Origin of the sequence: Streptomyces malaysiensis subsp. malaysiensis (assembly GCF_040653035.1) — a bacterium.
Classification (GTDB): Bacteria; Actinomycetota; Actinomycetes; order Streptomycetales; family Streptomycetaceae; genus Streptomyces; species Streptomyces malaysiensis.
Window position 1 is genome coordinate 1 of the sequence record NZ_JBEZNG010000042.1, and the last position, 57671, is coordinate 57671.

35 protein-coding genes and 7 pseudogenes (1 of these 42 running past the window's edge) are annotated in these 57671 nt (G+C 69.7%); 26 read left to right on the forward strand and 16 right to left on the reverse strand.

What is annotated here, in order from left to right; translation table 11 throughout:
* Positions 1-466 precede the first annotated feature (466 nt).
* From AB0E24_RS42310 to AB0E24_RS42350, 9 genes and pseudogenes are all read left to right on the forward strand, one after another.
* Complete coding sequence (locus tag AB0E24_RS42310; RefSeq protein WP_359385084.1) at positions 467-1078, forward strand: hypothetical protein; 612 nt, start codon at positions 467-469, stop codon at positions 1076-1078.
* A 37-nt stretch (positions 1079-1115) separates the two neighbouring features.
* The gene (locus tag AB0E24_RS42315; protein ID WP_359385086.1) at positions 1116-3773 is read left to right on the forward strand and encodes a DEAD/DEAH box helicase; all 2658 of its coding nucleotides are present in this window, start codon (positions 1116-1118) and stop codon (positions 3771-3773) included.
* A 149-nt stretch (positions 3774-3922) separates the two neighbouring features.
* A pseudogene (locus AB0E24_RS42320) lies at positions 3923-4599 on the forward strand (TnsA-like heteromeric transposase endonuclease subunit).
* Positions 4596-6758: a TnsB C-terminal domain-containing protein gene (locus tag AB0E24_RS42325; protein WP_359385088.1), complete on the forward strand. Its 2163-nt coding sequence runs from the start codon at positions 4596-4598 to the stop codon at positions 6756-6758. Before AB0E24_RS42320 ends, AB0E24_RS42325 begins: the two are co-directional and overlap by 4 nt.
* 11 nt (positions 6759-6769) lie before the next feature.
* Positions 6770-7742, forward strand: a pseudogene (locus tag AB0E24_RS42330) (TniB family NTP-binding protein).
* Between the two features lie 15 nt (positions 7743-7757).
* The gene (locus tag AB0E24_RS42335; protein ID WP_359385090.1) at positions 7758-10607 is read left to right on the forward strand and encodes a Helicase associated domain protein; all 2850 of its coding nucleotides are present in this window, start codon (positions 7758-7760) and stop codon (positions 10605-10607) included.
* Positions 10608-10739: 132 nt separating this feature from the next.
* Positions 10740-12368, forward strand: a complete 1629-nt coding sequence (gene istA, locus AB0E24_RS42340; protein ID WP_359385092.1) for an IS21 family transposase — start codon at positions 10740-10742, stop codon at positions 12366-12368.
* Positions 12365-13153, forward strand: coding sequence for an IS21-like element helper ATPase IstB (gene istB / locus AB0E24_RS42345; protein ID WP_102935628.1), 789 nt, complete (start codon positions 12365-12367; stop codon positions 13151-13153). Before istA ends, istB begins: the two co-directional genes overlap by 4 nt.
* 83 nt (positions 13154-13236) lie before the next feature.
* Positions 13237-14259: a S66 peptidase family protein gene (locus AB0E24_RS42350; protein ID WP_359385095.1), complete on the forward strand. Its 1023-nt coding sequence runs from the start codon at positions 13237-13239 to the stop codon at positions 14257-14259.
* A 729-nt stretch (positions 14260-14988) separates the two neighbouring features.
* Here the strand turns inward: AB0E24_RS42350 and AB0E24_RS42355 are convergent.
* Together AB0E24_RS42355 and AB0E24_RS42360 are read right to left on the reverse strand one after the other, a co-directional pair.
* A complete protein-coding gene (locus AB0E24_RS42355) occupies positions 14989-15657 on the reverse strand; it encodes a helix-turn-helix domain-containing protein (protein WP_359385097.1) in 669 nt (222 codons plus the stop codon).
* A 14-nt stretch (positions 15658-15671) separates the two neighbouring features.
* On the reverse strand, positions 15672-15914 hold the full coding sequence (locus AB0E24_RS42360; RefSeq protein ID WP_359385099.1) for a hypothetical protein: 243 nt from the start codon (positions 15912-15914) through the stop codon (positions 15672-15674).
* A gap of 743 nt (positions 15915-16657) precedes the next feature.
* Between AB0E24_RS42360 and AB0E24_RS42365 the strand changes: the two genes are divergently transcribed.
* The gene (locus tag AB0E24_RS42365; protein ID WP_359385101.1) at positions 16658-17467 is read left to right on the forward strand and encodes an IS5 family transposase; all 810 of its coding nucleotides are present in this window, start codon (positions 16658-16660) and stop codon (positions 17465-17467) included.
* Between the two features lie 9 nt (positions 17468-17476).
* Here AB0E24_RS42365 and AB0E24_RS42370 read toward each other — a convergent pair whose 3' ends face one another.
* Positions 17477-18496, reverse strand: a complete 1020-nt coding sequence (locus AB0E24_RS42370) for a CehA/McbA family metallohydrolase (protein ID WP_359385103.1) — start codon at positions 18494-18496, stop codon at positions 17477-17479.
* A 341-nt stretch (positions 18497-18837) separates the two neighbouring features.
* On the opposite strand from AB0E24_RS42370, the pseudogene AB0E24_RS42375 reads away from it, so the two are divergent.
* From AB0E24_RS42375 to AB0E24_RS42385, 3 genes and pseudogenes are all read left to right on the forward strand, one after another.
* Positions 18838-19186: pseudogene (locus AB0E24_RS42375) on the forward strand (IS5/IS1182 family transposase); the annotation flags it as partial.
* A 592-nt stretch (positions 19187-19778) separates the two neighbouring features.
* Positions 19779-20819: a hypothetical protein gene (locus AB0E24_RS42380; protein WP_359385106.1), complete on the forward strand. Its 1041-nt coding sequence runs from the start codon at positions 19779-19781 to the stop codon at positions 20817-20819.
* Positions 20768-21382 carry a hypothetical protein gene (locus AB0E24_RS42385; protein WP_359385108.1) on the forward strand — a complete coding sequence of 205 codons (615 nt, stop codon included), beginning with the start codon at positions 20768-20770 and terminating at the stop codon, positions 21380-21382. Before AB0E24_RS42380 ends, AB0E24_RS42385 begins: the two co-directional genes overlap by 52 nt.
* A 49-nt stretch (positions 21383-21431) precedes the next feature.
* Here AB0E24_RS42385 and AB0E24_RS42390 read toward each other — a convergent pair whose 3' ends face one another.
* The 5 genes from AB0E24_RS42390 to AB0E24_RS42410 form a co-directional block, all read right to left on the reverse strand.
* Positions 21432-22067 (reverse strand): SMI1/KNR4 family protein, encoded by a 636-nt coding sequence (locus AB0E24_RS42390; protein WP_359385110.1) that lies wholly within the window; start codon positions 22065-22067, stop codon positions 21432-21434.
* Positions 22068-22548: 481 nt separating this feature from the next.
* Positions 22549-23607, reverse strand: a complete 1059-nt coding sequence (locus AB0E24_RS42395; RefSeq protein ID WP_359385112.1) for a hypothetical protein — start codon at positions 23605-23607, stop codon at positions 22549-22551.
* Positions 23608-23862: 255 nt separating this feature from the next.
* On the reverse strand, positions 23863-24579 hold the full coding sequence (locus AB0E24_RS42400) for a restriction endonuclease (RefSeq protein ID WP_359385114.1): 717 nt from the start codon (positions 24577-24579) through the stop codon (positions 23863-23865).
* Between the two features lie 40 nt (positions 24580-24619).
* Positions 24620-25300: a restriction endonuclease gene (locus AB0E24_RS42405; RefSeq protein ID WP_359385116.1), complete on the reverse strand. Its 681-nt coding sequence runs from the start codon at positions 25298-25300 to the stop codon at positions 24620-24622.
* Positions 25301-25866: 566 nt separating this feature from the next.
* A complete protein-coding gene (locus AB0E24_RS42410; RefSeq protein WP_359385118.1) occupies positions 25867-28077 on the reverse strand; it encodes a DUF262 domain-containing protein in 2211 nt (736 codons plus the stop codon).
* 642 nt (positions 28078-28719) lie between these two features.
* On the opposite strand from AB0E24_RS42410, the gene AB0E24_RS42415 reads away from it, so the two are divergent.
* The 3 genes from AB0E24_RS42415 (at position 28720) to AB0E24_RS42425 (ending at position 32060) form a co-directional block, all read left to right on the forward strand.
* Entirely contained in the window at positions 28720-29301 is a 582-nt protein-coding gene (locus tag AB0E24_RS42415) for an RNA polymerase sigma factor (protein WP_359385120.1), read from the forward strand.
* On the forward strand, positions 29298-30287 hold the full coding sequence (locus tag AB0E24_RS42420; protein WP_359385122.1) for a hypothetical protein: 990 nt from the start codon (positions 29298-29300) through the stop codon (positions 30285-30287). Before AB0E24_RS42415 ends, AB0E24_RS42420 begins: the two co-directional genes overlap by 4 nt.
* A 1326-nt stretch (positions 30288-31613) precedes the next feature.
* Complete coding sequence (locus AB0E24_RS42425) at positions 31614-32060, forward strand: DUF742 domain-containing protein (protein WP_435865388.1); 447 nt, start codon at positions 31614-31616, stop codon at positions 32058-32060.
* Between the two features lie 59 nt (positions 32061-32119).
* Here the strand turns inward: AB0E24_RS42425 and AB0E24_RS42430 are convergent, their stop codons facing one another.
* From AB0E24_RS42430 to AB0E24_RS42450, 5 genes are all read right to left on the reverse strand, one after another.
* Complete coding sequence (locus AB0E24_RS42430) at positions 32120-32335, reverse strand: MbtH family protein (protein ID WP_069875238.1); 216 nt, start codon at positions 32333-32335, stop codon at positions 32120-32122.
* Positions 32336-32408: 73 nt separating this feature from the next.
* Positions 32409-33176 (reverse strand): hypothetical protein, encoded by a 768-nt coding sequence (locus AB0E24_RS42435; protein ID WP_251774167.1) that lies wholly within the window; start codon positions 33174-33176, stop codon positions 32409-32411.
* Positions 33173-35050, reverse strand: coding sequence for a class I adenylate-forming enzyme family protein (locus AB0E24_RS42440; RefSeq protein ID WP_359385126.1), 1878 nt, complete (start codon positions 35048-35050; stop codon positions 33173-33175). The genes AB0E24_RS42435 and AB0E24_RS42440 overlap by 4 nt, the downstream gene beginning before the upstream one ends.
* Positions 35047-46470 (reverse strand): non-ribosomal peptide synthetase, encoded by an 11424-nt coding sequence (locus AB0E24_RS42445; RefSeq protein WP_359385128.1) that lies wholly within the window; start codon positions 46468-46470, stop codon positions 35047-35049. Before AB0E24_RS42445 ends, AB0E24_RS42440 begins: the two co-directional genes overlap by 4 nt.
* A gap of 683 nt (positions 46471-47153) precedes the next feature.
* A complete protein-coding gene (locus tag AB0E24_RS42450) occupies positions 47154-47819 on the reverse strand; it encodes an acyltransferase domain-containing protein (protein ID WP_359385130.1) in 666 nt (221 codons plus the stop codon).
* 66 nt (positions 47820-47885) lie between these two features.
* Here AB0E24_RS42450 and AB0E24_RS42455 point away from each other — a divergent pair.
* Together AB0E24_RS42455 and AB0E24_RS42460 are read left to right on the forward strand one after the other, a co-directional pair.
* Positions 47886-48029 (forward strand): annotated as a pseudogene (locus tag AB0E24_RS42455) (hypothetical protein); the annotation flags it as partial.
* 193 nt (positions 48030-48222) lie between these two features.
* Positions 48223-48723 (forward strand): annotated as a pseudogene (locus tag AB0E24_RS42460) (phosphotransferase); the annotation flags it as partial.
* 457 nt (positions 48724-49180) lie between these two features.
* Here the strand turns inward: AB0E24_RS42460 and AB0E24_RS42465 are convergent.
* On the reverse strand, positions 49181-49789 hold the full coding sequence (locus tag AB0E24_RS42465; RefSeq protein ID WP_359385133.1) for a TetR/AcrR family transcriptional regulator: 609 nt from the start codon (positions 49787-49789) through the stop codon (positions 49181-49183).
* 106 nt (positions 49790-49895) lie between these two features.
* Between AB0E24_RS42465 and AB0E24_RS42470 the strand changes: the two genes are divergently transcribed.
* The gene (locus tag AB0E24_RS42470) at positions 49896-50594 is read left to right on the forward strand and encodes a VC0807 family protein (protein ID WP_359385135.1); all 699 of its coding nucleotides are present in this window, start codon (positions 49896-49898) and stop codon (positions 50592-50594) included.
* On the forward strand, positions 50591-51769 hold the full coding sequence (gene aguA, locus AB0E24_RS42475) for an agmatine deiminase (RefSeq protein ID WP_359385137.1): 1179 nt from the start codon (positions 50591-50593) through the stop codon (positions 51767-51769). Before AB0E24_RS42470 ends, aguA begins: the two co-directional genes overlap by 4 nt.
* Positions 51770-51985: 216 nt before the next feature.
* On the opposite strand, the pseudogene AB0E24_RS46105 reads toward aguA, so the two are convergent.
* Positions 51986-52132, reverse strand: a pseudogene (locus AB0E24_RS46105) (IS630 family transposase); the annotation flags it as partial.
* Positions 52133-52452: 320 nt separating this feature from the next.
* On the opposite strand from AB0E24_RS46105, the pseudogene AB0E24_RS42480 reads away from it, so the two are divergent.
* The 4 genes and pseudogenes from AB0E24_RS42480 (at position 52453) to AB0E24_RS42495 (ending at position 55851) form a co-directional block, all read left to right on the forward strand.
* Positions 52453-53153 (forward strand): annotated as a pseudogene (locus tag AB0E24_RS42480) (transposase).
* Positions 53154-53222: 69 nt separating this feature from the next.
* Positions 53223-53528: a transposase gene (locus AB0E24_RS42485; protein WP_435865387.1), complete on the forward strand. Its 306-nt coding sequence runs from the start codon at positions 53223-53225 to the stop codon at positions 53526-53528.
* Between the two features lie 1250 nt (positions 53529-54778).
* Complete coding sequence (locus AB0E24_RS42490) at positions 54779-55159, forward strand: eCIS core domain-containing protein (RefSeq protein ID WP_147966111.1); 381 nt, start codon at positions 54779-54781, stop codon at positions 55157-55159.
* 269 nt (positions 55160-55428) lie between these two features.
* The gene (locus AB0E24_RS42495; RefSeq protein ID WP_359385139.1) at positions 55429-55851 is read left to right on the forward strand and encodes an SRPBCC family protein; all 423 of its coding nucleotides are present in this window, start codon (positions 55429-55431) and stop codon (positions 55849-55851) included.
* Between the two features lie 432 nt (positions 55852-56283).
* Here the strand turns inward: AB0E24_RS42495 and AB0E24_RS42500 are convergent, their stop codons facing one another.
* Positions 56284-56802 (reverse strand): nuclear transport factor 2 family protein, encoded by a 519-nt coding sequence (locus tag AB0E24_RS42500; protein WP_069875281.1) that lies wholly within the window; start codon positions 56800-56802, stop codon positions 56284-56286.
* 102 nt (positions 56803-56904) lie between these two features.
* Here AB0E24_RS42500 and AB0E24_RS42505 point away from each other — a divergent pair, with 102 nt between their 5' ends.
* Both AB0E24_RS42505 and AB0E24_RS42510 read left to right on the forward strand, forming a co-directional pair.
* Complete coding sequence (locus AB0E24_RS42505; protein ID WP_100808994.1) at positions 56905-57210, forward strand: ArsR/SmtB family transcription factor; 306 nt, start codon at positions 56905-56907, stop codon at positions 57208-57210.
* A 282-nt stretch (positions 57211-57492) separates the two neighbouring features.
* A protein-coding gene (locus AB0E24_RS42510; protein ID WP_359385156.1) for a transposase family protein crosses the window boundary here: on the forward strand, positions 57493-57671 show its 5' portion. Its footprint extends 736 nt past the window's final position; the window shows 179 of its 915 coding nt (coding positions 1-179); its start codon is at positions 57493-57495; its stop codon lies off the right edge, out of view.

The window sequence follows — 57671 nt, forward strand, 5'->3', positions numbered from 1 at the left end:
AGCGCCGCGGGCTACGCGGAGGGCCAGCCCCTCCACGCCAGTTGGGACTGAGGCCGCCGGTTGGGACTGAGGCGCGGCGGTCCGGCTCGCGTCCGCGGGAGCGGAGGACTGCTGCGCAGTCCGGTTGACGGCCCGTCCGCTGCGCTCCCGGGCCCCGGACTTCCGCTTCGCTCCAGTCCGGGCAAGGCGGATTCGCTGCGCTCCCCGCCCGGCGGTCCTTCCGGCTGCGCCTCCAGGACCGTCGGGGCCCGCTGACGCGGGCCGGGCGGGCTAGGAAGCGTGGGGGTCGCTCGTTCGGGTGGGCTCCGGTGCAGCGCGTGCATCAAGTTGATGCAGCATGTACCGTTGGCGAAAACACGAGACACCCCCAACCACCTCAAATTTCCGAGAGGAACGACCGCAGCTGACCAGTCACTACGAATCTGCCGGACCCGATCCCGCCCTGAGTAGCGATTCTGTGAGCCGGGTGACGCAGTACCAGACAGCGGGCGTGAACGCCCGGTTGAAGCTGTTCGCGCTCCTGGAGGCGCAGGACTTGCCCGCGAGTGAGGCGGACGACCTGGAGGCCGGTTCGGTCGCCGGGGCGCAGTGCGAGGTCGTGGAGCAGGACGTGTACACGGGCGCCAGGGGCGAAGGGTTCGGGGAGGGCTGGTACGCGGGCGTGACGGCGGTGAGCGATGCCTTGGTGGGCATCGCGGACCGGGACTGGGTGCGGCGCGGCGGTCGGTCGGCCGGGGCTGCTGAGCTGGCCGTACACATCACGGACGTGCGGCAGCGTGAACGGGCCGACCTGGTGCGGCTGGAGGCGTTCGTCCGGGAGACGGTGCTGCCACGCACGCATCCGAACACCACGGCGCGGCGCCGGGTGCTGGAGGCGCTGGGCGAGGCTGGCGGTCTGTGCACCGCGCGAACGGTGGACAGCGGCGAAGGCGTTATCGTCTGCACGCGCGATGCCGGGCACTACGACCCGGACGGCAAGCCGGCCTTCAAGGACGGAAAGCCCGGCGGCTGGCACAAGGCGGATGCGTCGATCTGGAACGACTTGGGTGCGGCCCGCACTCCGCACGCGGCTATCTGAAAGACCACGGGAATTTAGGCATTGGGGAGGCGCGGAAATGTCAGCGATTCAGCTCAAGGAACACCAGGTAGATCAGTGGTCGGCGTTTCGCAGGTGGGTGGGATTCCCTGCACGATCATCTGTGCCGCCGGAGGGGGCACGTGCCATGGGGGTGTCCGCGACCGGGTCCGGGAAGACGATCACGGCTGCCGCGTCCGCGCTGGAGTGCTTCCCGGACGGCCGGATCCTCGTCATGGTGCCCACCGTGGACCTGATCGTGCAGAGCGCCCAGTCCTGGCGCCGGGTCGGGCACCGTGCGCCTATGGTCGCGGTCTGCTCGGTGGGCAAGGACGAGGTCCTGGAGCAGCTTGGGGTGCGCAGCACCACCAACCCGATCCGGCTTGCCCTGTGGGCTGGTGAGGGGCCCGTGGTCGTGTTCGCGACGTACGCCTCGCTGGTAGACCGCGAGGATCCGGAGGATCCGTCGGGTCAGCGGACCGTTCGCGGGCCGCTGGAGGCCGCTCTGGCGGGCGGGGAGCGCCTGTACGGGCAGCAGATGGACAGGTTCGACCTCGCGGTCCTGGACGAGGCGCACATGACCGCTGGAGACATCGGGCGCCCCTGGGCCGTGATCCACGACAACGCTCGCGTCCCGATCGACTTCCGGCTCTATCTCACCGCCACCCCGCGGATCCTTGCCGCGCCGCGGCCCCAACGGGGCCGGGACGACCAGGAGCTGGTGATCGCCTCGATGGAGGCCGACTCGGTCACCTACGGCACCAGCATCTTTGACCTTGGGCTGGCGGAAGCGGTGGAACGCTCGATCCTCGCGGGGTTCGAGATCGACGTGCTGGAGATCCGCGACCCCGACCCCATCCTCGGACTCTCGGAGGACGCGCTGCGCGGCCGGCGCCTGGCGCTGCTCCAAGCCGCACTGCTGGAGCACTCGGCGCAGAAGAACCTGCACACGGTCATGACCTTCCATCAGCGGGTCGAGGAGGCGCAGGCTTTCGCCGAGCAGATGCCGGCGACCGCCGCCGAGCTGCATGCGGCCGAGGCGTCCGAGGCCGCTCTCGCCGACGCGGAGGAGCTGCCTGCCTCCTCCATCGACGCCGAGCTGTACGAGCTGGAGGACGGTCGTCATGTCCCGCCGGACCGGGTGTGGGCGGACTGGCTGTGCGGGGATCACCCCATCGCTCACCGGCGTGAGGTGATCCACCAGTTCGCCAATGGCATCAACGCCGAGAACCGGCGGGTGCACCGGGCGTTCCTCGCATCCGTGCGTGCGCTCGGAGTCGGGGTCGACATCACCGGGCTGCGCGGGGTAGAGGCGGTATGCATCGTCGGCTCCCGCAGCTCCCAGGTCGACGTCGTCCAAAATATCGGACGTGCCTTGCGGCCCAACCCTGACGGCAGCGTGAAGACCGCGCGGATCATCATCCCTGTCTTCCTCGCCCCTGGCGAGGATCCCAAGGACATGGTCGCTTCCGCCAGCTACCAGCCCCTGGTCGACATCCTCCAGGCCCTGCGCTCGCACTCGGAACGCATGGTCGAGCAGCTCGCCTCCCGCGCCCTGACCCGCGGCACAGAGCACCGACGCCTCCACATCCGTCCCGATCGCGGTGCCGCAGGGGCCGACAGCGGCGAGGGGGAGGAACCGGCTGATGAGACGCAGCAGGAGGTGGACCGCGTCACCTCGATCGTGGTCAACTTCGCCCAGCCCCGGAACGCCGCCGACATCGCCGCACTCGCCCGCTGCCGCGTCATCAAACCCGAGTCCCTGGTGTGGCTGGAGGGTTACCAGGCTCTGCTGCGCTGGCGCGAGGAGAACAAGATCACCGGCCTGCACGCCGTCCCCTACGACACCGAGGCGACCGTAGGCGCGACGACGGACTTCCCCCTGGGCAGGTGGGTGCACCAGCAGCGAAAAGCGCAGCGGGCCGGAGAACTCGACTCCCACCGCAAGGAGCTGCTGGACGAGGCCGGGATGGTGTGGGAACCGGGCGAGGAAGCGTGGGAGACCAAGCTCGCCGCGCTCCGGACCTACCGGCGGGCCACCGGGCACCTCGCGCCCCGGCAGGACGCGGTGTGGGGCGAGGGCGAGGCGATGGTGCCGATCGGCCAGCATCTGGCGAACCTGCGCCGGAAGGGCGGCCTCGGGAAGGACGCGGAGCGGGCCCGCCAGCGCGCGGCGCAGCTGACCGCGATCGACCCGGACTGGGACTGCCCGTGGCCGCTGGACTGGCAGAGGCACTACCGGGTGCTCGCTGACCTGGTCGACGCCGACGGCGTCCTGCCCTACATCGCGCCGGGCGTCGTCTTCGAGGGCGATGACGTAGGCAAGTGGCGGTGGCGACAGCAGGAGCCAGGCACCTGGGCACAGCTGTCGACCGAGCAGCGGGAGCGGCTGACCGCGCTGGGCATCAAGGGCGCTGAGGCCCCTTCTCCCGCCCCGGCAACCGCTCGTGCGACGAAGGGCCTGAGCAAGGCGCAGCAGGCGTTCCAGCGCGGCCTGGAGGCCCTCACGCAGTGGGTGGAGCGCGAGGGCGACCGGCCGGTGCCCCGCGGGGCCAGCGAACAGATCACGGTCGACGGCGAGACGGAACCGGTGATCGTGAAACTGGGCGTATGGGTCTCGAACACCAAATCGAGGCGGAACAAGCTCACCACCGAGCAGCTGGACGCGCTGCGGGAGCTGGGCGTGGAATGGGTGTGATGGAGCAGCTCGCCTTGTAGCCATTACCTGATGGGATGCGCGTCGGTTGATGGCGCGTGTGGCAGCAAGGCTCCTCAGCGCACCGGGCGGTTGCTGATCCCGGTCTGTACAGCGCCCGTTTCCTGGATCCCTACGGTGGAGAACAGCGGATGCCGTGGGGCGAAGCCGCTCGCGTCGTGTGCGTGGAGGACTGCGGCCCAGTACGTCCGTTTCCCCTGCGGCTTGGCCGTCGTTTCGCGCCGGGCTGGTGGTGGTCGGCTACCACCGGACGGCTGGTGCACTACGGGTCGGGTGTCATGCGCACCCAGGTGATGCTGCTGGACCATGATCCTTCGGTCATGGCGATGGCATGCCGCCCTGTGGAGCTGTCCTGGCGGGGATCTGATGGGACCGTGGTGTCGCATGCGCCGCATCTGATGGCACGGCTCAGCGACGGCACGGGCCTGCTGCTCGACTGCGCCGGGCGGGGGAGATCTCCCCCCGGCTCGCACACCGTGCTGACGTCATAGCAGCGGCTGCACGTACGGTGGGATGGCAGTACAGGGTCGCCTTGCCTCCCGAACCGGTTGTCGCTGCCAACCTGGGCTGGCTGTCGGGATACCGGCACCCTCGCTACCGGGACACCGCGCTCTTGGAAGAAGCGGTGCAGGTCTTTGCCCGTCCTCGGCCGCTGATCGAAGGAGCGAGTGACCTCGGGGACACCATCAGGGTCCTCCCGGCCCTCTTCCACGCCCTATGGACCGGGGCGCTGTCAGCCCCGCTGAACGAGCCCTTGCATGAACGGGTGACCGTGACAGCAGGCCCGGGCGAGTGGGCGTCTGCGTGACGGCGGCAGTACTTGAGGTGGGGAGCAAGGTGCGGTTCGAGGGCCACTCCTGGACTGTGGTGATACTCGAAGGGGCTCGTGTACGGCTGGTCGGCTCGGACAACTCCACGGCAACGGCGCTGGTGAACTATCTGTTCGCCGCTCCTGACTTCGAACTCGTAGGAGCACCCCGCCCCCGGGTGCCTCCGTTCGGGCTCCTGGAGGAACTGCCTGTTCAGGCACGCGAGCGGGCTGAGGCCTGGGAGCGGCACGTGCGCGAGGTGGAGACCGGCCTTCCGGTGCCGGGGCAGGGCGGTGTGCCGCGGGCGGAGTTCGATCCGGCGCAACGGACCCTGGCGGAGCGGCAGGAGGCCAAGGCAGCGGAGCTGACTGCGGACGGGCAGCCGACGAGTGCGGTGACCGTGCGGCGGATGCGGGCCCGTTACCGGGAGAAGGGGCTGTGGGGGCTGGTCGACCAGCGCACGGCCCGGCGGCGTTCTGTGGTGGGGCGGGCCGATGAGCGGGTGGTCGCTGCGATCGCTCAGGTGCTGGAGGCGCAGCGGGAGCGTTCCAGTGGCACGCTGAGCCGGCTGCGGCGCATGGTCGGGTGGGTTCTGGAGGAGGCCCATGGTCCGGGCGTGGTGGAGGTGCCGCCGGTGACGACGTTCAACCGGCTGGTGCACGCGCTCGCCGATGGCCATGGGCTGCTGGGGTCTGCGGCGCAGCAGCGGCGGCGCACCTCGCGGCCGGCTCCTCCGTTCACCCCGACTGTGGCGCTGCGGCCGGGTGAGCTGGTGATGCTGGACAGTACGCCGCTGGATGTGCTGGTGGTGCTCGCCGACGGGGTGAGGGGGCCGGTTGAGCTGTCGATCGCGTTGGATGTGGCAACGCGCAGTATCTGTGCTGCGGTGGTGCGTCCGGTGGGCACGAGATCGGTGGATGCGGCGGTGCTGCTGGCGCAGATGGTCACGCCCATGCGGATGCGCGCCGGGTGGGAGGCGGCGCTGGCGATGTCCCGGTCGGTCATCCCCTATGAGCGGCTGGTGTCGCTGGATGCGCGGCTGGAAGGGGCGGCGGCCCGGCCGGTGATCATGCCGGAGACGGTGGTGGTCGACCAGGGCAGGGTGTTCGTCTCCGGTTCCTTCATTGCCGCGTGCGAGAGCCTGGGGGTGTCGGTGCAGCCGGCGCCGCCTGCCAACGGCCCGGCCAAGGGCCATGTCGAGCGGACGTTCCGCACCATCGGGGACCGGTTCTCCCAGTACGTGGCCGGCTACACCGGCTCGGATGTCACCCGGCGCGGCACGCGGGTCGAGGACGAGGCGTGCTGGACGCTCGCGCAGGTGCAGGAGCTGTTGGATGAGTGGATCGTCGCCGACTGGCAGCACCGTCCGCACGCGTCGCTGCGCCATCCCCTGGCGCCGAAGCTCGCCCTGTCGCCGAACGAGATGTGGGGCGCGCTCGCGGGAGTCACCGGCTATGTTCCGGTGTCGCTGAGCGCGGACGACTACATCGAGCTCATGCCCGTCAAGCGGGTGGCCGTCAACGCGTACGGCATCCGCTTCGACTACCGCACCTACGACCACAAGGTGCTCAATCCGCACCGTGGGTACCGGTCGGCCGCGCCGGACGGCCGATGGGAGGTGCATCACAACCCTTACGACCCCAATCAGATCTGGGTGCGGCTGCCCAGCGGATGGGAAGAGGTGCCGTGGATCCACCGCGGCTGTGTCAGCCTGCCGTTCACCGACTTCACCTGGCGGCACATCCATGCCGTGGTCGAGCGCCGCGGCGACCGTGTCGAGCACGAGCGGCAGCTCGCCCAGTCCCTGGACTGCCTCCTGCGGCGCGCGAGCAGCGGTGCCGGAACTCGCCGCGAGCAGACGGTGGCGGCGCGCGCCAGTGCCGCAGCGTCGCTGGCCCAACCGGCCTCGCCGCAGGCAGCCCCGGACCCTGTGGCGGCTCCAACCCTCTCCTACGGCCTGGTGGGTGCCTTCGCCCCGCTGGAGGAAGAGGATCAGGAAGGGGAAACACGGTTCGAGGACAGCTGGGACGAGGACGACGACCTCTCCGGCGCCGCAAACCCCGGCGCGCCTTGCGGACACGGACGGCCGGACTCCCCCGCCCAGGCTCCGCGCCCGTCCCGGATCTATGACGCCCGCCAGGAGGCAGCACAGTGGTGACAGACACTCCTGTGCACAGCACACGTGACGAGGGAGCGAGGGTCGCGGCGTACGCGCCGCCGACCACGCGGGACGGCTGGCAGCAGTTCGTCGCCACTCCCCCGCTGCAGCCCCATCCGGCCGCGGACGAGGACTGCTCGCTGGAGGAACGGCTGGACTACCACTCCCGGTTCGTCGTGCTGACCACCCCGGCCATGGAACGCATCTCCCTGTCGCTGCGGCGCCTGATGCTCCTCAACCGCGCCAGCAGGGCACCGCACGCCGCGGCCTGATCGTCTCCGGACCACCCACCACCGGCAAGACCACCACTCTGCTGGAAATGGGGCGCACCTTCGAACTCGCCGAGCAGCGTCGGCACCCCGGCCGCACGGACCGCCTGCCCGTCGTCTTCCTGGCCGTCCCCCCGGCCTCCACACCCAAGATGCTGGTCAGCGAATTCGCCCGGTTCCTCGGCATCCCCATCGCAGCCCGCATGAACCAGGCACAGATCACCGACGCCGTCTGCCATCTGCTGTGCCTGCTGGAGACGAAGCTGGTCCTCGTGGACGACGTCCACCTGCTCGACACCCGCACCCGGTCCGGCGCGGAGACCTCCGACCAGATGAAACACCTCGGCGAGCGGATCCCCGCCACCTTCGTCTACGCAGGCGTCGACGTCGAGGCCTCTCCCCTGCTCACCGGGCCGCGTGGCGCCCAGCTCGCCGGCCGCTTCACCCTGGTCCGCAACACCGCGCTCCCCTGCGCCACCACACCCCGCACACCCTGGCGCGGCACGCCGAGTACCTCCACCAGCGCAGCGGCGGCGTCATGGGCAGCCTCTCCCACCTCATCCGCGAAGCCGCCCTGACCGCCCTGCTCGACGGGAGCGAGAAGATCACCAAGAAACTCCTGGCCGGCATCCAGCTCGATATCCGCGCCGAACAGCAAGCCCGCCTGCCCAGAAAACGCCTCCCGCGCCCACGCAGTCACAACGCGGGATCCTGACAGGTCGGAGCGGCGGTGACGGAGGCCATCAGCGCGCAGCAGGCGCAGCCACTACAGCGCGAGCAGCTCGAACTCTGCGGGCACAGAGGGGCTTGGGGCGCGGTGCGGGTAGCGCCGCTGCACGGCGAGACGACGCTGTCCTACATGAGCCGGGTCGCCTCCCGCTACCGGCTCACGGCCAAAGAACTCATCGGCGCGCTCGTGGACGTGGGACGACGCCCCAACCTCTTCACCGTGCGGCCCGACGGCGAAGTCGTCTTCAACACCGAGGCCAGGGCGGTGGTCACCGCCTTCTGCCGCATGTCCGAAGAACACCTGCGCCATGCCCTGCCAGCCTGGGACCGGGAAGTCCCCTCGAGGAGGCTGGGGAGCGGGCCGGCCGCCTGGGTCCGCACCGCCGCCACCATCCCGCCGACCGGCCCCGGGTGCCGGGCCTGCACCGCGAGGGCCACACAGGGCCGGGATACAGCACGCCGCTACCTCCTGCCGCACGCACGGGTATGCGTCAAACACCAGTGCTGGATGCTGGAAGCACCCGTCGTCGACGGAGCGACGGCCGGGCCCGGGCAGCTGGATCTGCGGCACGTGCCGCAGATCGCAGCGGCCCAGCGCCGTCACGCACGGCTGCTGCGGCGCTGCCCGCATGCGGCCGAAGCGTTCACTACGGCGCAAGCGATTCTCGCCTCATGGTGGGACGAGCCCTGGCCGGAAGAGATCATCTGGCCCGACCGGCTGCGGCTGATGGCCGCGGGCAACGGCCTCGCATGGCGTACGGCGGCGCGGGACGCGGTCACCTATCCCGAAGCCGTCACACTGGCCGCAGCCCTGGCGGATGCGGGTGTACAGCAGCGGCTGCTCGACGAGGCGGGCCGGCATCAGCCGCACTCGCTCGCCGATGTCCCCCACCTCGTCGACGAACTGGCCCAGCGTCTTGAGCGGCCGTGGATCGCCGGTCGCCTCAGTGTGGTCACAACCGGGCCGCTGAACGCCTGGGTGCGCGCCTGTGTCCGCACCCGTGCCGGGCACAAACCGAAGACGCGCAGCATGTGGCGCGTCCCCCCACCCCACCGGCCCGCCCCGGTCTCCCAGCTCCTGGCGGAAAGCAGTGACCGGGGCAGGACACCCGTGCAGCCCAAGCCTGCGCCGCTCCCAGACAGCACCGAAGACGCTGCCCAGGGGTTCGCGCGTGGACTGCGCCATGCCCGTGCCTATGCCGCCGAGCACGGCCACCTGTGCGCGCCCAACACGGTGCGGGTCGACGGATTCGCCGTCGGCCTGTGGCTCGCCAACCAGCGCACCGCAGGACCCGAGCTCGCTCCCGAACGCGCCGCCGCCCTCGACGCCCTCGACCCGTGGTGGAACCCGCCCTGGAACCTGTGGTGGCAGCGCATCTACCACCGCGCCAAAGCACTGGCACAGACCGGGCAGCCGCTCACCCCCGAACGCGGATTCCCCGGCACCACCGAAAATCTCGGCACCTGGCTCTACGAGCAGTGCACCAGCTACAGCAGCCTCCACCCCGGACAGCAACGCCTCCTCGCCGACCTCGACATCACGCAGGAACGAGCGCGTGGCGCAGCGCCCAGGCGCCGGAATCTCAAAGCAGCCCGGCGCACCGCCCTGGACCACGTCCGCGCCTACGGAAACGAACATGGCCACCTGTGCGCCCCCACCTCCGCGCGCCAGGACGGCTTCCCCATCGGCAAATGGCTGCACAGCCAGCGAGTACGCGCACGGCGCGGCCAACTCGACCCCGCACTCAACCAGGCACTGACCGACATCGACTCCCGGTGGAACCCGCCCTGGCCCACCGACTGGCAACGCGAACACCACATCGCCCACGCCGCCGTCGCCGCGGGCAGCCGCCTGGATCCCGAAGCCGGATTCCGCAACTTCGACGACCTCACCGGGCAGTGGCTGTATACCCAGTGCGTCAACTACACCGCCCTCCAGCCCGGACAGCAGCACCTCCTCGCCCGCCTCGGCCTCACCAAACCCCTCGCCGCCACCGCCGTGCCCAACCCGGCCACCCGACACCCGGCCATGGAGACCGGCCTGCACTACGCCCGCACCTGGGCAGCCGAACACGGCACCCTCGACCTCCCCCGCACCACCCACCACGCCGGATTCCCCCTCGGCCGCTGGCTGGTCCGACAACGGCACCAGGCCAACCTCCACCGCGAACTCTTCGACACCCCCTGGCCACACGAAGAAGCCCTCGCCCGCATCGACCCGTACTGGAACCCGCCCTGGGGCATGAAATGGCAGCGCCGCTACCAGGCCGCCCGCGCACAGCTCACCCCCGGCCCCGCCCTCGCCCCGAACCAGGGCTTCCCCGGCACACCGGACTGGACCGGACAGTGGCTCTACAACCAGTGCACCGTCTACGACAACCTCCACCCCCACCAGCAACAGCTACTGGCCGACCTCGGTCTCACCGCCGAAGACGCCCGTGCCGCCCAGCCCCGCCGCATCCCCCAAGCCGCAGCCTTCACAGCCGGTCTCGCCCACGCCCGCGCCTGGGCCAGGCAGCACGGCAACCTCGCCGTCCCCGAGCCCGCCCGCCACGACGGTTACCGCCTCGGCGCCTGGCTGCGCGCCCAACGCCGCCGCGCCAACCGAGGAAAACTACCCACCGACCGCACCAAAGCCCTGGAAGCCATCGATCCTCACTGGAACCCGGCGGGAGGACTGCGCTGGCACCAGGCCTACCTCACCGCCCGCACGCACACCACCGGCCGCACCCTGGCCACCACGGCCGACTTCAACGCGCTCCCCGCCGGCACAGCGAAATGGCTGTTCACCCAGTGCTCCAGCTACGACAGCCTGGTTATGAGCGTGACTGCGGGAGCCGTTTCGATGTGACTATGGGAGTCACCATCTGACCGAGTTTGCGATGTCAGTTTGTTTTGACGTCGCTTGGGGGCTTGCGGTGGGACTGTGAGGTGTGCTTCTCCCGCTGGGGGCCTCATGGGTAACTCGTAGTCGAAGGTCGAGTTGTACGCGGCGATCCGCCGGGATCACCGGATGGGCATGTCGCTGCGGGCGCTTCAGCGCACGCACAACGTGACCTGGAGGACGGTCCGGCGGGCCCTGGACGGGCAATGGCCCGAGCCACGGAAGAAACAACGGCGCAAGGAGTCCCGACTCGATCCCTACAAACCGCTGATCGACGGGATGCTGCTGGCTGACCTGGACGCTCCGCCCAAACAGCGGCACACCGCCCAGCGCATCTACGACCGCCTGGTCGAGGACCATGCGGCCGACGACATCTCGTATTCCATGGTCCGCGTCTACGTGAAGGACCGCCGCAAGGAGGTCCGCCGGCAGGCCGGGGTGGGCCCGGATGCGATGTTCGTGCCGCAGACCCATCTGCCTGGGGCGGAGGCCGAGGTCGACTTCGGTGACGTGCACGTCGTGCTCGCGGGCAAGATGACCAAGGTCTATCTGTTCTCGATGCGGCTGTCCTACTCCCGCAAGGCGGTGCACCGGGTGTTCACCTCCTGCGGGCAGGAGGCATTCTTCGAAGGGCACGTGCACGCGTTTCGGGTGCTGGGCGGTACACCCCGCGGCCGGATCCGCTACGACAACCTGCGGGCCGCGGTCGAGCGGGTCCTGGGCCTGTCCAGAGCGAGGGTGGAGAACGACCGCTGGACGGCCTTTCGCTCGCACTGGGGCGTCGATGCCTTCTACTGCCGTCCCGGCATCGAAGGCGCCCATGAGAAGGGCGGCGTCGAAGGCCAGATCGGCTACTACCGGCGCAACCACTTCGTCCCCGTCCCCGAGGTCGCCTCGCTGACCGAGCTGAACGCCATGGTCGACCAGTGGGACCTGGACGATGAAGGCCGCCGCCTTCGGTCGAAGACTCGCACCGTCGGCGAGTACTTCGCCCAGGAACAGCCGCTGCTGCGGCCGCTGCCCCGCGAGGTGTTCGAGACCGGCCGCTGGTTCACTCCGCGGGTCAACCGCTTCGGCCAGGTCACCGTACGCTGCAACTCTTACTCGGTCCCGGTCCGCTTCATCGGCCGCCAGCTGCGGGTGCTGCTGCACGCCAACGACCTGGTCGTCTATGACGGCCGCACCGTGGTCGCCCACCACGAACGCCTCAGCGGCCGGGGCGAATCCCGCCTGGTCCTGGACCACTACCTGGAGGCACTCCTGCGCAAGCCGGGCGCCTTCCCCGGATCAACCGCCCCCGAACAGGCCAAAGCTGCAGGGAAGTTCACCCCCGTCCACGAAGCCTGGTGGACCGCGGCCCGCGCCGCCCACGGCGAGGCGACCGGCACCAGAGCCCTGATCGAGGTGCTGCTGCTGGGACGCCACATGGAACACGAACACGTCGTCGCCGGACTCGCCGCGGCCCACCGAGCCGGCGCCCTGACCGCGGACGCCGTCGCGCTGGAAGCCCGCAAGGCCGCCGAAGGCGAGACCTTCGCCGAGCCCCCGAAGCCCACCTTGGCCCATCCCGTCCAGCCACAGGAGGAGACCGGCGGCACGGTCACCTTCCTGGCCGACCGGAAGCTGTCCCACCTCCCGCCCGACACCCGGCCGCTGCCGTCGGTGGCCCACTACGACCAGCTCCTGAAACGACACGGCCGCACGGCCGGCGAGAAAGAGGGATCATGACACGCAAGCGCGGACTGACCGAAGAAGCCGCCACCGCCTCGATCGACCAGGCATGCCGCATGCTCAGGCTGCCGACCATCCGCCAGCAGTTCCCCGACCTCGCCGAAGGCGCCGCACGCGATCAGATGTCATATCGGGCGTTCCTCGCCGAGCTGCTGCTGGCGGAGTGCGACGACCGGGCCCGCCGACGGTCCGAGCGCCGGATCAAGGCCGCCTCCTTCCCCCGGGACAAGAGCCTGCGGGCGTTCGACTTCGAAGCCAATCCCAACATCGACCCGGCCACCGTCAACACCCTCGCCACCTGTGAATGGGTCAAGAAAGGGGAGCCGCTCTGCCTGATCGGCGACTCCGGCACCGGCAAGTCCCACCTGCTGATCGCCCTGGGCACCGAGGCCGCGATGCACGGCTACCGCGTCCGCTACGTGCTGGCCACCAAACTCGTCAACGAACTGGTCGAAGCCGCCGACGAGAAGCAACTGTCCAAGACGATCGCCCGCTACGGCCGCGTCGATCTTTTATGCATTGATGAACTCGGCTACATGGAGCTTGACCGCAGGGGCGCTGAACTGCTGTTTCAGGTTCTGACCGAGCGCGAGGAGAAGAACAGCGTCGTCATCGCTTCGAACGAAAGTTTCAGCGGGTGGACGAAGACCTTCACCGATCCGCGGCTCTGCGCGGCCATCGTCGACCGCCTGACCTTCAACGGCGCCATCATTCAGACCGGCACCGAGTCCTACCGCCTCGCCCACACCAAAGCCCTGGCCGAACAGACCCAGGCCAGCTGACCGGGCGCCACACAGGGGGGGCCACCGGGTGGCCGATCGGTAAATGAGTAGCGTGTTGTCATGGGTGTCGCGACACTGCCTCGGTGACCCATCCCGCACTGCCTCAACTGCTGCGCCCTCGCGCCCTGGAGCCCGGAGACCTCGTCGTCGTCGCGGCGCTGTCCGGGCCGCTCGATGCCAGATACGCGCCCGATCTCGAACGGGCGGTGGCCGAGATCGAACGGATGGGATTCCGTGTGCGTCTCGCGCCGCTCCTCGAAGCCGGACGGCACCGCTGGTGGAGCGCGGCTCGGCCGGACGAGACCGCCAAGGAGCTCAACGGTCTACTGCGTGATACCGGGGTGCGCGCGATCGTCGCGCACGACGGTGGCCAGACGGTGTTCGGATACCTCGACCTGATCGACTTCGACGCGATCAGGGCCGACCCCAAGCCGATCCTCGGCTACAGCGACATCTCACTGCTGCACCTGGTGCTCTACGCGCGCACGGGTCTGGTCGGGTTCCATGCCGACCTGGCCACGCCCGGTCTCGGAGGGCACTGGCAAAGAGCGTCCGCGGCCCGCCGGGAGGAACTGGGGAAGCTGTACTCGACGCTGCTGACCGGCACGGAGCCGATCGGTGCGCTGCCCGCCGGCCCGTCGTGGGAGTGCTGGCGTGCCGGGCGTGCCGAAGGTCCGCTTATCGGCGGGGTCATCAATCGCATCGTGCTGGCGCAGGCGACGCCTTTCGCGCTGCCGCTCGAATGCTTCGACGGCGCGGTGCTGTTCTGGGAGGAGCTGGGCGGCCAGGCATCGTACGTGTGGAGCTATCTGCAGATACTGCGGCACAGCGGGATTCTCGATCGGATCTCCGGCATGGTCGTGGGCGTTCCGGAGGCGATCGACGGGCTCGATTCGCCCGACGGCTCTCCGAGCCTGGCCGAGATCGTCCTCGACGTCCTCGGTGACCGCGACATACCGGTCCTGGGCAACGTAGAGGTCGGGCACGCAGGCGCGAATCTGCCGATGCCGGTCGGTATCCGTGCCGCCCTCGATGCAGAGCAGCGGACGTTGTCGCTGCTCGAACCGGCGGTACGGCCGCACGCGATGACGGGACCGCTCGGCTGAGCAACGCGGAACAGCGATTCGACGGTCTCGGTAGCCCAGGGGCCGACTCACGCTTTGGTGATCGCGGCCTTGAGTCGTTGTCCGGCCTGTAGAAGGGGTCGTTCATGAATACCTGGTGGCTCGTGTTGATCAGCTTGTCCAGGAGCGATTCGGCGACGACCGGGTTCGGGAACAGCGAATACCAGCCCTGGGCGCCCGGTTGGCGGTGATCGCGTTCGAGCGGCTCGCGGCGATGCGCCGGGAGATCAGCTGTAGAGGTCGCCGACTTGAGTGGGAGTGGACGGCAGGCCAGACGCGGTGGAGCGGAGAGCGAGAGGACCAGCTTCTGACATCAAAAGTCACTGAGATTGATCTTGATGCTCACCGCAAAACGACTCCCGAAGTCACGTCGAAACGACTCCCTCAGAAACCGACACAGCCAACAGCCTCCACCAGGTCAAGGATGTCCATTTCGCCGTCTGCGAATACACATCGGGCAAGGGCAACTACAACTGCAATTACGTGAAGTGACGGTCTCCCCCGGCCGCTTCGAGGGCACCACCCCGTTCCCGAACGAAGGACCTCGGCTACCGGGGCCCTGACCGACTGACCAGCCACCTCCTGGCGGGAAGGGCCGTCCGCCCGCCCGGGCTCACTCCGGCGCGTCGACCGGGCTGACGAAACCGGGACTTCAGCGAAGGCCCCAGCCGCTGCTGAGCGCGGCTGGGGCCAATCGCCTGACCAGGGCATTCAGGCGGCTCTCACGTGCTGATGGTGGCTCTCTCGTGCGCCAGGAGCGCCGCGGTGGTCCGAGCGGCTGTTGCCTGTGGCCCACTGGCGGTAGGCGTCAGCCCGGTCCCACGCGTCCTCCCAGGCGCCGGTGGGCGCGCGGGAGACGCCGCACGCCTCCACAAAGTGGATCAGCAGCCTCTTCGCGGGCATCCGCTCCCCGCGGAGTACCGCCCCCACGGTGCTGTGCGGCAGGAGTGTCACTCCGTGGGAGGTCGCCCTGTCCTCCAGTTCCCGCAAGGACAGGCCGCCGGCCTCGACCTGCATGGCGCGCATCGCCTGGAGCAGCTGCGCCGGGGTGTGGATGAATTCGGGACGCAGGACCGGCTCGCCGCGGATACCCGGCGAGGCTGAGCGGAGGGAGCGGCGCTGCTCTGTGGCAGCGACCCACATCCGGCGAGCCTGCCCCAGGTCGCCACCGCAGGCGGTGGCGAAGGCCTCGACGACGGGCCAGCGCGGCACGGTGGTACCGCGGGCAGCCCGCCAGAGCGTGGCCGGTGCGAAGCCGGCCTGTGTCGTGTGCGCCATCTGCTGGTAGGTCAGTCCCGCCTGCCGGCGCAGTGACCGCAGCCACTGCGCCAGCTCGATGGCGAGATCAGCCTCCCCATGGGCGCTCGGGGTGCGCCCCATTCCGGGTTCTCCTTCTACAGGGTCCGGGAACGGGGGGCGAGGGCCGCGATCGTGCAGCGGAGGAGCTCCACCGCGAGGAGACCACCGGCGGTGATGGTGGTGATGACCGTCTCCAGCGGCATCCGGCAGGTCACCATCGCAGCGGTCAGGAGGACGACCACGATCACGACAGCCACAGCAGGGGCCGGTAGCAAAGTGCTGCCGGTCCGGCCGGGGCCTTCCACACACAGCGCGTGAACCTGAATCTTGTTGTTCAAATTCTTCTCCCTCGGCTCGTTGCCACTCGACTCGGCCCCGGCACGGGATCCGCTGCGTTGCAGCGCAGCGAATACGGGACCTCAGCGAAATGGTCGGCTGTCAAGGGATGAGGCGACAAGGCGCTTATGCGCTTCCATTTCACCTTGTCCCAGCCGGAGTTGAAACCATCATCAGGTAGCCCCGCAGGTCACCCGATGCCTCGGTACCCCCGACGCGGGGTTCGTCACCTGCATCTGTCCGACGTAGCGGCCTTGATCAGCATTGCGTGCCCCCCACCTTCATCTGCTTCTCTGTACTGGTAACTCGCCACGGCACCGAGCAACTATCCGGAAGGGAGGCGGAGATGACCCCAGCCGTCCACGGGGGAGATCCAGCAGGCCCTCTTTCGCGCCGCCCTGGCCGTGCGCATACGGAGCCCCGCACACGCATGGGCGTGTGACGCCCGGGCCCGAACATTTCACACCAGGCTTCCCCGGCCGTTGCCACTCGACGCAACAGGGGATTCGGTCGTCAGCTGTTGCAGCGGCGGCGACCTTTGGTGTGGCCGTCCACCACTCGCGGACGGCCACACCGATAAGACCCACCGTCATTGGCCAGGCACTGGAACAGGCGCCGGTATCCACCGACTCGAGGATGAACAGCCGACCCGCCACGACCTGCTCACCAGCCAGTAACTGATCGTTTCAGAATGAGTTGAGTCGTAAGTTTTGTGCCCGGTTACCTTCGTGGGCAGGGTGTCCGGGTGGGTGCTGATCTTGTTCCGGATGACTTGTGGGAGCGCGTGGCTCCGCTGCTGCCGCCCGCTCCTGAGCAGCGCCACCGCTACCCCGGGCGGCTGCGCGTTCCCGACCGGGCGGCACTCGCCGGGGTCATGTACGTGCTGCGCACCGGTGTCGCCTGGCGCGATGTCCCGGCCGAAATGGTCGGCTGCTCCGGGGTGACGGCCTGGCGTCGGCTTCGGGACTGGGCCGAGGCCGGCGTCTGGCCGCGCCTGCACGCAGCCTTGCTGACCGAGCTGCGCCACGCCGACCTGCTGGATCTTGACCACTGCGCTGTTGACGGCTCGCATGTCCGGGCCCTCAAAGGGGGGGATCACGTCGGCCCCTCGCCGGTCGACCGCGCCCGCCCCGGTTCCAAGCACCACCTGATAGTCGACCGGCGCGGAACCCCGCTTGCCGTCAGGCTCACCGGCGGCAATCGCCACGACGTCACCCAGCTCCTGCCGCTGCTCGACGCGGTCCCGCCAATCCGGGGGCTGCGAGGACGGCCTCGCCGCAAGCCGCGGCACCTGTATGCCGACCGGGGCTATGACTTCGACAAGTACCGCCGCATGCTGTGGAAGCGCGGCATCAAACCGATGATCGCCCGACGTGGCGTGGCCCACGGCTCGGGGCTCGGCAAGGTCCGTTGGGTGGTTGAGCGGGCCTTTGTTTGGCTGCACCAGTTCAAACGGCTCCGGATCCGCTACGAACGACGCGCCGACCTCCATCAGAGCCTGCTTGAGCTAGCCTGCAGCCTCATCTGCCTCCGTCGCCTACGCACCGTACGGTGAAACGAGCGGTCAGGCGAGGATAATCGGATTGGTCAGTGCGGCGACGTGCCCGTTGGGGTGGCGGACCTCGATACGGACGAACGCTGAGTCCTCCGCCGTTGTATCCCACTGCACGACACCTGCCCCATCACCGGGGAGAGACGCCCGGTGAACCTTCCCTCGATCGGTGTGGAAGCTGACGGTCCCCACCGGGGCACCTCGCACTGTTGCCTGTACTTCGACCTGCCCACCATGAGTTGCGAGCTGTTCTCCCACCCCGGCAACGCGACCATCGGCATTGGCAGTGAACGATACGTCCACGTCCGCCGACTCGGCGATCCAGCTGCGGCCGGCACGGATTCCGGTCAGGATTGCCTCCGTACTCAGCTCCTCGGCGAAGACCACCGTGTGAGGGATGCCGATCTGCCCCTCCAAGTGGGTGTCGCTGTTGCCCATCGCCGGCCGCCACGACCCCGTGTGGATGTCCGCTGCGAGGCTCATCCCCCACTCTGCCAGGGCAGCCTCGTTGTCAGCGTTCCAGGGCCGGTCCGAAGTCCACAGCCCGTTCCAGACCTCCACCACGTCGAAGCCCCGCAATGGGAACATGAAGTCGCCTGACGGATAGGGCGCATGCGGGTGCGCGGCCACGCACAGGCCCCCTACTCGATGGACCTGGTCCAGGCACTGATCGATCAGCCCGTCCCTGACCCGGTGGTTCCAGTCGACGACCTCGCCGGGGTTGATGCCGAGCGCGAGCCAGTGCCCGGTCCTCGTGGTCACTTCCTCACCGAGAACGATCAAGAAGTCATCGGCAGCCAGATGCCCCCATACACCGGGCTCCGCAGCTGAGTTGTGCTCCGTCGTCGCCATAAAGTCGAGCCCGGCAGAGCGCGCCCGAGCGGCCAAATCTTCAGGAGTGAGTTCCCCGTCCGAGTGGACGGAGTGGACGTGGCAGTCCCCGCGGTACCAGGCCGCCCCGCGTCCGACCGCCCGCGCCGGCGGGAAGCTCAAGCTCGACAAGGTTCTCCTCCCAAAGTCCTGTCGAGCCAACGCGCAACCAGAGTTACCGGTTCCGTTGCACCACTGAGCGCCGTCTCAGCCGAGAGGTCAGATCAGATCGCATTCTGAAACGACCAGTAAGCCTTGACGGAGGGGACTTCAACGGCAACGAGCTATCTGCCGGGAGAGCGTGCCCCTCGCCGCGCGAGCCTGAACCGACCCTCTCCCCACCCGGACCAGTCCAGTATCCCGCGGCCCGCACTCCGGTGCTCGAAGCCACGAACAAAGAAGAGCACGACACCCTGGCCGACATGCTCGATCACCTGCATCACCTCACCGCCCCCATCCTGACCACCTGCTCGCACCGCACCTCACCGGGTCGAGGGAGCCCGCTCATGCTTGGAGGCACCTACCAGCAGCACGCCGACCACACCTGCTCGGCAACCACAATGCGGGCTCGACGGGACGAGTGGATCGCTGTGAGCCTCTTCGAGGGGCTGCACCAGCCGGCGCTGGATGCCTACCACGAGGCCATCGGCCTGGACCTCGAGAATCACCTGGTAGACGGTTGCCTCGTGAAAGCCCCTGGCAGCGGCCAGAATACCGGGCGCAGCCCGGTAGACCGGGGCAAGAGCGGACTGGTGCGCTCGGTACTGGTCGACGGTGGAGGTTGCCACTGGGGCGGGGGTACTGGCCGGCGCGAACCGCAACGACTCGCCGCCAGTGCGCCCCACCCTGGAAACCGTTCACATCTGGTACCTGCCAAGAGAAACGCTTGTCTTATTTGACTCTCTTGCTCGGTGATCCAGAGCCCACGTAGACAGGGCGGCGGCACGACAAAACAGACCTACGAGGCCGCGCCCCGGGGGGCCGCAACCGCATCGGGGCACCGGCATGAGAGGAACCACGTGCACTTATCCCGTTACCGCGCAAGAAGACCCTCCGCGGTCTTCCGCCGCATCGCCGTAGGCATCGTCACAGCCGCTCTGCTGCTGGGCTCGGGGGTAGCAACTGCGGCAGACAGCGAATTCACCCCCAACCCGGACCCTCACGCGCCTCCGTCGTCGAGGCCCGCCGCCGGGCCCGAGTCGTTAACCCAGGCCGGCAACCGGCCAGTCTCGGGCAAGAATCCGTCCGCGGGCCCGACCTTCAAGCAGGACGCGAACAAGGTGTGGCAGGTCGACCGGACCATGGCCGTGCTGCGTAACACCGTCACCGACGCGGACGGCACAAGGCAAACCTGACCTTCGAGGTCTACTCGGTCGGCGCCGACGGCAAGCCGGACAAGCAAGTCAAGATCGAAAACAACCAATACGGTGTCAAAGTCTCACCCATGGTTGCCTCCGGGAAGCCTGCTGAGGTCACCGTGGATGCCAAGTGGCTCGCGCCTGGCAAGACCTACGCCTTCCACACCTCCGCTTACGACGGCACCCTGTATGAGACCGACTGGTCGCCGTGGGCGACGTTCCATATCCGCGACCGCGTGGTGGATATCAAGCTGCCGGAGCCAGACAAGGACGCTGCCGCGGTCGGCTTGGACGCCTATCAGGAGCCGCAGAAAGCGCAGCGGGAATACGACGATCCGAACGCCAGGAGCGGTCGGCCCGCCCCGGGTGAGAACTGCTCGGACGCCGGCGACAACGAGGTCCTCTGCGCGGAGGTCGGCGAGGTCGGCGATCTGACCAAGAAGCAGCAGGCGTCCGTGGAGAATCGTCTCCGCAGCACGCGGGATGCGGCTGATCTCGTCAAGTGGTGCAGCGATGTCTCCTCGGGCACGGACTGGTTCAAGCGCACAGAAGCCTGCATGAAGAAGGCGACGCCCCTTTACGGTCGCATGTACAGCAAGTTGCCGGATGGGCAGACCATCCTGGTCGGCACGGCCACGTTCGCGTCCGTCATCCAGATCAAGCTGGACCCGCAGTCGACCACGTTCCAGCAGGAATGGACGCTCCTCCCGGTCGAGTTCGTTGACTTCGAGGGCAAGTCATCCGAGTGGGGCCCGCTGACGGTTACTCCGAAATTCTCGTGTGAGCCGCAGTGCTCCACGAGCGGACCCATCTGGCGAGGGTTCCCGACATGGACCACGACGGGGACAGACCTCCACCCTGCTGTTGCCACCTTCACCCACACCGCTTCGGGCACGGATACCAGTGACACGTCCACGGTGAAGATGGTGTGGAACTGGTCGATCAGGACCCCCGACACGACAGCGGAGTTGAACCAGGGTGAGATGGGGACCTCCACGCCGGACCTGGACGTCCGCTGCGACAAGGTGGCCGATCCGGCCAGGCCTGGCTGCGTGTTCCACAAGTACAAGCCGACATGGGTGATGAACTCAAGAAGACCCCGGCTGCGGTCGCGCACGCGTGGCTGATCCAGTCGAAGCTGCCCAACCACCCCGGCAGCATGACCGCAGGCAAGCCGATGAAGTACCTGCCCAAGGCGGACAAGAACCAGCACAACCGGGACCCGCAGAAGAACCGGGACGTGATCTGCCCCTCGGGCTGGGCAGCCAAGAACGGGCATCCAGACACCACCGTTGTGACGGACATCGCCCCGAACGACACAGCGTCGTGTGACGAGTTCGCGTACGCCGCCTCCTACAACAGCGGCGGCATGCCCAAGTCCATGGACGGACTGAACGAGGTCGCCAGCGGAGACGCGTGCGTGCAGAGCTATGCCACGCGTGTAAAGCAAGGCGAGTGGCACCTATACGACGACGAGCGCATAGCCGGTCCCACGTGGAAGGAGGTCTGCGGGCGCTCCAGCATGTCGAGCTGGATCAACACCACTTCCATGGCCAGCTTCTCCGGCGCCTTCGCCGCCGGGGGCAAGTACCACCTATTGGACGCGGACGAGTACTGGGTCAAGTTCCCCGAGTTCGCGCACTGCGACGCCGGCAAGGCAACCGTGAAGTGCACCGTCCCTGAGCCGTAAACGACCAGCTGGTGGTCCAGGGGGTCCGCGCGCTCCCGGGCCACCAGCCCTAACGGGGACCGTCGAGTTTGATCATCCCGTCGGGGAACAGCCGTGGATCCCTGGGATCAACCCAGGTCAGCCCCTGGCTGCCGGTCAGGACCGGCCAGCTGTGCCTGTCGTCCATTCCATCCGGCCGGTGCAGACACCGGCCCTCCTCCAGCGCCGCAGCAAGCTCCTCCAGCCAGTCCACCAGCGGCCAACCCCCACGCCCCAACGGGTACAGATCGTCTCCACCGTCGACCGACCAGTGCCCCAGGTCGCCGTAAGAGGGCTCACCCCTCCGCGCGTCCACATACCATCCGGACCAGGTATCCCCGGCCGTCCGCGCGAACGGCAGAATGCCCGCCTCCCGCTCCCAGTCCCGCGTACGCATCCGGTACTCATCCACCAGGTCAGTCAGCGGCAACATCGTCATGCCGGACGGCAAAATCCCACAACCATGGCCCTCGTCGAAACCATCATGAACCCGATACCACGCCGCGAGCGCCGCCGGGAACTCCACTCCTATCCCCGCCTCCGCCGCCGCGATGTCGGCTTCACCAGCCGGAGGACGCAGCACATCGGCCGAAGCAGCAGCGTGCTCACGCAGCCACGCCTCGATCCGCCCCCAGGCCGCGGCCACTCGTTGCGTATCGTCACTCATGGGTGAACACCCTATCGGCCGCAGTCGGCACGACCACGACCATCGCCGACGGCAGCTATCCAGGCACGGCCTCGCCACGCCTCCGTCTCCGCAAAGGCGAAGTGAGCTGTGCTGAGGATTCGCAGAATCCCTGATGCTACGAGTGAGAGAGGGCGGCCACGCTCAGAAAACCGAAGGCCGCGGCCGCGCTGAGTGGCTTCTGCTAGGCCATGGAAATTTTCGTTCGCGTGGTGCTCCCTTCCGATGTCACCATCACCTGCTCCGGCGGGACCGCGACCTCGGCAAGACCGGCCTCGTGGTCTGCTGTGCGGGCATCTGAAGGCCAGTCTCTTGCTGCCTGCGCGAGCCGACGCAAGAGTCGCTGTCCCCTCGGGCTGCGCCTCTGGCTCGAGTGCCGTCTCGTGAGGGCTGGCGAGCTGCGCCTCCTCTTCTGGCCAAGGGGCCCTTCCCTCTGGACGACCACATCCTCGGATACGGCCTGCTACGACACGAGCCGCAGAAGAAGGAAGAGCACCAGCAGGGCTCCCAGGGCCGCTGCGGTGATCTGCCAGGTTCTCTGCCGCGAGGGCAGTACCAGTACCTGAGGTGAGGTGTTGGTGGGGAAAACGTAGTAGACCCGGTGCGGGTGCTGGTGCGCCTCGACGCGGGCCAGCCGCAGGTATGTGAAGGTGGCCTGCCGGGCGATCTCGCCTTCGCGTGGCGCGAGGTGGGGCTGCACGAGATTCCGAAACGCGTCGGTCAGATCTGCGGGGAGCGTGTCTTTGTGCGTCAGGTGGGCCCGGTGCCAGTCGCCGCTCTTGCGTGCCTCCTCCCAGGCCAGGTAGGGCACGCCTGTTTTGGGATGCTTGATCTTCTCGGTCAGGGGCTTGCGGCTGATCGTGCCCTGGATCCATGTGACGGTTCTGCCGGTGCCTTTGCATCTTTGGTGAGGGACGGTCCCGGCCCGGTCGCAGTCGGGGCAGTCCCGTACGCCGTGCCCGTCGCATGTCGGGCAGGGGACGCGGGCCCGGCCGTGGCAGGTGGAGCAGGCGGAATCCGGTGCTCCGCACTGGCGACAGGTGGCCCGATCGTCCCCCGGCTGCTGGCCGTCGGGGGTGTTGCGGTTCCTGGTGCCGGTGCCGTCGCAGCGTAAGCAGGAGTCGATGCCGCGGCAGGCAGCGCAGGCCGTGAACGGATCACACGCCAGATCTCCCCGGCCTTGGCAGCGCGGGCAGGCGGTCTTTCCGTTGCTGCAGTCGCAAGACCGCTCGGTTACCGACCCACGCCGCACCAGTGTCACCGTCTGCGTCGTGGTGAGGTCCTTCGGCAAGGCGACGCGGTGGCGGGCGAGGGTGTCGTACTCCGGCCGGTCCGACAGGTCGATGGGGCCGTAGTGTTCTCGCTCCTCCTGCCTGCGGGTCTCGATGGACCGCACGATCTCGCCCTCCAGGAGGGAATGCCAGGTGATCTTCGCCGTGTCCGGCAGTCCCAGCTTCGAGGCTTCACCGCGCTCTTCGATGCGTCGCCGTACCGCTTCCAGGACATTCTTTTCGTCAAGCACGCAGCTCTCCCCTGCCGTCGGGCTCCGGCCTCCCCATGCTTCCCACGGCGGCCAGCACCGCGGGCGGAACCCACCTCGGGACAGTAGCGAACCCTTGGTCGTCCCGAAGGGCAACCGTCACTCTTTTTGACCAGCACCCAGGAACAGGGTTGCGATCCTCTGTCTGTGCCCGTGAAGAAGGGCACGCTACGCGCATCGTTGGCGGCCGAGGAGGCCGAGCGGCGGACGCGCGGGGGCGGCTGCAGTGTGGTGGCGTCACCGTGTCGTGTTCTGAACGCCGAGGACCTCGTAGAGGTGCTGACCGTGGGCCCATCTCTTCAGTTCCGGGCGGCCCATGAGGATGAGCTGGTGGTGCTGGGCGAAGTCGACTGCCGGCTGGGTGAAGCTGTTCAGTGCGATCATGATGGGGAGGTCGGCTCCGTGGTGCAGGCGGGCCGTCCCGTTGAACTTCTGCACGTGCCCTGATCCCACTGGGTTCTGGTACTGCTTGCACTGCAGTATCAGGAGACGGTCTTCGCCATCACGGGCAGTGACATCCACGCCGAGGTCCCCGGCGCCGCCGACCCGCCGCGGGCCCCGGAATCCGTCACGGACCAGAAGATCGGCGCACGCCTGCTCAAAGCCCGTCGCACTCATCGCGGAGAGCTGCTTCATCTTGAACGTCAGCACATCAGGGTCGGCCGAATCGTCAGACGGATCGACGAACGTCTCCTCAGGGCCGACATAGATGCCAGCGTCGAGCAGGAACGACAGGAGCCTGCCGAGCAGGAGAAGCACGAACAGCCCGCTGGCGACGATGAGCCCGGTCCACCACGGGTGATCGGCTATCAGGCCCCACAGGTCAACGGTGATCCACCGACTGACGTCCTCGGTGAGCCACTCCCAAAGCATCTTGGCCGCGGTCAGCGTGAGGACTGTGTACAGCAGGAACTTCAGCAGCGGGTCGAGCGACCCGTCTTCTTCGAACACCACACCCCCAGATGTGATGGATGATGAGCAGGGACTCCGCCGGTCAGGCCGCGCGCCTGAACCGGTTCGGACGGGAGCGCGCGGAGACTTTGAGAAGTTCGTGTAGGGCGGCGCCCCTCCCGGCCCAGCGCTGCAGCTTCTCCCGGTCAACCCAGTGGACGCCGTGCCGGTCACCCCACGCCATGGCGTCCCGAGTGAAGGCCCCGTTGGTGACGACGACAGCGTGATCGGCCTTATGGACCGGCCCGGCCGTCCCCTTCACCGCGTACATCACCGATGACCCCACCTTCCCGCCCACGCGGGTGTGCTTGGCTTGCACGACGATCCGACCGCGCTGTGGGTGATCGCCGATGACGTCGGCGGCCTGGTCGCCACCGCCGCCTACCCTTCGGGCCGACCAGCCGTCGCGAATGAGCAGGTCCCGCAGTGCGATCTCGAACTCCCTGTCGTTCATGGCGTCGATATCGGCCAGCATGATCCGCAAACGTGCCAGCAGGTCGGACCGGGCCCGCCGTGCCCGGGCTGAGCGGAGCAGCCGCCAGAGCCCGTAGATGAGACCACCGGCAGCCAGAACGAGGAGGAACGGCCACCCCCGGACCACTGCGCTCTGTGCCGCGAGGACCATCTGGAACAGCAAGGTCACCGCGGCCAGAGCGACGACTGTGGCCGCGATGTGCTCGCCGGTGCCGCGGGGCTTGCGCAGCCGTAGCCGGCGCCGGGCCATCAGGGTGCCGCCGGGGCGGACACCGAGGGCTTGGGCGACGGCGGCTCATCGGACTTGGCCTCGCCGAAGCCGAAGACCTGGCCCCACAGCCAGACGCCCGCAACCAGTGCGGCGATCATCCAACCGCTCATCTTCTTCCCGCCAGGGCGCGGGTTGCGCCGTATATGGCTGCGGACTACGTGGTATCCCTGCGGTGGCATGCTGCTTTCCCCTCCCCTTGGCGGCCGCCGAGTGCGGCACAGCCCGTTGGGAATTGGTGTAGCAACGGGCACTGACAAAGGCCGCTGGATGATCAAGGAATGCGCCGCAGATAAGGCACGAACAGGCCATCGCTGGCTGGACAAGCAGTATCCCGTTCGATTCTTCCCGGCTAGGCGCCCTGACCGTTGGTCGAGAAACTCGTGGTCGGCGCCTCGACCTCACATGAAGATCGGAAAACACACGCCATTATGTCCCCGTCGTTTGCTCTTAGCTGCAAGAACAGCTTCACCAGCCGTCATCGAGCATGAGTCGCAAATGGCGAAAACAGGGCCGTGTTCGATTCGCGTGTATGGGCCATCGCTGCTCTACATGTGGCCAGCCGCCACTGCCTGGTCTCGCAGGGTGCGCAGGCTGAGTCGCGCGCCCGTCTCGTCCTCGATGTGCCATTCCTTCATGCCCTGGCAGGTTTTGGTGCCCCGGACGACGGCGCCGGCTTCGTCCACTCGTCCGTAGGGGGTTCCTCCGGTGGCGTTGAGCACAACGCCACCGTCTTCGATGATCGTCGCCCAGTGGTCGATGGAGCGGTGGGTGGGGACGATGCGGGTTCCGGCCGTGAGGATGCGGGCGTCGAGCATCTTCGCCACGTCTGTGCGGCGGCGTGCCGTCTTGCGCCGAGCTGGGGTGGCACGCGGTTGTGGGGCAGGGTTCTGGTCGGGTTGCGGGGCGTCTTGCGGTGTCGGTGTGGGGAAGCCGAGTTGTTCGGGGTTCCAGATGAGGTCGAAGAAGTGGAGGTAGAGCTTCTGTCGGGTCTGGATGACGGGTGTCATTGCCTCTTTCGGCCCGAACGACCTGAGAAGTTTGTCCAGCTGGTGTGTCTTGATGAAGTCGCGCAGGAGTGGGTTACGGCGGTTGTATCCCGGCGAGATGATGCCGAGCAGGATGTTGCTCCGCGCGTATAAGGGGGCTTTGTCGTGCAGCGGCATGTCGTTAATGCTCGAGTTCTCCCGCCCCTCGAGCAATCCCAGGCCGCCGATTTGGTTGCGGAGGCTGCGGAAGACGACCGGGTCCGGGATTTCCTCCTCGACGCGGCTCGGATGGTTGGCCCACAAGTGTTCGATGTGGAATTGCGTCCTGTCGAGGTAGGCGAGGACATCGTGTGGCCGCTCGCAGCTTTCCTCCACGTAGGCGGTGGCGCGGGCCAGCAGGTACCTGATCTGGTGCGAGTTGTTGCCCCGCAATCCGAGAGTTGATGCCTCGGGGGTCGCGTTGCCATCGCGCAGGGCGAGTTGGCCCAGTGCGGCGGCTACGTCTGCGGGGGTGCGGCATGCTCGCAAGATCGGGACGAGTCTGCTGTGGACGAGCTCGGTGATTTCCGGTGCCTGCACGGGCAGGTCCTGTAGTACCTGCAGGGCGTACCAGCGGTCGATGTAGGCGGCCACCAGGCGGCCTTTGTCCTTCGCTTGGGATGGGGGGTCGGTGGGGCGGATGGCGGCGAGGATCGCGACCGACTGTTCGCCGAGCCCGTTGCGCTCGTTGAACAGCACCGCCTCCAGCCTGTCGCCGTCCTTCTTCAGTGCGCGGCTCGCGGCGAGGTGAGGTCTGAAGAGCCGTGCCGTCTCCAGCAGGCTCTGCACGAAGTCCAGGAAGTTCTCGGGGCGATCGGGAACCAGTCCCAGGTACTTTGCGTTCTGCCGCACCCACACGTTGAGGTTGGCGTCGATCTGCCGGCGGTCCTCGGCATGGTCGGGGCGGGCATAGCGGGCCAGCAGCGTTGCTTTGATGAACCGTGCGGCCGCGCCCGGATCTTCACGGTCGGTGGCCAGCTCTCGCAGCATCTCCTGCCAGCGGGTGTTCAGCTGGTCCTCACCCGTCCCGACGTTGGCCAGCAGATGGCTTTTGAGCAGATCGACGGCGGTGAGCCGCGCACCGCGGTCGTTCATCGTCTCGAACATGCGGTAGCCGTGGTCCTGATTGGCCGCCCGGATCCCGACCATCACCACCCGGTCCAGGATCCAGTCGGTGAACCTGTCGAGCTTGTCGGCGTCGAGCTCCTCCGCCAGCTGGGCCTCGATCTGCTGACTGCGGGCCCACAGGTTCCGGCGGGACAGGGAGTCCCCGAGCCCGGTCTCGTACACCCGGCCCTCATCGACGGCGCGCAGCACCGGCTCGTGATCACTGATCCCGATGGAGAAGTGGGCGCCGTCGGTGGTGATCGCCCTGTTCAGGCGGTCGACACGCCGCGCGTCTCCGTGATCCCTGACGCGAGCTCGTAGCTGGAGAAAGAGCAGGTGGAGCGTCACGAACCGTTGCTGGCCGTCTACCAGGCAGCGCCGGTTCTTGGACTGCTCGTAGTAGACGAACGGGCCGAGGAAGTACTGCGGCGCGTTGCCCGGCCGGCGGATGAGCGCCGGGTCGTTCGACCAGTGCGAGAAGGACGTGCATAAGTCCCGCAGCAGGGTGCGTACTTCTTCCTCGCCCCAGGTGTAGTCACGCTGGTAGTAGTCGACCTGGTAAGCGACGTCGCGGAACAGTTCCTTCAGGCTGAAGCCCTGGGACTTGATCTCGTCGACGCCCATACCGACGCTCCCCTCCACCACATGTCCGCTCGCGCCCCGTGCATGTCCATGCTGCCAACCCGTTACAGCCAGGTACAGACAGCGCCCATAACGCGCACAAGCCAGGTGCTGGCAGGCCGCCGGTGCTGGGGAGCGGCGAAGAGCAGGTCGGACAAGCCCTGGAGCTGTACCGCACCCTCAGCGACCCCCTCGGCGAAGCACACGCCCTTGGGCGCCACAGCGGCGGCAATTCCTTGTTGCGCTGCACGGTGGCACGAGAGACGTCACCTCCGACAGGGGGATACATGGCTGTGACGGGCCGCGCCCGCTCCGACCTGCGCGATGTCACACTTTCCATTCTCCTGACCACTGTTGAGGCAGACGCACCCTCCATCAGGAGAGGTTGACGGGGCGTGAAAGGGGAAATCGCAGTGGATCCGGTGTTGGTGGGAGCGGTCATGACCGTTCTCGTCAGCTTGGTCAGTGGTGTGGTAAAGCTCACTCACCGGTGGCTGGAGCAGCAGGTGGAGTTGGCGCGTATCGCCGAGGCGGGGCTGACCGAGCGTGTCCGTTCGGCTGTCTCCCGAGGGGCGATACAGGAGTCCGCACAGGGGCACGAGGTGTGGGCTGTCGTGTCGTCTGCTCGGGGTGGGGGTGGCTGTGATGGAGGATGCCGTCAGCGCTGAGCTGGGTTTGGCTGAACCGCTGGAGACGGTTGCGGTTTCTCTGCCCGGTCGGGAGCTCGCGGAGGGGCTGCACCAGGACCAGTTTCCGGCCCTGGTGCGCTTCCTGCTGCTGCAGGGGGCCTCATGGGCGGAGGCACAGGATGCCGCTCAGGACGCCTTCACCCAGATGTGCACTCCCGGCCTGTCGATCGCCTACCCGAAGGCATGGCTGCGCACAGTGGCGACGCGATCGTGGCTGCGTCAGCAGGTCAAACCTGAGGATGCGTGTGCGGATCCGCCGGAGCTGTCCGGGGTGTTGCATTGGGAAAGCCCTGCTCATGCAGCGGAAATGGGTGAGGAGGAGCGTCGGGTCATTACGTTACTGCTGCAGTTACCGGCTAAGCAGCGGACCGCCATGGCCTGGCACCTGGACGGATTCACCACCCAGGAGAGCGCCCGCGCGATGGGTACCACGCAGGCCGCAGTCCGCCAGAACCTGGCCAGGGCACGGGCCGCATTGAAAACAGGGCAAGCCCTCGAGGGCAGCAACAGCCACGCAGAGTCGAGGAGGGAGCGATGACCGAGGACTGGACCGGGCACGCGGTGAAGGAGAACATCCGCGACCCGCTCGATACGCTGCTGGGTTCGATGCACGAGCAGCTCGGCATCGCTGTACACGACCGGCTCATGGCACGCGGTGGCGTACCAGAGCTGCGCGACCCCGACTTGGCGCTGGACCGGTTGCTGGCCTCTGCCCACCGTGCAGCCGGGCACGCGGTCACCGCCCGGCTGACTCATGGATCGCGCGTGGAGCCCGCTGGGAAGGCTGGTGAGGCGGTTCCGCCCGTCGTGAGCGAGGCCTTGGCCAGCCGGCCAGCAGCGGTGCGCCTGAAGTACCGCCGCCATGCTTTGCGCCTCGCCCGCGAGTACTGGCCCCGGGATCTGGTGGAGGCTATGCAGACAGCGGTGTGCCTCCTGGAAGAGCTGAGCCGAGTGCTGGAGATGCCACAGCAGCCGGTGGTTCAGAGCCGTAAGGCAGTCGAGCAGCTCGATGCCCTGTTCGAGGAGGTCCTGTTGCTGCCAGCGCCTCGGCGGCATCCGGCACCGCTGATCGCAGCGGATTATGTTGCGGCAGTCGAAATACGTCTGGCCGGTCCTGCCGAGCAGCTCTATCGCGACGTGGCGCGTGCCCGGCATGTACTGGAAGAGGAGTTTGAACCCCTCTTGGCGACTGACAATGATGCTGCCGCTGCATGCCTGCCGGGGGCGGAAGTCGCCGCCGAAGACCTTCACCATGACGTCGAGCACGCCAGCCTGCGGGCGGCCGCTCTGTCCCGGGCCGTTGCCGAGGTAGAAAGGATCAGCAGTGACTTTATCGGGGCCGATCTGCACGACGCCAACTTGGACGAAGTTCTGCTGGAAGGGATCCGCTGGGATGCCTCTACCGTCTGGCCCGACGGATGGGAAGCACTGATCCGGCAGGTCTCGGTGCCGGTCGGTGAAGGCTCTGGAGTCCTGGTTGTCGCAGCAGAACCGGACGACAGCGCCGTCTCCGCTGAGGTGTGAGCCGCCCCGTCCCCGTCCCGGTGTGCCCCGGCCGCCCCGCAGAAGTACATCCGTGCCGACCACCGCTTCGTCCCTGTGAGGGGATCGGGGCGCGCCCAGCGCGGCGCCCCTGTGGAAGGAAGTCAACGCGGGCTGTGTCTTTGCGGGGTGGGGCGGTCCGACAGCCGCGGTGCCCCTGCGAACAGTTCGCGGACGACGGGCGACAGTCGGCACCCTTCAGCAGCTTTCCCTGCGGCCATGCGCGTCAGCCCGACCAGCACGATGTCGTCCAGGCTGATAAGCGTGCTGCCATGCTTCAAGTGGTTCTACGAGGCTGCGGCGTCGTTCGCTCTCGCCTATGAAGACGACGGGATGCTGCGGCTCCTAACCCTCCTGGACGTTTTCGCCGCCTCGTTGCTCTAACCGTTCGACAGCAAGGGACATGGGCGGAGAGGCACGGAGTTGAACGGGATGTGGCTATCGCTGGCCATCGCGTTGGCCGGCGCAATGGGGACCATGACCGCGGCGCTGGCGTACATGGTCCGCGAGCGGGCTCGTCTTCGGACGATGACGGAGTCGGCACGCGCCTTGCCGCACGGGGGAACGGTTCGCTACCGGTCGGTGGACCGGCGCATGAAGGCCACGGCAGAGTGGGAGTTGGCTGTCCCCCGCCCTGATGCCGACCCCTCGCGCGGTGGGACAGCCACGAGGGAGGACCATGGTGAGTCCGGCCGGTGACGAGTGGGAAGCGCTGTACCGCAGGTACGGACGGACTGTGCTGCACGCCGCGACACTCGCCGCCGGCGGATCAGCATATGACGGGTGGGACGGCGTGCAGCACGCGTTCTCCCAGGCGTGGCTCTACCTGACCGAGCCGTCCCGACCACCGGTCCACAACTGGGTCGGCTGGCTGCGTAAATCGGCCGTCCGCTACGTGGTCCAAGCGGCCAAGTCCGAGGCACGCGCCCTTCCCCTGCTCGACCGTGATCAACAACAGGACGGTCCGTTACTGGAGAACTGGGTTGCCGTGAAAGCTGATCATGGATGTCGAGGACGGGACCGTACGCAGCCTGATCAGCCAGGCACGCCAAGCTCCGCCCCCGCGCCGCGGAGAGGAGACCGGCGATGAGCAGTGACCAGAACTCCCCAGAACCCGAGATCTCGGCGTTGCGTGACCTCTTCGCCGATGCCGAGGACGCGATCGCGCAAGCCGTTGACCCGCTCTTCGACGAAGAGGCCGGGATGCGGCAGATCCGCCACCACATCACCGCACAGCACCGCGCCGCCGACTCCACCGACTCCACACCGCACCCCCTCCTCCGTGCAGGGGGCCAGCGACAGGCTCCGATGCCTCATCCAGACCTCCGGACCGGGAGCGGCACCCCTCGCGCCACCGCCCCGGGCACCCAGCACACGCGGGGAAACCTCGCCCGCGCTGCCGCGGCGCCAGAGGACGTACAGCCGCTGGCGCGGCCGTACGCCATGAGCGGGAGCAGTACCCGACCGCGCTACCAACTCGCCATCGAGGCGCTGGTCAGCACGACCATCGCCCCGAGCGCTCTCCAAGGATTGCTCCCTGAGCATCAGCGCATCTGTGCTCTGTGCCGCGAGATCAAGTCGGTGGCCGAGGTTTCCGCACTCCTGCGGATGCCACTCGGTGTGGCCCGGCTCCTGGTGGCCGACCTGGCAGAAGCAGGCATGGTCATCGTCCACGACCCGAGTGCCATGAGGCCCGGTACGCAGCCAGACACGGCGCTCCTGGAAAGGGTCCTCAACGGACTTCGGAAACTCTGACGTACCGGCCTGTATACGCAACGGACGCCTGCGACTGACGGGTCGGCGGCCGGTTCGGCTCAGCCGGTGGCCGGATCCGCGTGGCGGGCCGTACCGCCCGGGGCGAGGTCCGTCCAGGTGCGCTCGATGTGGTCCAGGCACACGTCCCGGGGTGCGGCCGGGTGCGCCTCGTGCCATCCGTCGGGCACCGGGGCGAAGGCGGGCCACAGGGCGTGCTGGTTCTGGTCGTTGACCACGACGAGGAAGGTGCCGTCCGGGTCGTCGAAGGGGTTCACGTCTTCCTGCCGATCTCTGCGCGGTCGGGGCGGAGAAGCCGGTCCGGCGGCCGTGGGGCTTGGCCTGTATGGCTCAGCGTGGCGGGTTCGTCTCCGGTGTGCCGGTGTCGGCGCAGGTGGCGGCGGGGCTCCTGTCCTTGGCGAGGAAGATGGTCTGCGCCATCATCCGGTAGCCCGACATCCCCTCCCGCAGGGTCTCGATGGACTCCTCCGGGTGCACCGAGTCGATGACCGCGTGCGGACCGACCGCGTTGAACTGGTGCGAGACTCCGCGGGGTATCTGCATGTCCACCCAGGAGTTGGGCGGCACGATCACGTTGTGCCGCTCGCGGCGCGCCCCGTCGGGCGTGCCGGGCAGGTGGTCGGCGAAGGACGCCAGCGGTGCGAAGGGTCCCGTCGCAGGGCGGATGGTGATCGGCGACAGGCTGGAGACGCGGATGGTGGTGTCCGGGCCGGTCATCATCCGCACGAACCGCAGCCCGGTGTGCAGGTGCATGCGCGAACAGATATCTCGCGCGGCGGTGTCGTAGAAGTCCATGAGGTAGCGGTCGGCGAAGAAGCCCGGGAAGGGCGGCTCCAGCATGAAGACGTCGCCCTCCTCGAAGACCTGCGCCCGCTTCGGCTCACCGGGCGGTGCGGGACGCTCCCCCTCCTCCCGGTGGGCCGCCCGGACCAGGCCGGCCAGAGCGTCGACAACGGTCAGGGCGGTCTTGGGGGGCAGTTGCACCACCGGGGTGAGCCGGTTGCGGTCGGGGTCCCGGTGGCCCCGGACGTCGAGGACCTCGTCCTCGTGGTCGGGCGACCGCTTCATCCGGCCGGTGGTCTCGGTGGGCTGCGTCATCCTGTGGCTCCCGTGTGCTTGTTCGGACCGGAACCGGGGTGGCGCGCCCAGAGCACACCGCCCGCGTCATGTCGCCCGGCGCGGAGCATCGAGAAGCCGGTCAGGGCCGTTCCGCCGTTCCGCTGCCGGGACAGCCACTCCCAGCGGTCCGTCCCCCCGCTGCCGGGGACGTCGAGGAAGGACAGCAGCGGGCCCAGCGGCCGGGCGGGGCCGCCCGGCGCCGGCCCGTGCGGGAGGAGGACCAGTGCGCCGCCGTCGAGGCGGGTCTCGACGCCCCACGGCACCGGCCCCTCCTCGACGCCGTGCCGGGCGGCCAGCTCCGCGGCCAGTTCCCCGTGCACCGAGAGCGGCCACGCGGCGAGCAGTTGCCCGCGCCACCACGCCTTGGCGCGGGCGAGTTCCGCGTCGTGGGGGGCGTGCCAGTGCCCGCGCAGGAAGTCGTAGGCGGCCAGGACGGTGTCGTCCCCGGTCCCGGTGTGCCGGGCGGCGGTGTGTTCGGCGAGGGAGTGCAGGGCCGGGTCGTCGGTCCCGGAGTCCAGGAGGTGGCGTGCGGTGGCCGCGGCGTGGCGCAGCAGCCGGTCGTAGCGTGCGGGCGCCAGGCGGCGGGCGGCCAGCGGCCGGCTCATCGCCCGGCGTCGCGGCTTTCCGGTGGCGGTCGCCCGGTACCCGCCGAACTGGACGACCGCGGGCCGCAGCGGCGATCGCTCGTACAGGGCGCGGACCTCGGGCACCGGCTGTTCCGTCGCGACGAGGGCGATGTCGTCGCCGAGCGTGGGCTCCTCCACCGCGACCGCCGTGAACCGGCCGGTGAGGCCCGCCCGGCGCCAGCCGTGCTCGATGTCGAGGGGGTGGTGCTTCTCCCCGCCCCGGTTGATGCGCTCGCCCGCGCGGCCCCGCAGAACGAGGAGCCCGTCCCGGAGCTCGCCCAGGTCGCCGGTGCGCAGCCAGCCGTCGTCGGTGACGGTGGCGGCGGTGGCGCGCGGGTCCTGCCAGTAGCCGGTCATCAGATCGGGTGTTGTGATCCAGACCTCGCCGGATTCCAGGTGGAGTTCGGTACCGGGCAGGGGGACGCCCACCGGGGGTGTGCGTTCCAGGTAGTGGGTGCGGAAGTCGGCGTCGTCGAGCAGCGGCATGGTGAAGCTGAAGTTGACCGCCTCCGTCAGGCCGTAGCCCTGGCGCAGTCTCGGGCCGTAGCGGGCGTGGAAGCGGCGGGCCAGGTCGGCGGTGAGCGGGGCCGCGGCGGTGATCAGGTATTCCAGGCCGTCGGGCCAGGCGGGAGCGGCCTCGACCAGGTCAGCGAGGAGGGCCGGGACGATGGAGGCCGTCCTGGCGCCGGAGGCGTCCAGCGCGGCGAAGTAGCCGGCCGGGTCGAAGGCGGGGTGCAGCGTGAGCGGCGTGCCGGTGAGGTGGGTGCCCAGCAGTGACATGACCAGGGCGTTGCAGTGGTGCAGCGGCAGGCAGGTGCCGTGCGGGCGGTCCGGGGTGAGTCCGTGCAGGACCGCTGTGCGGTGTGCGTTGCCGAGAACCGCACGGCGGCTGAGCACGACCCCTTTGGGCGCACCGGTGGAGCCGGAGGTGAACATGATGAGCGCGAGGGCTTCGGGTGCCGGGTGAGTATCGGGCAGTGCGGTGCGGCGGGCCCCGTGGACGTCCACGACGGCCGCGGCGGCGACCCGGGCGGCGCCGGCGGCGAGGTCCGCGTCCCCGGCCCGCGGGTGCAGCGGGACGGCGACGAGTTCCCGGTCGAAGCAGCCGAGGAGGGTATCCGCGAGGCGGCGGCCGCCCGGCAGCCTGATCACCACCCGTGCTCCTGCGGGCAGTTCGTCGAGTGCGGCGCTGTCCGCCTCGTACGTCGCGTCCTCGGTGGCGGTCAACGGGTCCTCCCGAGGGCTTCGGTGAGCTGGACGCCGACGGCGTCCACATGCGGGGGCCGCATCATGTGGTGGTGCGGTGCGTCGACGTGTCCGACGGTCAGCTCGCCGCCGGCGTACGGCCGCCACAGCTCGTGCGCGGGCACCGTGCGCCCCGGCTCGCCGGCGGCCTCGATGTAGGTGGTGGCGCCCGCGTAGCGTGGGGGGCGGTAGGCGCTCAGCAGGGCGTCGTTGTGCCGGGAGACGGCGACGACGCGGGCGATGTCGTCCTGGGTGAGGCGGGCGAAGAGGCTGCCGTCGCGGCGCAGCAGTGACGAGGCGGTGGCGACGTCGAGGGTCTGCGGGGCGAGGCGGTCGTCGTCGCATCCGGCGGCCGTCAGCAGCATCCGGTGCACCTGGTGCTCGTCGATGGGCTCGGCGGGCCCGGCCCCGGTGGCGACGACGGCGTCGACCAGGAACAGCGTCCCTTCGGGCTCGCCGAGTTCCCGCAGCCGGACGGCCATGGCGTGGGCCACCAGTCCGCCGAAGGACCAGCCGACCAGGTGGTACGGGCCGGACGGGCGGACCGTGCGCAGCAGCCGCAGGTAGCGCTCGGCCATCTCCTCGATCGTGCCGGGCAGGTCCGCCACTCCCCCGGCGCCCTCGGCCTGGATGCCGTGGACCGGGTGGCGGCGGCCGATGTGCCGCAGCAGGCCGGCGTAACTCCAGCTCATGCCGGTCAGCGGGTGGACGCAGAACACCGGAGCGGCCTCTCCGGTGGCCCGGAAGGGTACGAGGTGGGCGGGGGTGGAGGCGGTCGGCGGTCCGTCGAGCAATCGGCTCAGGGCGGCCGGGGTGGGGGCCTCGAAGATGTTCCGGAGGGTGGGGGTGAGGCCGAGGACGGCGTGTACCCGCTCGGTCAGCCGGGCGGCGAGCAGCGAGTGGCCGCCCAGTTCGAAGAAGTTGTCCTCGGGGCCGGCCCTCGGTACGCCGAGGACCTCGGCGAACTGGCGGCACATCAGGTCCTCACGGAGGTCGCGCGGCGGCTCGGCGCCGGTGGCGGCCGCCCAGTCGGGCTCGGGCAGCCGGTCGCGCAGCAGTTTTCCGTTGACGCCGAGGGGCAGCCGGTCCAGGGCGAGCAGCCGGGCGGGCAGCATGGAATCCGGCAGGTGCCGGGTCAGGTGCGCCCCGACGGCGTCCAGATCCGCGTCGTGGGGGGTGACGTAGCCGACGAGCCGGCGGTCGTCGGCGCCGCGGTCGTGCACGGCCACCGCGGCGGCCGTGACCTCCGGGTGCCCGCCGAGCACGGCTTCGACCTCGCCGAGTTCGACCCGGTGCCCGCGGATCTTCACCTGGTCGTCGGTCCGGCCGTGGAAGCGGAGCACCCCGTCGCGGCTCCACGACGTGAGGTCGCCGGTGCGGTACATCCGATGGCCGGCCGGTCCGAAGGGGTCCGGCAGGAAGCGGGCGGCCGTCAGTGCGGGGCGGCCGAGGTAGCCGGTCGCCAGGCCCGCGCCGGCCAGGTACAGCTCGCCTGTCGTGCCCGGGGGGACGGGGCGCAGCCGGTCGTCGAGGACGTAGGCGCGGGTGTTGCGCAGCGGCCGGCCGAGCGGCACGGTGCCGTCGGCCCGCGCGCCGGCCGGGTGGGCGGTGGACCAGACGGTGGTCTCGGTCGGGCCGTAGCAGGCGAGCAGCGACGCGGTGGCGGCGGCCAGTTCCCCGGCGAGTTCCGCGGGGACCGTCTCGCCGCCGACGACGGCGCGTACCTGGCGCAGTTGCCGTGGTCGTCGGGGAAGGAGCGTCCGCCAGAGCGAGGGGGTCGCCTGCATCACGGTGACGCGGTGCCGGTCGAGCAGCGCGCCCAGGCGTTCGGGGTCGCGCAGCGCGTCCTGGTCGGCGAGGACCATGGCGCCGCCGGTGATCAGCGGCAGGTACAGCTCGGGTTTGCACATGTCGAAGCCGACGGGTGCGCAGGCCAGCATCCGGTCGTCGGGGCCGACCGCGAGCCGCTCGCGCAGGGCGAGCAGCAGGTTCACCAGCGCGGCCCGTGGCACGACGACGCCCTTGGGCCGGCCGGTGGAGCCCGAGGTGTAGGTGACGTACGCGGTGTCCGGTGGCACCGGCAGCGGGTCGGCCGCCCCGGTGGTGACAACGGGTCCGGTGGCGGGTCCGGCAGCGTCGCGCACCACGAGGAGGGGCCGGGCGTCGGCCAGGAGCGCCGTGACGCGCTCGGCCGGGAGGGTGGGGTCGACGGGCAGGTAGGCGGCGCCGGTCGCCTGGACGGCGAGGAGGGTGGCGGGCAGGTCGGGGCTTCGGCGCACTACCACGGCGACCAGGGCGCCGGGGCCCGCGCCGTGCGCGCGGAGTTTCCCGGCGAGGTGTTCGGTCCGCCGGAACAGGTCCCGGTGGCTGAGCACGGTGGCGCCGTACAGGACGGCGGGTGCCTCGGGGGTGCGGTGCGCCTGGGCCGCGGCGAGCGCCGCCACGGTGGTGCCAGGGGTCTCACGGCCGGTGCCGCTCCCCTGCCGGATCAGCCGTTCGTGCTCGCCGTCGACGAGCACGGGCAGGTCGGCGACGGGGAGCTGGGGATCGGCCACGGCCGCGCGGAGCAGCCGCTCCAGGCGGGCGAGGATCAGGCGCGCGGACGCGGGGGTGAACAGTTCGGTGTCGTATTCCAGCAGCCCCTCGATTCCGGCCTCACCGCCGTGGTCCGTGGCGGTCTGCCGCATGCTCCACAGCAGGTCCATCCGGGAGGCGCCGCCGTGCACGGCGACCGGTTCCGTCCGCAGGCCCGGCAGGTCGAACTCGGCCGCCGGGGTGTCCTGGAAGGCCAGCATCACCTGGAAGAGGGGGTGGGCGGCGAGGGAGCGCGGCGGATTGACGGCCTCGACCACCCGCTCGAAGGGGACCTCCTGGTGCGCGAAGGCGTCGAGGTCGGTGGCGCGTACCCGCTGGAGGAGTTCGGCGAACGTCGGCGCGCCGCTCACGTCGGTGCGCAGCACCACGGTGTTGACGAAGCAGCCCACGGTGTCGTGCAGCGCGGCATCGTGCCGTCCTGCGACGGGTGTGCCGATGGGGATGTCATCGCCCGCCCCGAGCCGGTGCAGCAGTGCCGCGACCGCGGTGTGCACCACCATGAACAGGCTGGTCCGGGTGGTCGCGGCGAGCCGGTTCAGGCCGGCGTGCAGCGCGGCGTCAAGGGTGAAGGGGACGGTCTCCCCGCGGTGTGCGGAGACCGGCGGGCGCGGGTGGTCCAGCGGCAGCCGCAGCACTTCCGGGACGCCGTGCAGGATCCGCGTCCAGTGGTCGACGCCGGTGTCCGGGTCACGGTCGAGCAGGCGGAGGGTGTGGTCCGCGTAACTCACGGGTGTACTCGTCCACCGCGGGGCGTCGCCCGCGGCGCGGGCCCGGTAGGCGATGGACAGGTCACGGGCCAGCGGACCGAGCGACCAGCCGTCGGCGGCGATGTGGTGCAGCAGGAGCAGGAGCACGTGGCGCTCGGGGGCCGTCTCGTGGAGCACGGCGCGGACCGGGAGTTCGGTCTCCAGGTCGAACACGTGCGCGGACTCGGCGGCGAGCAGTCCGGGCAGTTCCGCTTCCGAGGTGTCCACCGTCTCGAACGCCAGGCCGTCGGCGTCGCGGATCCGCTGGTACGGCTCGCCGTGGTGGTCCACCACGGTGGTGCGCAGGCTCTCGTGCCGGTCCAGCAGGTCGCCGAGGGCCGCCCGCAGGGGTTCCACCCGCAGTGGCCCGGTGAACCGGACGGCGAAGGACATGTTGTACACGGAGTTGGGGCCGGCGAACCGGTCGAAGAACCACAGCCGCCGCTGCGCGGGCGAGAGCGGTACGCGCTGCGGTCGCGGGGTGGCGGCCGCCCGAACGGGAGCCACGGCGGCGCCCTCCGGGAGGTGGCGTGCCAGGTCGGCGACGACCGGGGCGTCGAACAGGGTGCGGATACTCAGTTCGCGGCCGGTCTCCGCGCGCAGCCGGTTGATCAGCCGGGTGGCGAGCAGCGAGTGCCCGCCGAGGTCGAAGAAGTTGTCCTCGGCGCCGGCCTCGGCCAGTCCCAGGGTCTGGGCGAACAGGTCGCACAGCAGCCGTTCACGCGGGTTCCGCGGCCCGCGGCTCACCGGCAGTGCGGTCTGCGGGCGCGGCAGGGCGGCGCGGTCCAGCTTGCCGTTCCCGGTCAGCGGGATCTCGTCGACGGGGACGACGAAGGCGGGCACCATGTGCGCGGGCAGCACCGTGCGGGCGTGGGCACGCAGTTCGGCGGCCCACAGCGCCTGGGCCGGCCCGGTCCCGGCCGGTCGCCTGGCCGGGACGGCGTAGCACAGCAGGCGGCCGCCGTCGGTGCCGGTCTCGGTGATCACCACGGCCCGGTCCACGTCCGGGCGCTGTTCGAGGACGCGCTCGATCTCGCCGGGCTCGATCCGGTAACCGCGGATCTTCACCTGCTGGTCGATCCGGCCGAGGTACTCCAGCGTGCCGTCCGGCCGCTGCCGTGCGAGGTCCCCGGAGCGGTACATCCGGGTGCCGGGCGCGCCGGACGGGTCGGGCACGAACCGGCTCGCGGTGAGCGCCGGCCGGTCCAGATAGCCGCGGGTCACACCGGGGCCGGACACGTGGATCTCCCCGGGGCAGCCCGGCGGCACCGGTCGCAGCGCGTGGTCCAGCAGCCTCAGGCGGAGGTCGGGCAGCGCGGTGCCGATGACGCTCGCGGTCTCGTCGGGGTCGGTCAGTTCGGTGTACGTCGTGTGGACGGTGGTCTCGGTGATCCCGTACATGTTGACCAGCACGGGCCGGCGCGGACCGTGCCAGGAGCGGACGCGGGACGGTTCCAGCGCCTCCCCGGCGCATACGATCATCCGCAGGTCGGGCAGGGCCTGCGTACCGGCCTCCGCCTCGGCCCGCAGGAACTGGTAGAAGGCCGAGGGGGTCTGGTTCAAGACGGTGACCCGCTCCCGGCGCAGCAGCGCCAGGAGGTCTCCGGGCGAGCGGGCCACGTCGTCCGGTACCACCACCAGCCGCCCGCCGCGGCCGAGAGCCGTCCACATCTCCCAGACGGAGACGTCGAAGGCGTAGGAGTGGAAGAGGGCGTGGACGTCGGCGCCGAACCGGAACCGCTCGTCGGTCACGGCCAGCAGCCGTACGACATTGCGGTGGCTGACCAGGACGCCCTTGGGCCGGCCGGTGGAACCGGAGGTGTAGATGACGTAGGCGACCGCCTCGGGGTCCACGGTCACGGCGGGCGGGTGCGCCGGGTGGGTGGCGGCCGCGTCGGGGCCGTCGAGGAGGATCTGCGGGTGCGGTACCGGCAGCGGGACGCCCGTCACGACGAGCACGGGGCGGGCTTCCGCGAGCACCCTCCGGACGCGCTCCTGCGGGTACGCCGGGTCCAGGGGCAGATAGCCCGCGCCCGACTTCAGCACTGCCAGGATCGCGACGACGAGGTCCGCCGAACGCTCCAGTACCAGGCCGACCAGGCGCTCCGGTCCCGCGCCGCGCTCGATCAGGAGGTGGGCGAGGCGGTTGGCGCGCGCGTCGAGTTCCGCGTAGGACAGGGTCGTGCCGCCGTGGGTGAGGGCCGGGGCCGCGGGCCGGCGGCGCACCTGCGCGGCGAACAGGGCGGTCAGGGTGGCCGGCCCGGTGTCCCGGCCGGGGGCGGGGGGTCCGGGGTCGGGGCGCTCGTCGGGCAGCAGCAGGTCGACGCGCCCCAGCGGTGCCGCCGGGTCGTCGGCCATCCGGTCGAGGACGGCGCGCAGGCGGTCGAGGAGCCGGGCGGCCGCGTCGCCGTCGAACAGGTCGGTGCTGTGGTCGAGTTGGAGCCGCAGTCGGTCGCCGGGCACGGCGATCAGGGTCAGCGGGTAGTGGGTGCCGTCGCGGCCCTGGACCTCCCGCAGCTTCAGGCCGGGTACCAGGGTGGCCAGTTCCTCGTCGTCGACCGGATAGTTCTCGAAGACGACGACGGTGTCGAAGAGTTCGGCGTGGCCGGTGACGGTCTGGATGGTCGTCAGGTCGGCGTGCTGGTGGTCGAGCATGGACAGTTGCTGGGCCCGCAGGTTAGCCAGGCAGTCGGCGACCGTCCGGTGGGGGTCGAGGCGGACGCGGACCGGGACGGTGTTGATCAACAAGCCGACGATCCGTTCCGCGCCGGGCAGTTCGGCCGGCCGGCCGGAGACCGTGGCGCCGAACACCACGTCGTCCCGTCCGGTCAGGGCGCCGAGCAGGACCGCCCAGGCCAGTCGCACCACGGTGCTGGTCGTCAGGCCGCCTTCCCGCGCCAGGGCCTCGACGCGGGCGGTGGACCCGGGGTCCAGCTCGGCACTCACACGGCCCCGTGCTCCGGTGGCGCCGCGCCGGCCGGGGCCGCCGACCAGGGTCGGGCCGTCCACGGACGCCAGCAGCGCGCGCCAGGCCGTTTCGTCCGCGCGGGCGTCCCTGGTGGCCAGCCAGTCGAGGAAGTCGCGGTACGGCGTTGCGGGTGGCAGTGGGCGGCCGGCGTAGAGCGAGAACAGTTCGTGGACGAGGATCGGCATGGACCAGCCGTCGACCAGGAGGTGGTGGGTGGTCAGGACGAAGGTGTGGCGGTCGGCGGACCTGCGCAGCAGCGCGGCGCGCATCAGTGGGGGGTCGGCGAGGTCGAAGCGGCGCCGGCGGTCGGCGGCGAGGAAGTCCTCCAGGTCCTCCGGTGCGGGCGCCTCGTGCCATTCCACGGCGGAGTCCGGCACCACCACCTGGACGGGCCGGCCCGACGCGCCGGACCGGACACCGGCGGAGAGCTGCGGGTGGCGGCGCAGCAGGCGGTGCAGCGCGTCCCGCAACGCGTCGGCGTCCAGTGTTCCGTCGAGGTCGAAGACGAACTGGACGAGGTAGGGGTCCACCCCGTCGTGGTCGTAGAGCGAGTGGAAGAGCAGGCCCTGGGCCAGCGGCGGCAGCGGCAGTTCACCGGTGGCGCGGGAGCGGGCCCGGCCGGCCAGCGCGCCCAGGACGTCGAACCACCGCTCGGCCAGGCCGGCGACGCGCGTCGCGTCGAGGAGGCCGCCGGGCCATGACCAGTGGGCGACCAGCTCGGGCCCGTCCGGGCGGTCGGTGATCACCGTGTCCAGCTCGACGGCGTGGCTCATGGCCGGCCCGGCCGCGGTCGTCAGGCCGTCATCCGAGTCGGTCCCGGCGGCCGTCACGTCGGCCAGCACCGGCCAGGGGCCTTCGCCGCCGACGCCGAAGCGGCCCAGGTAGTTGAAGGCGAACTGCGGCGTGGGGCGGGCGGCGAGAGCGGGAGCGCTCTGCGGGTTGAGATAGCGCAGCAGAGCGTGGGTCAGTCCCGCGCGGCCGGAATCACGGGTGCGGGAGCGCACGTGAGCGACCGCGCCGTCCAGGGCGATCGGGTCGGTCCGCGCCTCGGCCCAGGAGCAGCCGGGGTCGAGTACCACGGGATACAGGGTGGTGAACCAGCCGACCGTACGGGACAGGTCGAGGTTGTCCGCGAACTCCTCACGTCCGTGGCCCTCCAGGTCCACCAGGAGCGCGTCCGGGCCGCCCCGCCAGTCGGCGGCGGCCAGGGCGAACGCGGTGAGCAGCAGGTCCTGCACCGAGCAGTCGAAAGCCGCGGTCGCGTCGCTCAGCAGGCGCGCGGTGAGCGCGCCGGGCAGGGTGGCGGTGTGGCGGCGCCGGGTGTCCTCGGTGTCCGACGCGGGATCCAGGGGGCGCGCGGCGACCGGCGGTTCCACGGGCTCCGCCGGCTGGTGGGCGAACGCGCGGAGCACGGCCGGGTGATGGGCGTACCCCACCAGCGCCTTCGCCCACTGCGCGAAGGACGTCCCGGTCGGTTGCAGCGTCGGGGTCCGGCCGCGGCGTACCGCGTCCCAGGCGGTGTCGAGGTCGTCCCGGAGGATGCGCCAGGAGACGCCGTCGACCCCGAGGTGGTGCACCGTGAGGGTCAGCACGCCCGCCGCCCCGGGCCCGGGGGCGCACCAGCGCGCGTGCACCATCCGGCCGCGCTCCGGGTCGGTCGGCGGGCCCGGCCGGTTCAGCTCGACCGGCACCGCGGGCAGCACCTCCAGCGACCAGATCGGGCCCGTGACGGTCAGCGAGAGCCGCAGCATGGCGTGGTGGTCGACGAGAGCCTGCACCACCGCGCGGACCTGCTCCCCGGTGATGCCCACCGGGGTGCGCACGGTCAGGGACTGGACGAACCCGTGGAGTGTGCCGCCGCGTTCGCGCAGCCAGTACATGACGGGCGTCAGCGGCACCGCGGAGTCGTCCGCGTCCTCCAGCGCGATCCGGTGCGTCGGAGGCTTGGGCCTGTCGTCCGCGAGGACGGCGGCGAGTCCGGCGACGGTGGGGGTGCGGAAGACCTCCGGGGTGGTGATCGCCAGACCGGCGCGCTGCGCCGCCGCCGCGAGTTGGATCGCGCGGATGCTGTCCCCGCCGAGCCGGAAGAAGTCCTGGTCGAGGGGGACGTCCGGTACGCCGAGCAGCTCGCTCACCAGCCCGGCGAGCAGCTTCTGGGCGGGCGTGCGCGGGGCCGGGCCCCCTCCGGCGCTGCGAACAGCGACCGCGGACTCGAGCGCGGGCAGCGCGGCCCGGTCCAGCTTGCCGTTGCGGGTCAGGGGCAGCCGGTCCACGGCCACCACCGTGGCCGGCAGCATGTAAGCGGGCAGCCGGCCCCGCGCCCGCTCGAGCAGTGCCACCGTGTCGAGGCCGTCCGCCGCACCGCCGGACGGCCTCACGTAGGAGACGAGCCGTCGCCCTCCCGGGTGCTCCTGTGCGACGGTCGCGGCCTGCCGGACCCGCGGGTCGGCGCGTAGCACCGCGTCGATCTCGCCCGTCTCGATCCGGTGGCCGCGCAGCTTGACCTGTCCGTCGGCGCGACCGGCGAACTCCAGCCGGCCGTCCGCGCTCCACCGGGCCAGGTCGCCCGTGCGGTAGACGCGCGCCCCCGGCGGCCCCGACGGGGCGGGGACGAAGCGCTCCGCGGTCGCGCCCGCGCGCCCGACGTAGCCGCGTGCCACCCCCGCTCCCCCGAGATACAGCTCCCCCACGGACCCCGGCGGCACGGGCCGCAACGCGTCGTCGAGAAGCAGCACCCGCTTGCCGTCCAGCGGGCCGCCGATGGGGACGGACACGGCGTCAGCGGGCAGTTCCGGGACCGCGTACCGGGTGGCGAAGACGGTGGTCTCGGTGGGCCCGTAGCCGTTGACGACGGTGAGGTGCGGCAGTGCCTGGGACACCGCGCGGACGGCGTCCGGGGACACCGCCTCTCCTCCGGTCCACACCTGGCGCAGACCGGCCAGGCAGGCCGGGTCCTCGGCGGCGATGGCGTGGAAGAGCCCGGCGGTCAGCCACAGGCCGGTCACCCCGGTCTCCGCCACGATCCGGGCCAGTTCGGCCGGGCCGAGGTGTCCCGGCGCGGCGACGACCACCTCCCCGCCGGTCAGGAGCGGCACCCACAGCTCCAGGTTGAACGCGTCGAAGGCGTGCGGCGAGTGCAGCAGGACCTTTCCCGCGCCGCCCTCGGACCACCAGCGGTCGGCGGCGAGCGAGGCCAGGGCGCCCTGGCTGATGCCGACCCCTTTGGGCCGGCCGGTGGAACCGGAGGTGAACATCACGCAGGCGAGGGAGTCCGGTGACACCCCGGCCCCGGGCGGCGCGCCACCGGCGGCCGCGTCGGAGCCGGCACGCACGTCCAGCAGGCGCAGACCGCGGTCGCGGGCGTACCTCACGACGGCGTCGTCCCGGGTGTGCCGGTCGGTGACCAGCAGCCGCGTGTCCGCGTCGGACAGGATGGTCTGCTGCCGGGGCGGGGCGTCGTCCCGGTGCAGGGGCAGGTACGCCGCGCCCGCCCGCACCACAGCCACGGCGGCGACGACCAGGTCCACCGAACGCTCCAGCAGCAGGGCGACGGTGTGTTCCGGTCCCGCGCCGGCGGCGGCCAGCGCACCGGCCAACGCGGCGGTACGCCGGTCCAGTTCGCGGTAGGTCAGTCGCTCACCCGTTCCGGCGCAGCGCACCGCGAAGGCGTCCGGGGCACGGCGTACCCGGTCCGCGAACCGGTCGACGGCGGTTTCGGCGGGCGCGGCCGGGGTGGGCGCGCCCGTGCCCCAGGCGGCGAGACGGCGGCGCTCCCCCGTGGTGGTGGTCGCGATTCGTGCCAGGGGTGTGTCGCGTTCGGCCCGCGCCACCTGCCTCAGCACGTGCGGGAGGCGGTCGGCGACGCCTCGCAGGAGGTCCTCGCCGTGGTTGGCGGGGTTGGCGTCGAAGTCGAGGCGCAGTTCGCCGTCACCGCGGTCGTGCGCGAAGAAGGAGAGGTCCTCGGACGGCGGCGCCTGGAGGTTGCGGACGGTCGCGGTGAGCGAACCGAAGCGCAGCGGCCCATCGAACCGCTGGATGTTGAGGACCGGTCCGAAGAACCTGCGGCCGTCGTCGGGACAGTCCATCTCCCGGCGCAGGCGCTCGCCCCGGTAGCGCTGGTGCCGGCGTACCGCCCGCAGTTCTTCGGCCACTTCGTCGAGCAGGCGGCCGACGGACGCGGCCGGGTCGACGCGGAGCCGCAGCGGGAGGACGTTGGCCGTCATCGCCGGGACACTTCGGACGAGTTCGGCGGACCGGCCGGCGACCGGCAGGCTCAGGACGACGTCCCGGTCACCGGTCATCGCGTGCGACAGGATCGCGGTGGCCGCGGTGAACAGCCGGGTCCAGCGGTGTCCGAGCCGCCGCGCGCCGTCCCTCAGCTCGGTGAACTCCGCCACCGGCACGCCCCTGCTGGTGCGCAGTGACCGGTCCGACGCCGCCGCCGGCCCCGCTCCGAGCGTCGGGAAGTGCGACCGGCCCGCCAACCGCCCCCTCCACCGGTCGCCGTCCGCGTCGTGCTCGGCGGAACCGCGGTATGCCTTCTCGGCGTCGACCAGCGTCCGAAGCCCGCTCCAGCCGCTTGGCGGCACCTGGCTGCCCTCGGACAGGTGGCTGTAGACCTCGGCAACCCGTCCGGCGAACAGGGCCATGCCCGCCCCGTCGAGGGCGATGTGATGGACTCGGTGGAACAGCAGAGTACGGTCATCGCTCACGCGCAGCACCGCGCCGAGGAACAGCGGCCCCGCCTCGCAGCCTCCCGCCCCGGCCATGGCCGCCCGCATCCACTCCAGCGCCGCGGCATCCGGGTCGCGCGCCCTGCGCAGGTCGACCGTTTCGACGACGTGCTCGACGCCGGTGACCAGCCGCTGCACGGGGGCCTTTGAACCAGCCGCGGTGATCCGGACGTTCACCGCCTCGCAGTCGGCGGCCGTCCCGGCGACCGCCCTCGCCAGCAGGCCGACTGCGACCGGGCCGTCCAGCTCGAGATACTCCGCCCACTGGTACGCGCCCGGCTCGCCGAATCCTCCGCGTTCGGCGAGCCACACCCCCAGCTGCGCGTCGGTGAGCGGCAGGTCAGCACGGTTGCCGGGCATAGAAGTGAGCGTCCCCGTTCATCCTGTCGGTGGTATACCGACGACCGCCGTCCGATGTGTCCGTGCCGATCAGGAAACGATGCACACCATCGAAACACGGAAGGCAATAAACAAGTAAAGCAATGGTAATGTGAGAGATCTCACGATTAATCAGAGAACCACAAAGACGCAGGTGAAGAGAGTTACAGGAGACGTAGGAAGGAATTTCAGCCACACCCGCGGCCGCTTTACCTTCCCCGCCGGCAACTCGGCCAAAAAGTCACTCATCCGGCCGGTCCGCCCCTCCCGCGACAAGAGACACCCGGCTTGACTCCGCCGGGGATCTCGGTGTTTCACGGTGCGGCAGGCAGCATGGTCAACAGGCAAGCTCGGGTAGTTCCGATGACCGATGCGCCGAGGTGCCCGTTGCCCCTCCACCCCCGTTCCGGTGAGCACGCCCCGCCTCTGACGCACGGGCCGCGCGGGCGAGCAACCCGGCCGGTACGACAGCGATATGGACAAGAGACCGGCCGGACGGGCCGTGACATGACGAGGACTTCGCCCACCGGTATCCGCGCAACGGGCATCCGGGCCTCTCGCCTGCCCAGCCGGCCACCGTCCGTGTACTGCGGAAACCTGACCCTTCCCCCCGGACGGCATCAGGCAGCACACCCACCCACACGACCTTCGTCTCGATCGGTGCACTAGACCGGAACACAGAATCCGGGCAGCCGGCGAACGCGGACATCCCGTTCCCCGGCCAGCACCTCCAGCCCCGCCAGCGCCTCGGGGGCGCCGGCGACGACCGACGAGGGACCGATGACCGCGGCGACCGAGAACCCCGGCCCGATCAGCGCCCCGGCCCCCCGGGCCGACAGCACCAGCGACGTCATACCACCGCACCCGGCCAGGACACCCACCGTCCAGGCACACAGGGCCACCACACACGCACCCTCCTCCAGCAACAGGGCACCCGCCACCACGACGGCCGCGACCTCACCCCGGGAATGGCCCAACACCGCGCCGGGAACGACGCCCAACGACCGCCACACCGCGGCGAACCACACCACGACCGCCCACACAACGGACTGGACGACCCCCGTGCGCTCCAGCACGTCCACGTCCCCCAACACATCGGCGAGACACCAGTCGGTGAACCGTTCCAGTACCTGCACGCACTCATCCATGCGGGCGGCGAAAACCGGTGACCCGCCCATGAGTTCACGCGCCATACCGACCCACTGCGAACCCCGGCCGGGAAAGACGAACACCATCCTGCCCACCACCACCGCGACACATCCGATGACCACATTGCCGCCGACCCCACCCACCGCCAGCACCCGCAGACCGTCGACACCCAGAGACACCACACGGCGATCGAAGAAAGTACAGGACGACAGCAGGCATCCACCCAGATCGACGAGGCCGCTGCCGGGATGGCCGTCGGGAGCGCCCGCAGGAAGCCCGCCATCCCGGCCAGCCTCAACTTCGACACGCCGTCGTCCGACATCCCGCTCGACGAGCTGAACCTCCAGGTGGTCACCGGACGCGGTTCCTGGCGCGGCGATCGCCGGGTCGCCGGCGTCAGCTCGTTCGGGCTGGGCGGTGCCGACTGCCATGTGGTGGTGGCCGCCCGCCTTCCGGACGTGTCCGCGGCACCGGCCTCTCCCGAGCGGACCGCGGTACCCGGCGCCGTGCCTCTGGCGGTGTCCGGGCCGAACCCCGGCCGCGCTGCGCGCGCAGGCCGCGCGGCTGGCCGACTGGGTACGTGGAGCGCCCCCCGAGCCGCCGATCACCACGGACCGCAGTGCCCACCCCAGGAACTGCGCGGACGGCTTCAAGCACTTCTTCCAGGCCGTTGTCCCCCGCGAGATCGCTGCCGACGTCCGGGCCGTCCGGGACGACGCCGTCACAGCCCCCGAGTGGGAGGGCCCGCCGGTGTGGGTGCATGGCGACCTCCATCCCGCGAACGTCGTCGTCTCGGACGGAACGCTCTCGGGCGTCGTCGACTTCGGTGACCTGTTCGCCGGCGATCCGGCCTGGGACCTCGCCGCCGCATGGGTACTGCTCCCCGCGGGCACGGCCTCACGGTTCTTCGACAGGTACGCGCATGCCGACGAAGCGGCGATCCGGCGCGCCCGCGGGCCGGCCGCGATGAAGAGTCTCTTCCTGATGCTCATGGGGCAGAACGGAGATCGGGGCCTTCCCGGCGGGAAACCGCACTGGGGACCCGCAGGCGGGGCGGCACTCGATCGTGTACTGAAGCGCGTTTGACGCGCGCTTCCTCGCGCCTCTTCCCCAGCCTGGCCGAGGGCCATGCGGCAGACCACCGCCCTGGATCCATCGATCGCCACCCGCGGTGGGGATACCAGGGTCCACGGTCGTATGCTGCCCATGGCCCGATCGGGCCGACGGCGGTGCTCCTCGGCGAACAACCGGGCTGATCTGGAGAATCGACCTCGCCGACCCGGCCTTCCGTCTCGGCTTCGGCGATTCGGGCGATCGGGTGGTCGCCCGGATCGGTGCGAGGATCGATGGCCCAGTATCTGAGTTGCTCCGTTCACTTTGGAAGGTGACCTCATGGCCGGCGGCGGCCGGCTTCGGCCGCGTATGCGGCCCGGTCTCCGGCGGCGGCCCGCCGCCACCTGACGGCGGCTGATGTCGATGCCGAGGGTGCGGGCGCCGCGCCCGGGGCCGCGTGGACGGCCCTGTGAACCTGCCGCGCGTGCACCTATACGTCCGGGTGCTCGGACTCGTTTGCCGCGCCGAGCAGTTGGGTCAGGTGCCGGTGCAGGACGGCCCGGATGGTGTCCGGACTCAGGCGGTCGGGGTGGAGCGTCGCGCCAAGGGTGAGTCCATCGAGTACCGCGGCGAGATGCTCCGCCGCCACCGGATCGTCCACGCCCAGACGGTGCAGCAGACGCCCGGCGACGTCCCGCAGCCCGTCGTGGAGTTCGACGGCGATCTCGCCCAGGGCGGGGTCGGTGCGGGCAGCCGCGACGAAGTCCAGCCAGACCGCGGTCTCGTCGGCGCGCGCCGCGTCGAGCGGCAGGAACTGACCCGCCACCTCCTGCGCCACCAGGTACGGGTCGCCCCCGGGGTGCCGCCGCTCCCGCTGGGCCGCCACTCGGACGTCCACCCGGCGCACCATCTCGCGGGCCGCGGCCATCAGGAGCTCGCGGTGGCTGGCGAAGTAGTGCCGTACGGACCCGACGGCGAGGCCGGCCTCGGCGGCGACGTTCCGGAGTGTGGCCTGCTGGATGCCGCCGCGGGCCACGACCCGGAAGACGGCGTCCACGACGTCGCGGCGGCGCTGCTCAGGATCCACAATCTTCGGCATCCGGCTTTTATAGCACGACCGTGCTACGGTTTATTTAGCATGATGCTGCTAAAAAATTGACCGACGCCGCAGCCCGCCGACCCGGTGACCAGGATCAGGAGAAACCATGGACCCGTCGGAGCCGACCTCTTCGCCTTCAGTACCGCAGTCGGCCCGGCCGTCGGCGCCCGCGCGCACCCGCCGCCTCGGCCGCCTGGCCCGCCTGGCCCTCGACCTGGGCATCTCGCCCCTTGCGTACTACGGCTGCCTCCTCGCGGGTGTGGCCACACTCCCCGCGCTCCTGACCGCGACCGCAGTGGCGGCCCTCTGGCTCGCCGCCACCGTCCTGTATGACCGGCGCGCCGACGGCCTGGCCCTTGCCATGCTCCTCATGTACGGATTGTCGGCCGCCTTCGCCGCCGTGACCTCCGAACCCCAGCCGCTGCTCCTGCGTGACCCACTGGTCAGCGCCCTCGCCGGATTCGTGTTCCTCACAAGCTGCCTCACCGCCACGCCCGCCACCGCCTATCTGGCCGGCAGGCTGCACGGTCAACCGTCGCACGACCCGATCCTGCTCCGCGCGCACCGCACGGAGACGCTGGTATGCGGTGCCGGGCTCATGGCAGAGGCCGTGGTGCGCGTTCTGCTCGTGCTGACCCTGCCGGTGTCCACAGCCGCCTCGCTCACGCCACCGCTGGAATTCGCCGTCCTCATCCCGCTCGTCGTGTGGATGGTCCGCCACCGCAGGAAGGCGCGCACCCGCATCACCGCCCAGCCGCCGTCGATCACCTCCGTCCTCGAACGCCATCAAGGGAGTGCGCGATGAGGACCGTGGAGAGCACACCCGCAGCGGACGGCTTCCGCATGCCGGCGGAATGGGAGCCGCACGACGGATGCTGGATGGCGTGGCCGCAGAACGGTTACGTCTGGCGCGAAGGAGCCCGCCCCGCGCAGCGCGCCCTCGCGGCCCTCGCCAACGCCGTCGCGGACACCGGGGAGGCCGTCACCGTCACGGTCACCGGCGACCAGTACGCACACGCCCGCTCCCGCCTCGACTCCCGCGTCCGCGTGGTGGAGACGACCAGTTGGCTGGGCTGGGCCCGGGACATCGCCCCCACCTTCGTGGTCGACGGCACCGGGCGGCGCCGCGGCGTGGACTTCGCCTTCAACGGCTACGGCAACCGCTACCCGTACTGGGCCACCGACGACCAGTACGCCCAACGGGTGCTCGACCTCACCGCCACCGACCGCTACCGCGCCCCGCTCGTGCTGGAGGGCGGCTCCTTCCACGTCGACGGGCAGGGAACCGCCCTCGTCACGGCCGAGACCCTGCTCGACCCCGCCCGCAACGACTCCCCCTCACGCGCCGCCATGCATCACCTCATGGCGGCCTACCTCGGGGTGACCCGCACCGTGTGGATCGAGTGGGGCCTCGCCTGCGACGGGACGCGTGGCCACGTGGACAACATGGCGTGCTTCGCCGCCCCCGGGGTGGTCTGTCTGACCTGGACCGACGACACGAGCGACCCCCAGTACGAGCGCAGCGCACGCGCCCTGGAAGACCTGAGAAACGTCCAGGACGCCAGAGGCCGTACCCTCCGGGTGGAGAAACTGCCGCTGCCCGGCCCGCTGTACGCCACCGAGGTCGAGCTTCGAGGCACCGACCGTCACGGAGTCCCGACCACCGGCACCGCGCCACGCCCCCGGCTCGCCGCCTCCTACGCCAACTTCTACGCCACGCAGGACCACCTCTTCGTCCCCCTGCTCGACCCCGAACACGACGACGAAGCCCTCGCCCGCCTCGCCAGGATCCACCCGCACCACACGGTCGTCGGCCTCCCTACCCGCGAACTCCTCCTCGGCGGCGGCAACATCCACTGCGCCACCCAGCAGATACCGAGCAGCAGTGCGGTGGCGACGGGTCCTGTCAGTGGAGCCGGGCGGCGCCTACGATCGAACCATTCGTACGCCAGGAATCCCGTCGGACATCCTGTCCGGTGACCGAGTCGGCGTGGGGTGCGCGTCGCCTCGCACGCCGGACCGGACGGCTTCGGACGCGATCAGGGGTCGGCACACCAGAACGCCGACACTCCAGGTGAAGCGTCCCGCCACCACTGCCCGATCCTGAACCGGGTACAGCGCCCGGACGGCTCCCGGTACGCGCCGGGTGCCGTCTGCCTCCACCAGCACGTCGTCGCCGTTACTGACTTCGGCTCGTCAAGGTGACGCTGGTTCGTCGAGGGTCGGGCCGGTGCCCGCTATGAAGCCGTCGCGGGCGCCGGACCGGTGCTGGAGGCACTTGAGCCGGCCGCGTACAAGGGCCTCAAGCCGGTCGAAGGCGACCACGGCGGGGTTGGCCAGTGAACACCATGAAGAAGATGGGACCTTGCCAGGTCGGACGCTCGCCCTGCCGGACCGCTCCGCCCGCAAACCGACGAGACCGAACGGACCACCCATGACGAAAGCGCCCAGCTCGCCAGACGAACCGCGCGACCTCGGGGCGGAGGCGTTCGCCGCCGTCGTCGCGGCCGCCGAGTGCGGCAAGTTGCTCGACGCTGACCGCTTTGCCGAGCTGCTCCTCCAGGCCGGGCGGCTCGACGGACCAGCTTTGCTGTTCGACGCCTGGTTCGGCCAGGCGCTCGACGCCGGACCCTCGCTCTCAACCCACAGGCACAGGAACCGCGTTGGTTCCGTATTCTGCCGCACTCGACCTGCCCCACGCCCTGGTCGAGTGGGTAACCATGCTCATCGTCAACCGCGAGGGTGACCGCCGCTGCAAGCTCCCACCACACCAGCGTGCCCTGGTCGGCCTGGTGCACCTGCGCCGGCACGACACCCTCGCCCAGCTCGCTGCCGGGTTCGGTATCTCCGTGGGCACCGCCCACGCCCACACGACAGCCGTCGTCGACCTGCTCACCGACCCCGCACCCGGTCCGCTGCGCGCCCTGCGCGAGGCGGAACCGGACTACGTCCTGCTCGACGGCACCGTGGCGGAGTGTGACCGGGTCGGCGACAGCCGGGCCGACTTCCCCCACAAACACCGACGCCACGGGGTGAACGTGCAGGTGGTGACCGGCCCGGTCGGGCGGCTGCTGTGGATCTCGCCGACGATGCCCGGCCGCGCCCACATCTCACTGCGGCCCGCGCCCACCGGATCATCCGGATCTGCGAACGCCAGGGCGTCCCCATCCTCGCCGACCGCGCCCACATGGGATCCGGCCCGTGGGTGACGACACCCCTCAGACACCCGCCGGGTCGCGACCTCACGCCGACCCAGCAAACCGTCAACCGCGCACTGTCCGCGGCACGGGCGCCGGTCGAGCGCGACATTGCACGCTTGAAGTCCTGGCGCATCTTCCGCCGATCCCGGTGCAGCCCGAATTGAGCTGACCCCGGATTCGTGAAGTCGCTGAAGCCAGGCTTATGATCCTGGCCCGAAGGAGAACCACGAGCAGTGCCAGCACCACGTAAACACCCGAACGAACTCCGCGAGCGGGCCGTCCGCGAGGTCCGCACCACCGGCCGTCCGATCACACACGTCGCAAAAAACCTGGGCATCCACAAGGAGGCCCTGCGCGGGTGGGTCCGCCAGGCTGAGGCGGACGCCGGCGAACGCGACGACCGGCTGACCACCGCAGAGCGGGAAGAGCTGAGACAACTTCGCAGAAAAAACACGGAGTTGAGGCGGGCGAACGAGATTCCGAAGGCCGCGAGCGCATTTTTTTGCGGCGGAACTGTGCGCCACGAGGCGCGATGTTGATCGAGAGGTGGTGGAAGACCACTTCCGTCGGGCCGTCGTAGCGGCCTGATCGAAGCTCTTGGGGACAGCCTGATCCGGGGCGGCCGGGTGAGGGTGGCAAGCGGCCCCGACCAAGGCGGGACGTGCCGGAACTGCCACTTGCCGGCTCAGGGCCGTGGGATGGGGCGGAGGCTCCGTAGTAGTCGCGGGCGTGACGACCCGCCGTGGAGACCGTGAGAGATGGCCGCAGGGCGAAGGGGGCCAGCAAGTCAGCAGTCGAGGCTGCTGAAACATCGGAAGGTTTTCGCTGGTGAATACTGACGAACTGGAGCACGCCCTATATGTGGCGGAGTGACGGGTACTGAATATCCAGACCAAGCTGCACCGTTGGGCTCGTGATGATTCTCATCGCAGGTTCGACGACCTCTACAATCTCGTCGCCGATCCCGGTTTTCTTCTGGTGGCCTGGGATCGGGTGAGGGGTAACAAGGGGTCCCGCACGGCTGGAGTGGACGGGCGCACGGCCCGTTCGGTCGAGGCCGGGCAGGGCGTCGAGGATTTTCTCGGCGGACTGCGGTCGCAATTGAAGGACCGTAGTTTCCGCCCGCTACCGGTGCGCGAGCGCATGATCCCGAAGGCGGGCGGGAAGCTCCGCCGTTTGGGGATCGCGACCGTTACCGACCGGGTGGTCCAGGCATCCTTGAAACTGGTGCTGGAGCCAATTTTCGAGGCGGACTCGAGGCCCACTGACGGCCCGTGGGCCGTCGTAGCTCCATGCCTCGCCGTGACTGGACCTGAACAGTGGCTCCGCGGTAATTGAGCGGCAACACACCGCTCGCTGCTCGGTGTATTGCACGGGGCCGAAACTCGGCACGGCGGCGGAAGCCTTGCTCAGCCAGCTGCAGCACCACGATCGTCCGCAAGCCCCCTGCCGATCTACCCCTACGGCTGCCCTGCGAGACCTGCAACCGTCGCACCCGCCCTGGTTGCATGGCTAATTCACCGTAGGTCTGCGTCATTGGAGGTGTGGTGCGTGTACGAACGTGTGGAGATGCCTGAAGGCAGGGCCCAGACGTCGCGCCCGGCGCCCCGGGTCGCGTCCATCGCGCCGTGGCGAGGGTTGTCCGGGCGACCTGCAGACGGACCTGTCACCGCTGCCGAGACGCAGGCGTTCCAGAAGTCGGCTGGTAACCGGGCGGTGGGGCACCTGGTCGCACAACGAAGGATCGCGCAGAGCGCCACGGAAAGCGCGGACCCGGTCGAGTTGCTCGATGCCGCCAAGTCCTCACAGCCAGACACTGCAGGGGGCCGAGCCACAGCGGGCGCAGTCCTTCTATCAGAACCCTCATATGTCGGCCGCCCGTATTCACACCGGGCCCATCGCGCAACGCGCCGTCGAGGCGTTCGGGGCTGAGGCCGTCACGCTCGGGACAGATGTGATGCTCAGTTCCCGCGCCAAGGACAACGCCGAGGTCCTCGGCCACGAGCTCAGCCACGTCGACACCAACTTGAGAGGCATCATCGAGACAGGCAAGGAACAGGGGCACGGAACGCTCGTGACCGACCCTGGGCAGCTGAGCGAGCGCGCTGCGGGCGTGGACGGGGCGGCCTGGAAGGCAGGAGAGGAGGTTGCGCCATTTGTCCTCTCGTAGAGGGCTTTCAAGGGCGTCTGCCGATCTCGCGGTCGGGGCCCGTCACACACCTCGGGCAGTAGTTCAGCTTCCGAGATGTGCCCCGGGCACTTTAGGACTGCGGCATGGCCGATCGGACATCCAGCCAGGCATCGGCCGGTCGCCGGTTTTGCGCGACCTCGCGGCCGATCCGGCCGTCGGGTACACAAAGGCGTCCTTTGTGTACCCGACGCCAACCCACCGACCCGGCCTGAAAGTTGACGTGTAGGGTCAATTCGACGCTGGATTGGATGAGAAGGCCCCTGTCATGGTGGCTGCAAGTTGCGAGATCGCTGCCCCTGTCGAGCGTGTCTGGGGAATACACGCCGATGTCGCCTCCTGGGGGGCAGTGGAACAAGAACATCAGCTCGGAGCAGATCGGCGGCGAGTTTGTTCCGGGGTCGGTGATCCACTGCGGTGTGCGCGGAGGCGACGCCTGTTTCCCGGCGGTCATCGAGCTGGTCAAGCCCCAGCAGCTGACAGTGTGGAGCGGCGTCAACGCAGGTAGTCACGGAATTCACGGCTTCATGTTCACGCCGCGGGGAGACAGGACTGCTATGACAACGGCCGAAAGCTGGCTCGCCGGCACTGGGCCGCACGCGGTTGCGCCCCTCCAAGATTTCCTGAAGTCATGGCTTCGTCACATGAAGGCCGCTGCCGAAAAAGCACTTTGAGCGCGTCCTGACAGTCGCGGCCGCGCTGCACGTGAACACAGCGGTCAGCCTGATCGCGGCGGTCGGTGCAGGCATCGCCTGTGCGTCGGGTATTCCGACGGTGCTACGTGTAATGGCGCGCGTGGGCGGACGTGCCCGGGATGGTTGGCCACGAGTGTCCGGGACACAGGTTCGGTGCCCCCCTCGGACAGTGCCGTCAAGGCCAACGGCTTGCCCACCGCCGTATACGGGCACGGCAGCGACGCACGCAGCTGCTAACACCCACGTGCGTGGCTGAGCACTCGACCAAGGGCCCGTCGAACCAGTCATCGCCTAGGACGCGAACCGCCACTGTCGAGGAGGGCCCCAGCCCGCAGGCCTCCGAACACCGACTACGAGGGTGGGACCGGCCAGGCGTCAAAGTCGCCGGCGTCATCCTCCGCCCGGAAGCGATCAGACAGGGTCGACGCCCGACACCATTTGGGGAGTCTCGACGGTGGGGAAGGTCTGGAAGAAGAGGTGCTCCACACGTCGGAAGGAGATCCGCCAGCCTGCGGGCGTGCGAATCCAGTCGTCGTGCCAGTAGCCGACGGCAAACGTGTTGCTGGCCCCGTCCCGGCTGGCGTGCATGTGCAGGTGCGGGGTCACCGAGTGAGCGGTGTCGCCGTTGATGCTGACCGTGGCGTGTCCTTCGATGTGCTGCCAGGCATTGAAGGACAGGCCCAGGCCCGCAGTGCCGCCGCTCAGGTCCTTTCCGCGCATCAACTCTGCGTACTCGCGCAGCTCGAAGACCTTCGCACCGGCGGCGGTGGCGTCGATCTTGACATCGGGGGTGAACAGCTGGTCCCACTGTGCGAGGACGTTGCCGTCTCCGCTGTCGGCCTGGTGCAGGTCCTGCCCCAGCCCATAGAGGGCGACCTTGTCCTGTATCTCGATCCGATCGAGCAGGTACTGGATTCGGTCCTCACACATCTTCAGCGCCTCCCAGGCAGATTTAGTAGTTCCATCATATTGGAAATACTAAATCTAAGCTAGCATGTCTCCATGGCGCGTACCCCTCGAACATCGCCCCCGATGCCGCTGCCCAGCCTGGCCAAGGTGTTCGCCGTGCTCGGCGACGATAGCCGCGTGGCCATCGTGCGACTGTTGCTCGACGGGCAGCTTCGGACCGCCGGCGAGATCGCCGAACAGGTGTCGCTACCAGCCTCGACCTGCTCCTACCACCTCACCAAGCTGCTCAACGCGGGCATCACCGTGTGCAAGGCCGATGGCACACTGCGCCTACCGGTCCTGCGCCGCGAAGACCTCGACAACAGCTTCCCCGGACTCCTGGACCTCATCCGTCAAGACGCACTCTCGCCCACGGAGAACTGCTCTTGATTCGTTTTCAGGGCGCACGGAAGCCAAGCGACATATCCGGCTATGGCTCGACGTAGATTGCACACCGACGAGACGGCACGATGCCGCCTGACATTAGGCCTTCCCCACTCCATCGGAGGTAGTCGTCCATCTCTCGTCTCTCCCGTTCCTCAGGCACGGGCCCACCTCACCGCGAGCGGGGAAATCTACCCGAGTGATACCCCGACTGCGGTTTACGAGTTGGTGTGTGATAGCGGGTGAGGCGTCGTGCCTGGCTGGTGGCATGATCCGGCTGTGGCGATCATGGTCAATCGGGCAGTGCCGGCGCATCGGCTGTTCACGGGGATCTCTCGGCGTCATCTCGCGTACCTGGTTGAGGAGTTGGTGGCGCCGTGGCAGGCCGGGGTCGAGGGTCGTCGCCATGCTGCACGAGGTGGGGCCAGGAAGCGGGCCGCGGGTGCCGGCGCTCGCCACCAGCTGGT

Coding starts and splice junctions, on each gene's coding strand:
- AB0E24_RS42500 (WP_069875281.1), bottom strand. CDS start 56,802: ATGTGTGAGGACCGAATCCAGTACCTGCTCGATCGGATCGAGATACAG.
- AB0E24_RS42445 (WP_359385128.1), bottom strand. CDS start 46,470: ATGCCCGGCAACCGTGCTGACCTGCCGCTCACCGACGCGCAGCTGGGG.
- AB0E24_RS42465 (WP_359385133.1), bottom strand. CDS start 49,789: ATGCCGAAGATTGTGGATCCTGAGCAGCGCCGCCGCGACGTCGTGGAC.
- AB0E24_RS42435 (WP_251774167.1), bottom strand. CDS start 33,176: ATGACGCAGCCCACCGAGACCACCGGCCGGATGAAGCGGTCGCCCGAC.
- AB0E24_RS42380 (WP_359385106.1), top strand. CDS start 19,779: ATGGTTGCCTCCGGGAAGCCTGCTGAGGTCACCGTGGATGCCAAGTGG.
- AB0E24_RS42405 (WP_359385116.1), bottom strand. CDS start 25,300: ATGGCCCGGCGCCGGCTACGGCTGCGCAAGCCCCGCGGCACCGGCGAG.
- aguA (WP_359385137.1), top strand. CDS start 50,591: ATGAGGACCGTGGAGAGCACACCCGCAGCGGACGGCTTCCGCATGCCG.
- AB0E24_RS42415 (WP_359385120.1), top strand. CDS start 28,720: ATGGAGGATGCCGTCAGCGCTGAGCTGGGTTTGGCTGAACCGCTGGAG.
- AB0E24_RS42410 (WP_359385118.1), bottom strand. CDS start 28,077: ATGGGCGTCGACGAGATCAAGTCCCAGGGCTTCAGCCTGAAGGAACTG.
- AB0E24_RS42355 (WP_359385097.1), bottom strand. CDS start 15,657: ATGGGGCGCACCCCGAGCGCCCATGGGGAGGCTGATCTCGCCATCGAG.
- AB0E24_RS42390 (WP_359385110.1), bottom strand. CDS start 22,067: ATGAGTGACGATACGCAACGAGTGGCCGCGGCCTGGGGGCGGATCGAG.
- AB0E24_RS42425 (WP_435865388.1), top strand. CDS start 31,614: ATGCCTCATCCAGACCTCCGGACCGGGAGCGGCACCCCTCGCGCCACC.
- AB0E24_RS42385 (WP_359385108.1), top strand. CDS start 20,768: ATGGGTGATGAACTCAAGAAGACCCCGGCTGCGGTCGCGCACGCGTGG.
- AB0E24_RS42470 (WP_359385135.1), top strand. CDS start 49,896: ATGGACCCGTCGGAGCCGACCTCTTCGCCTTCAGTACCGCAGTCGGCC.
- AB0E24_RS42420 (WP_359385122.1), top strand. CDS start 29,298: ATGACCGAGGACTGGACCGGGCACGCGGTGAAGGAGAACATCCGCGAC.
- AB0E24_RS42495 (WP_359385139.1), top strand. CDS start 55,429: ATGAGAAGGCCCCTGTCATGGTGGCTGCAAGTTGCGAGATCGCTGCCC.
- AB0E24_RS42505 (WP_100808994.1), top strand. CDS start 56,905: ATGCCGCTGCCCAGCCTGGCCAAGGTGTTCGCCGTGCTCGGCGACGAT.
- AB0E24_RS42315 (WP_359385086.1), top strand. CDS start 1,116: ATGTCAGCGATTCAGCTCAAGGAACACCAGGTAGATCAGTGGTCGGCG.
- AB0E24_RS42490 (WP_147966111.1), top strand. CDS start 54,779: ATGCCGCCAAGTCCTCACAGCCAGACACTGCAGGGGGCCGAGCCACAG.
- istB (WP_102935628.1), top strand. CDS start 12,365: ATGACACGCAAGCGCGGACTGACCGAAGAAGCCGCCACCGCCTCGATC.